Here is a 57,671-nt window from a genome sequence, read left to right as displayed (position 1 = left end):
AGTCGCTGTGGGCGGCACTGCCCGAGCAGCAATTCATTCACCGGCAAGTGCCGCAGCCGGAGTGCTCGCCCCATGCTTGATGTTCAGCAACTGACCATCGTGCAAAACGGCCAGCGGCTGTGGGACTCGGTATCGTTTCAAGTCAGCGCCGGGCAACGCCAAGGTATTTCGGCCCCCAGCGGCTATGGCAAAACCACCTTGGGCCGGGTGCTGGCGCAATGGCAAGGCGCGACGTCGGGGCGCATTACCGTGGACGCGAAACCGCTGGCGAAAAAGGGTTATTGCCCGATCCAGTTGGTGTCCCAACACCCCGAGTTGACCTTCAATCCGTATCGCAGCACGGGCGATAGCGTACGCGATGCGTGGTCTCCAACGGCCGCATGGCTAGAGAAGCTGGCGATCAGTCCGGCCTGGCTAAGTCGACGTCCTGACGAATTATCCGGTGGCGAACTGGCGCGTATTGCGTTGCTCAGGGCGCTGGACCCGCGCACGCGTTTTCTCATCGCCGATGAAGTGACCGCTCAGTTGGATGCGCATGTTCAGGCGCAGGTGTGGCAGGTGTTGCTTGAAGAAGTCGAGCGCCGTGAATTGGGGTTGATTGTGTTTAGCCACAACCAGGCGCTGCTGGACAAAGTCTGTTCAAACATCTGGTACCCGCAGGTTGAGGCCAATCAGTCCGGGTTGGCGACGATGCCATACAGCTCACAATAATCGGCCCACGCCATGCCTGCCATCTGCGCCACTTCACGGTGCACTTCCAGCCGTTGAGCGTCGAAGGCCTGATCGCTGTCAGAGGTCAGCTTCAGGGTCAATTCCCAGGCAAAAAATCCCAGCCGCTCAGCCTCGGCTTCAAACGCTTCGTTCAGGCGCTCCTGACGGTATTCTTGCTGCGACTGCCCAATGGCGCGGGCCTCAAGCGGGTTGAGCCGATCGAGTTGCTCCTTAAGCTCGGGGTGTGCTGCAAGAAAACGATCCAGGGCTTGTTGATGGATAGGGCCGGGTTCGGTCACGGGTGTCTCCTGGGGGTAAACGAATAGGGATTAACGGCGTTCATGTTGTTTGCGATAGGCGCCCGGTTGCACGCCAATGGCCTTGGTGAACGCACGGGTGAACGCTGCAATGGATTGATAACCAACTGCCGCGCAGGCTTGTTCGACGGTATTGTCCTTCTGCAGCAACTGGCAAGCATGGCGCATGCGCAAGGCCAGCAACACGTGCCCGGGCGATTGCCCGGCATGTTCGCTGAAGCGCTTGAAAAACGCCGAACGCGACAGACCCGTACAAGCGGCCATGCTTTCAAGGGTCCACGGCTGCTCCGGGTGTTCGATCAATTGTTGCAACAGGTTGGAGAATGCCGGTTGGCGCGCCAGTGCCACCAGCCCCCCGAGGTCGGGGTTGTGGTTGACTTGCTGACGCAGCACGTACAGAAACAACAAATGACTCAAGCGCTCCAGCAAGGTGGCAGAAGGGGCCGGAACACGCTCGCACTCGTCCAGGATCAACTGGAACACGCTGCGCGCGGCGCTGGAGGACGGGTCGTTGGCACGCAGGATCAGCCAGGCGGGCAGGGCTTCGAGGATCAGGTCAGAAAGGCCCGGCTGAAAGTGAAAAAATCCACACACCAAGCCGACGCCTTCTTCTGCGCGTGGATCGAGTGTTTGCATGGTCTGACGCGGCAACTGTGCGGCCACCTCAGCGTCACTCGCGCTGGAAAGCCGGTAGTTGATGTCTTGCAGCAAAAACAGCGCGTCCCCGCCATCCAGTTGCACACCGTGAGCCTGCCCCTCCACGTGTAGCCAGCAATGCCCTTGCACGACCACGTGAAAACTGGCGCGGGCCAGTCCTTGGGTGCTGCTGTGCCAGCCACCGCAATAGCGCCCGACATGGAACAGGCTGGCGTCTAGCTCAAGGCTTTCTAATAACCAATCGATCAGTGGACTGGACGAATTCATCTAATGGAAACACTCAGAAGCAAGTAATCGCTACTTTAGAATATGGAATCAAATTTTTATAACCAACAGACTGTTCAGACACCTTTTGCAGGAGTCACTTCATGTCTCGCGTCACGCTTCATACCCTCGATTCTGCCCCCGAAGCGGCTAAGCCCTTTCTAGACGCCGCGCAGAAAAATGCCGGGTTCATTCCAAACCTGTTGGGGATTCTAGCCAATGCGCCGGCTGCGCTGGAGACTTATGTCACGGTTTCGGGCATCAATGGCAAGGCCGAGCTCACCCTGCCAGAAAGGGAAGTGGTGCAATTGATCGCGGCAACGCGCCATGGTTGCGACTTCTGTGTCGCAGGTCATACCGCCGTAGCGCAGAACAAGGCCAAACTGCCCGACGACGTCGTCAGTGCCCTGCGTGGGCAAACCGAACTGCCTGTAGAACGCCTCGAAGCATTGGCCGCTTTCACCCGCGAAGTAATTGCCAAACGCGGGGACGTCAGCGACGCCACTTACAACGAATTCAAGGCCGCCGGTTTTACTGAAGGCCAGGCGCTGGAAGTCATTCTCGGCGTTAGTTTGGCGACCCTGTGCAATTTTGCCAACGTGTTCGCCCGCACCCCGTTGAACCCTGAACTGGCGCGCTATAGCTGGACACGTCCCGAGTAATCCGGCGGTCCCGATTTAAAGGAGAAATCGACATGCTAGACCCTGTACTGAGTCATTGGCTGGATGCCGAAGCCGAGGCGCTTGATCTCGGCCACAGTGACCCGCAACACGTCCTGTCGCAACTGGCATCGGCCAATGTGCTACGGGTCGGCATCAGCCCGCAGCTGGGTGGCACCGGCGGCAATCTGGCGGACGCACTGGAAGTGATGGCCAGTGTTGCCAGCCATTCGTTGGCCTCGGCGTTTGTGTTTTGGGGCCAGCGCGCATTTATCGAATACCTGTTGCACAGCCCGAACACCGGGCTGCGCGACCGGTTGCTGCCTGATTTGCTGAGTGGCCAATTGGCGGGCGCAACCGGGCTGTCCAACGCGATGAAATTTTTGTCCGGGATCGAATCCCTGCAAGTGCGCGCCCGTGCCGAGACCAACGGCTGGGCGCTGGACGGTCGCTTGCACTGGGTCACCAATTTGCGCAAAAGCGGGTTTGTGGTCGCGGCGGCCGTTGAGCGTGAAGAGGGCGGCGCGCCTTTTGTGCTGGCAATCCCGGATGGTCTGCCGGGCGTGAAGCGTTCCGATGACCTTGAGCTGATGGGGTTGCGGTCAAGTAACACGGCCGCGCTGGATTTCCAGGCGGTGCAGGTCGCACAAGAGTGGCTGTTGCACGACAACGCAAGCGTCTTTCTGCCTGCCGTGCGCCCGGCGTTTTTAGGCCTGCAATGCGGGCTGTCGATCGGCTTGGCACGGCGCTCGTTGCAGGAGGCCGAAGCACACTTGCAAGGCCCGCGCTCCGGGTTGCTTGAGCTGTTGAATGAACAAAAAACGCACTTGGAAGCGCAGGTGGATGCCTTGAAAAGCGGCCTGCTGGAAGGTCGCTTCCTGGCAAACCCTGCAGCATTGTTCAACATCCGCATTGCCTTGGCCCACGCCACGGCCAGCGCGGTCCAGTTCGAGCTGCAAGCCAGTGGCGGCAAAGCGTACCTCTGCGCCCATGGCAGCGCGTTTGCCCGACGCTGGCGCGAGTCGGCGTTTGTGCCGATCGTCACCCCGAGTCTGGTGCAACTGCGGGCCGAGTTGCTGCGTCAGGCCAAGGTCAGCGCGTGATGAGCCCGGTCGTGCTGGAGGCGCGTGATATCACCCTCGGGTATGCCCTGGGGCAGGGGTGGCAATCGGTATTGGAGGGTTTCGACCTGCAACTGGCGCCGGGGGAGATTGTGTCGGTGCTGGGGCCCAGCGGGGTGGGGAAATCCAGCCTGTTGCGGGTGTTGGCGGGGTTGCAATCCCCGTATTCAGGAACGGTCAAGCTGCTGGGCGAGGCGGTCACTGCGCCCCACCCTCGAGTTGCGGTGGCATTTCAGGACCCAAGCCTGTTGCCTTGGCTGAATCTTGAAAGCAACGTCGCTTTTGGTCTGGATTTCGAGCGCCAGCCTAACGTGCCCGCCGCGACGCGCAAGGCGCGGGTCGAGCAGGCCATTGCTGAGGTGGGCTTGCAGCACGCGTTGGGCCAGTACCCGGCCCAGTTGTCGGGCGGTATGGCGCAGCGTGTGGCGCTGGCCCGTTGCCTGGCGCGTCAGCCTCAAGTGTTGCTGCTCGACGAGCCGTTTGGCGCGCTGGATGAAGTCACCCGCGCCGACATGCAGCAGTTGTTGCTCCGTGTGATTGCGCGGCATAACACGGCGGCGCTGTTGATTACTCACGATATTGACGAAGCCCTGCTGCTCAGCGACCGGACTCTGCTACTGGGCCACAGCCCGGCGCGGACCGTCGGCGAGTGGCGCATCGACCTCGCGCAGCCGCGTGAAGACCGCATCGATGAGCTGGGTGCATTGCGTATCGATATTCTCAAAACCCTTCGGCGGGCGAGCCGCACCTCTGTCACTGAACCTTTACCCGACTCGCTGGAGCTAGCACATGTGCCTGGACGACTTCACTCACACACGGCGTGACATTTTAAAACTCAGCGCGATGCTTACCGCGGCAGGCGCCTTGCCGATGCTCAGCAGCTTACAGGCGCGTGCGGCGGCTGAACCCGATGCGCCGGTGCGCATCGGTTACCTGCCGATCACCGATGCCACCCCTCTGTTGGTCGCACACAACAACGGCTTGTTCGAGGCCGAAGGCATCAAGGCCGAGCGTCCGGTGTTGCTGCGCAGTTGGGCGCAGGTGATCGAAGCGTTTATCTCCGGGCAGGTCAATGTGATTCACTTGCTCTCGCCGATGACAGTGTGGGCGCGCTACGGCAGCAAAGTGCCCGCCAAAGTCGTGGCCTGGAACCATGTCGGCGGTTCCGGGCTGACCGTGGCCCCCAACATCACGGCGGTCAGTCAACTGGGCGGGCAATCCATTGCGATTCCGTTCTGGTACTCGATTCACAACGTTGTGGTGCAACAACTGTTTCGCGACAACGGCCTGCAACCTGTGACGCGTCCGGTGGGCAGCGCACTGGCCGCCAATGAAGTGAACCTGGTGGTGATGCCACCTTCCGATATGCCACCCGCCCTGGCCACAAAACGTATTGCCGGTTACATCGTGGCCGAGCCGTTCAACGCATTGGCTGAAGACTTGAACGTCGGCCGCGTGCAGCGCTTTACCGGCGACCTCTGGCGCAATCACGCGTGCTGCGTGGTGTTTATGCATGAGCACGACCTGAACAACCGCCCCGACTGGTCGCAAAAAGTGGTTAACGCCATCGTCAAGGCGCAACTCTGGACCCGTGATAACCGGCAGGCGGCAGCTCAATTGCTGGCCAAGGACGGTGATAACCGCTATACGCCGCACAGCAGCGCTGTGCTGCAAAAAGTACTGGCCCCCGCAGCCAGTGATCGTGCGCGCTATGAGGCCGAGGGTGCGATCCAGCACAGCGAGTGGGATGAGCAGCGCATTGATTTCCAGCCTTATCCGTTTGCCAGCTACACCGAAGCGCTGGTCACGCGTCTTAAACACACGCTGATTCAGGGCGACAATCAATTTCTGGCGGGCCTTGACCCCCAGCACGTGGCCACCGATCTGGTAGACGACCGCTTCGTCAAAAACAGCATCGCCGCCGTGGGGGGGCTCAAGGCGTTCGGTTTGCCCGACAGCTTTGAGCGCAGCGAGGAGTTTGGCTTTTGAACAAGACAGCGCCTTCTGCGAAACGCCAGTGGCTCCTGGGTAGCGCAGGACTGTTAAGCCTGTTGCTGGTTTGGTGGCTGGGCATCGAACTGTTGGGCAGCGAGCAAGGCTTGGCCGCCCGGTTTTCGCCGCAGGCAACATGTGCCAGCCTGTATGAGTTACTGGGCAGCGCTCAGCTCTATGAAAACGTTGGCGTGAGCCTCAAGCGTATCGTCGTCAGTCTGGTGATGGCGTTATTGATCGGTGTGCCATTGGGGCTGCTGATTGGCGGTTCGCGCAATCTGGAAGCTGCCACTACGCCAGCCTTTCAGTTCTTGCGCATGATTTCGCCCCTGTCGTGGATGCCGGTGGTGGTGATGCTGATGGGCGTAGGCGATCAGCCCATTTACTTCTTGCTGACCTTTGCAGCGGTATGGCCGATCTTGCTCAACACCATCGCCGGGGTGCGCCAACTGGACCCGCGTTGGCTGCAACTGAGCCGCAGCTTGAGTGCCACACGCCGGGAAACCTTGCGTCGGGTGATCCTGCCCGGCGTAGTGGGGCATGTGCTGACCGGCGTGCGGCTTTCAATCGGCATTTTGTGGATCGTACTGGTGCCCTGCGAAATGCTCGGGGTGAGTGCGGGGTTGGGGTATTTCATCCTCGACACGCGTGATCGGCTGGCCTATTCGGAACTGATGGCCATGGTGTTGCTGATTGGCGTATTGGGGTTTGCGCTCGATGCAATCGCTCGCGGCGTGCATCGACGCTGGGTGCATGCAGCCTGACAACACTCAACGTTCGCTGAGCAGTCCGTTGCCCGGTGGGGTTCTGTGAGGCGCTGCGTGACGGCCAGTCAGGATGTACAACACGTCGACGCCGACCAGGGTGATAGCCGCCAGATAAGGCGCGCGCGGCAGGCTCATGTCGCGTTCATACAGGCTTTGCGCGTGCCGACCGACGCCCCCGGCCGCGGCCAATTGCTTTTGCGTGAGGTGAAGGCGCAGGCGCTCCTGTAGCAATCGTTTTCCGTATGTACTCATTTTGTCGCCTGTTCTAGGCACCGGTGGGATGTAAAAAGAGTAATGGAAGTGGGGAAAGAGGAAAAGGGTTGAAACATGGCCTGTAGCCATCGCGCCGAGGGTGTTCCAGGAAGGGGCAGGATCGCGGTGAGCGATCCTGCCCGTCGCCCGTGTTTACACGCGGTGTTTTTTCTCGGCCTCTGGCAGGAACCAGTTGAGCAGCAGGGCGCAAATACCGCCCGTCGCCACACCGGATTCCAGCACGTCGCGCAAGGCGGCTGGCATGTGCGCCAGGAACTCGGGCACTTGCGATACACCCAGGCCCAGCGCCAGCGACACGGAGATGATCAGCAGGGCTCGCCGGTCCAGCGTGGTACTGGCCAAAATATTGATCCCCGACGCGGCCACTGCACCAAACATCACCATGGCGGCACCGCCCAGCACAGGCTCGGGGACTGCTTGAATTGCCCCGGCAACGCTCGGGAACAAGCCGAGCAGAATCAGCATGGCGGCGATCCACACACCGATGTGACGGCTGGCAATGCCGGTCAGCTGAATCACGCCGTTGTTCTGGGCAAAGATCGAGCTGGGGAACGTATTGAAAATACCGGCCAGCAGCGAGTTGGCCCCGTTGACCAGTACGCCGCCCTTGATGCGCTGCATCCACAGCGGGCCTTCAACCGGCTGGCGCGACACTTTGCTGGTGGCCGTCACATCGCCAATCGCTTCCAGCGAGGTGACGAGGTAAATCACCAGCATCGGAATGAACAGCGCCCACGAGAACCCAAGGCCAAAATGCAACGGCACCGGCACTTGAAACAGCTCGGCCTGATGCATGCCGGTAAAGTCCAGACGCCCCAGATAGCCTGCCAGCGCATAGCCCACGGCCAGTGCGATGACAATCGCGCAACTGCGCATCCACACCAGCGGGATGCGGTTGAGGATCACGATGATCGCCAGCACCACGCCCGAGAGCATGAGGTTTTCGCCATTGGCAAAAGTGCCATTGCCCATCGCGGTAAAGCCGCCGCCCATGCTGATCAGGCCGACCTTGATCAACGTCAGGCCGATCATTAGCACCACGATGCCAGTCACCAGCGGGGTGATCATCCGTTTGACGAAGGGCAGGACCCGCGAAATGCCCATTTCAACGAAGGAACCGGCAATCACCACGCCAAAAATTGCAGCCATTACGCTTTCCACGGGCGTGCCTTGTTTGACCATCAACGCGCCGCCCGCAATCAGCGGGCCGACGAAGTTGAAACTGGTGCCTTGCACAATCAGCAAACCGGCGCCGAACGGGCCGAAGCGTTTGCACTGCACAAACGTGGCGATCCCCGAGATCACCAGTGACATGGAGACGATCAAGTTGGTGTCACGGCTGGACACACCCAGTGCCTGACAGATCAGCAGGCCGGGGGTGACGATCGGAACGATGATGGCAAGCAAGTGTTGCAGGGCCGCCAGAAAGCCGATCCACGGCTTGGGGCGGTCCTCAAGGCCAAAGACCAGATCGCTGTTCTGGGACTCGGCTTCAAGCGGCGTTTTGGGAGTGGTCATGGCGAGCGCCCTTGGAAAAAAGAGCGCGATTCTACTGGTCTTGTGCCATGACGCCCAGCGTTTGCGTGCATAAGCGTTGCATTGAACCCGTCGCGGTCTTTAATCAGTCGAATGTTTAGGCCCGCCGACGGTCCGAAAGAATGCCGCCCCGGCTGTCAGTCCCCCTGAAACAAGGACCCGTGCCCATGCTTGAACCCACCTGGACCGCCCTCAAACACCACCGCCGCCTTCATCAGATCATTGCCACGCTGGTGCGTTTTGGCGCGCAGGGCGTGGTGGTGCGACTGGGGCTCGGGCGTTTGCTCACCCAGGTCAGCGCAGAACCGGGCGAGTCGCTGCCTGCCAGCACCGCGCAGCGGGTGCGCATGGCGTTGGAGACCTTGGGCCCGACCTTTATCAAGTGCGGGCAGATTCTGGCCAGCCGCAGCGACATCCTGCCCCCGGCGTGGGTTACGGAGCTGCAAGGGCTGCACAGTCAGGTCGCGACCTTGCCATGGGAGGCACTGCAAGCGCAGGTGCTTGAGGATTTGGGCGGCGCGCTGGAGGAGGTGTTTGCGGCGTTTGACACTCATCCGCTGGCGGCGGCCTCAATGGCGCAGGTGTACCGCGCGCGCTTGCACAATGGCGAGGAGGTGGTGGTCAAGGTTCAGCGTCCCGGGTTGAGGGGCAAAATAACGGCGGACCTGCAACTGCTGGAAAGCGTCGCTCAGTTAATTGAACAAAATGAGGCACTGGCGGTGTATCAGCCACGCCAAATGGTGCGCCAACTGGCGCGGGCGATGCTTGAGGAACTCGATTTCACGCAGGAGGGTCAGCATTGCGACAGCGTCGCCCAGCATTTTGAACACGATCCTGCCATCGTGATCCCGCGTATTCATTGGGCCTATAGCAGTCAGCGCCTGCTGGTGCAGGAATTTCTCCCCAGCTTTACGCCGCTGGAGCGCGAGGCGTTGATTGCCCAAGGCCTGGACCCCGGTTTGTTGGCCCAACGCGGGGCCAAAGCGTTCATCAAAATGTTGCTGGAGGATGGTCTGTTCCATGGTGACCCGCACCCCGGCAACCTGCGGGCCATGAGCGACAATCGTGTCGGGTTTATCGACTTCGGCATGGTCGGGCGCCTGGATGAGCGGCGGCGGCTGGAGGTCATGACCTTTATGCGTGCTCTGACCCAGGGCAGCACCGAAACCCTGATCTCGGTCTTGATCGACTGGAATGGCGAGCGGGTGCAGGACGTGACGCTGATCGAACGCGCGGCGCGCCAATACATGGCACGGCACACCCGGCCACCTTTGAAGATGAGCGCGCTGATTACCGATTTTCTGGATGTGATGCGCGAATACCGCTTGCTGTTGCCCCCGGACCTGCTGGTGTTGTTCAAGGCGTTGATCACAGCGGATGGCGTGCTGACCCGGCTGGATCCGGAGCTGGACCTGGTGGCGACGGCCAAGCCTGCGGTGCAGAAGATGCTCCGTGAGCAACTCAGCTGGAAAGTCGCCCGGCGCCTGGGAATAGAAGGGCTGGAGCTAGGGCGGGGGGTGTTAGGCGACTTGCCGCAACTGACTCGCTTGATGGTGCATCGCCTCAAGCACGGGGTGCTGGACTTGAAAGTCGATGTGCCAGGTGTCGAAAAGCTGGAACGGTCGCTGCGCCTGGCTTCGACGCGTTTGTCGCTGGCGCTGTTGATCAGTGCGCTGTTGATCGCCTTTGGCCCTCAGATCGTGGCGGCGGGCCCCGTGTGGCAAGGGCTTTCGGCCATTGGCTGGCTGGCGGGGATTGCTACGCTGGGCGGGTTGCTGGCGTTTTTGTGGAGCTTATTCAAAGGCTCTTGACGCCACACGAGGCCGCGCCGTTGACGCCGGACGCAGCCTCGTGCATGCCAAAGTGTTACACGTGCAGCGCATGCCCCAAGGCGCGCAGGGCCGCTTCTTGCACCGCCTCGCCCAAGGTCGGGTGCGCATGAATGGTGCCGGCAATGTCTTCCAGGCACGCGCCCATTTCCAGGGATTGGCCAAAGGCCGTCGACAGCTCCGACACCCCGGCGCCGACGGCCTGCCAGCCGACAATCAAATGGTTATCACGCCGTGCCACGACGCGCACGAAACCGGTTTTGGATTCCAGGGTCATGGCCCGTCCATTGGCCGCGAACGGGAAGCTGGCGCTGAGGCAGTCCAGCCCTGCCGCCTCAGCCTCGGCCGGGGTTTTACCGACCACGACGATTTCCGGATCGGTGAAACACACCGCGGCAATCGCCGCTGGGCTGAATTCACGTTGCTTGCCAGCGATGAGCTCGGCCACCATTTCCCCCTGCGCCATGGCGCGGTGGGCCAGCATCGGTTCGCCGGTCAGGTCGCCAATCGCCCACACGTTGCGCATGCTGGTCTGGCAACGGTTGTCGACACGGATCGCCGGGCCGTTCATGGCCAATGCCAGGGTTTCCAGGTTGAAGCCCTGGGTGCGCGGGCGACGCCCAACGGCCACCAGTACCTGATCGGCCTCCAACGTCTGGCTTTCGCCCATGCGATTGCGCATGGACAACGTGCGTGTGCTGGCCTGGAAACCTTCCACGCTGTGCTCCAGATACAACGTGATCCCCAATGCTTTGAGGGATTCAGCGACAGGTTGGGTCAGCTCCATGTCATAGGTAGGCAGGATGCGCTCGCGGGCCTCCACCACCGTGACCTCGGCGCCCAGCTTGCGGTAGGCAATCCCCAATTCGAGGCCGATGTAGCCGGCCCCCACGATGGTCAGGCGCTTCGGAATACTGGCCGGGTTCAGGGCCTCGGTGGACGAAAAAATGGCACCGCCAATCGGCAGTATCGGCAGATCAACCGTCTGCGACCCGGTGGCCAGCAGCAAGTGTTCGCACTCCAGGCGCTGGCCGTCCACCTCAACGGCCTTGCCATCCAGAATACGCGCCCAGCCGTGGATGACCTTGACGCCATTTTTTTTCAGCAACGCGCCGACGCCTGTGGTCAGGCGATCAACGATGCCGTTCTTCCATTGCACGCTTTGATCGATGTCGAGGGTCGGGGCTGTGGTCTTGATACCCAACGGCGAACTGCCCGTACTGTAGCGTTGCGAGGTATGGAACTGCTCGGCCACGTGAATCAAGGCTTTGGACGGAATGCAGCCGACATTCAGGCACGTTCCGCCCAGCGACTGGCCTTCGATAAGGACCGTTGGAATGCCCAGTTGGCCAGCGCGGATGGCAGCGACGTAACCGCCGGGGCCGCCGCCGATAATCAGCAGCGTGGTGTGTTGAGTTGGCTGCATGTTCACTCCACAAACAGGGTGGCAGGTTGTTCGAGCAAGCCACGCATGGCCTGGATAAAGAGCGCCGCGTCCATGCCGTCCACCACGCGGTGGTCGAACGAGCTGGAGAGGTTCATCATTTTGCGCACCACGATCTGGCCTTTGACCACCACCGGGCGTTCGACGATGCGGTTGACGCCAATGATCGCTACTTCCGGCAGGTTGACCACCGGGGTACTGACGATTCCACCCAGCGCGCCGAGGCTGGTCAGGGTAATGGTCGATCCCGACAGGTCGTCGCGGGCGGCCTTGCCAGTGCGCACGGCAGTGGCCAGTCGCGTGATCTCATCCGAAGCGCCCCACAGCGTCAGGGTTTCGGCGTGCTTGACCACGGGGACCATGAGGCCGTTGTCACTTTGCGCCGCCACCCCGACGTGCACCGCGCCAAAGCGGGTAATGACCTGTGCCTGATCGTCATAACGCACGTTGATCTGCGGGAAATCACGCAGTGCAACCACCATGGCGCGCACGAGAAAGGGCAGCAGGGTCAGTTTGCCGCGGCTGTCACCCCATTTCTGGTTGAGCTGGACGCGCAGTTCTTCGAGGGCCGTCACGTCCACTTCTTCGACGTAGCTGAAATGCGCGGCACGGCGCTTGGCATCTTGCATGCGCTCAGCGATTTTGCGGCGCAGGCCGATGACCGGAATCTGTTGCTCGTCGGTGCGTTTGGCGTAACCGGCCATGGGCGCAGGGCTGGTCTGTGTGTCCTGAGCCAAGTAGGCGTCCAGGTCATCGTGCAGCACGCGGCCAGCGGGGCCGGTGCCGATTACGAAGCGCAATTCGATACCGGCGTCCCACGCGCGTTTACGCACTGCCGGCGAGGCCAGCGGACGCTCATTGGCCTCACGGGCGACCGGTGCCGGGCGCGCCGCAGGTTGGGCAGGCGGGGCGGACACGGCGGCCACTTCGACCCGGGCCTGGGGTGCAGCTTTTGCCGCTGCTGGTGCTGGTGCTGGTGCTGCGGCGGGTTCGACGGGGGCGGCGGCACTTTCGCGCAGGTTGCCAGCCCCTTCGACTTCGATGCGAATCAGTTCGCTGCCCACGGCCATCACTTCACCGGGCTGGCCGCCCAGTGCCAACACCTTGCCCGCCACAGGCGAAGGAATATCCACCGTGGCTTTGTCGGTCATCACGTCGGCAACCACTTGATCTTCGCTGACCATGTCACCGACTTTGACAAACCATTCCACCAGTTCCACTTGCGCAATGCCTTCGCCAATGTCCGGCATCTTAATAACGTGCGTACCCATTCAGACCTCCATAACCCGTTGCAAAGCTGCTCCCACTCGCGCCGGGCCGGGGAAATAAGCCCACTCCTGTGCATGCGGGTAGGGCGTGTCCCAGCCCGTAACACGCTCGATTGGCGCTTCCAGGTAATGGAAACAGTGCTCTTGAACCAGTGCGATCAGTTCGGCGCCAAAGCCGCACGTGCGGGTGGCCTCGTGCACGACAACGCAACGGCGGGTCTTTTTCACGGAATTGACGATGGCATCCAGGTCCAGTGGCCACAGGCTGCGCAGGTCAATGACTTCGGCGTCAATGCCGGTTTCTTCAGCTGCGACTTGCGCCACATACACGGTGGTGCCGTAGGTGAGGATGGTGACTTCAGTGCCGGGGCGCACGATGGCTGCGCAGTCCAGCGGAACGGTGTAATAGCCGTCCGGTACCAGGCTGGCGGCGTGTTTGGACCATGGGGTCACGGGGCGTTCGTGGTGACCGTCAAACGGGCCGTTGTACAGGCGCTTGGGTTCGAGAAAAATCACCGGGTCATCGTTTTCGATGGCGGCGATCAGCAGGCCTTTGGCGTCGTAGGGGTTGGACGGCATCACCGTGCGCAGGCCGCAGACCTGGGTGAACATCGCTTCAGGGCTCTGGCTGTGGGTCTGGCCGCCGTAAATTCCCCCGCCGCAGGGCATGCGCAGGGTCATCGGCGCAATGAATTCGCCAGCCGAGCGGTAACGCAAACGGGCAGCTTCGGAGACGATTTGATCAGACGCCGGGTAGAAGTAGTCGGCAAACTGGATCTCGGCCACCGGGCGCAGGCCGTACGCCCCCATACCGACCGCTGCGCCGACGATGCCGCTTTCGGAGATCGGCGCGTCGAATACCCGCGATTTGCCATATTTGGCCTGCAGGCCTTCGGTGCAGCGGAATACACCGCCGAAGTAGCCCACGTCCTGACCAAACACCACCACGTTATCGTCGCGCTCAAGCATCACGTCCATGGCCGAGCGCAAGGCCTGGATCATCGTCATGGTGCTGGTGCTCACGGCGTTCTCCATCTGAATTTTATTGTTGTCGTTCATCTGGTTATAACCCCAATTGCTGACGTTGCCGACGCAGGTGCTCGGGCATGTCCTTGTACACGTCCTCAAAAATCGTCGCCGCGCTCGGCATCTGCCCGCCCGCCAGGGTGCCGAAACGTTCGGCTTCCTTTTGTGCGCCGATGATTTCGGCTTCGAGCTCGGCGCTGACTGCCGCGTGTTCTTCTTCGGACCAATTGCCCGTGGCGATCAGGTGCTGTTTAAGGCGAATGATCGGATCACCCAGCGGGAAGTGGCTCCAGTCATCCGCAGGGCGGTACTTGGAAGGGTCATCAGAGGTTGAATGCGGGCCTGCGCGATAGGTGACCCATTCGATCAGCGTCGGGCCCAGATTGCGGCGGGCACGTTCAGCAGCCCATACCGAGGCCGCGTAGACGGCGATGAAGTCGTTGCCGTCGACCCGCAGGGAAGCGATGCCGCACCCCACGCCACGCCCGGCGAAGGTCGTGGATTCGCCCCCGGCGATGGCCTGGAACGTGGAAATGGCCCATTGGTTATTCACCACGTTGAGGATTACCGGAGCGCGGTACACGTGGGCGAAGGTAAGGGCGGTGTGGAAATCGGATTCGGCGGTAGCGCCGTCGCCGATCCAGGCGGAAGCAATTTTGGTATCACCCTTGATGGCCGACGCCATGCCCCAGCCCACCGCCTGTACGAATTGGGTGGCGAGGTTCCCGGAAATACTGAAGAAACCGTAGTCGCGTACCGAATACATGATTGGCAACTGGCGGCCCTTGAGTGGGTCGCGCTCGTTGGACAGCAACTGGCAGATCAGGTCCACCAACGGCACGTCGCGGGCCATCAGGATGCTTTGCTGGCGATAGGTGGGGAAGCACATGTCGTCAAGGTTCAGTGCCAGCGCCTGAGCACTGCCGATGGCTTCTTCGCCCAGGCTTTGCATATAGAACGACATTTTTTTCTGGCGCTGGGCGACCACCATGCGGGCGTCAAAGATGCGGGTTTTGAGCATGGCGCGCATCCCGTCGCGCAGCACGTGCATCGGGACGCCTTCGGCCCACGGACCAAGGGCCTGGCCCTGATCATCGAGCACGCGAATCAGGCCCTTGGCCAAGTCGGCGGTGTCTGCCGGTTCTACATCGATGGGCGGCTTGCGTACCAGGCCTGCGTCGGTCAAACGCAGGTAGCTGAAATCGGTCTTGCAGCCCGGACGGCCGGAAGGTTCAGGAACGTGCAGGCGCAGTGGTGCATATTCTTCATTCATGGCTTTCTCTACGCTCGATCTTGTCGTGTTTTATTAGGGCGCGGGAGCTAGGTACTGCATGCAAGAAATGTCAGGTGAACCGCCAGATCTTGTCCTACAACAATCATATTCCGGACAGTGAAGAATATTTATCTGTAGTTCGTTGTGCTTTACAGCGAATAAGGATAAGAATTCTGCATAAACATAAAAAACAGGTGGTTTTGTCTCATGCGCAAGCTGGATCGAACGGATATCGGAATTCTCAACAGCCTTCAGGAGAACGCGCGCATCACCAATGCGGACCTTGCGCGCTCGGTAAACCTGTCGCCCACCCCGTGTTTCAACCGGGTCAAAGCGATGGAGGAGCAGGGGTTGATTCGCGAGCAAGTGACTTTGCTCGACGCCGACATGCTGGGCCTGCACGTCAACGTGTTCATTCACGTCAGCCTGGAGAAACAGGTGGAAGAGGCCCTGCAACATTTCGAAGCTGCCATTTCGGACCGGCCTGAAGTGATGGAGTGCTATTTGATGGCGGGGGACCCCGACTATCTGATTCGCGTACTGGTGCCGAGCATTCAGGCGCTTGAGCGCTTCATGATGGACTTCCTGACCAAGGTGCCGGGTGTTGCCAACATCCGCTCCAGCTTTGCCCTCAAGCAAGTGCGTTACAAAACCGCGCTGCCGTTGCCGCCGGGCGGGTTGGTGCTTGAAGAACGCTGAGTCGGGCGCGGGGGCTGCCCGCCGCGATGTATCTCAACTCAGAACCGCAGGCGCCAGCGTTCGTTAAAACGCAAATCCACGATGGCTAATGGTTCTATGTCAATGAAGTTGAACGAGTCGGTGCTGGCAGCCAAGGCGTGCAAAATGGCGGCACGGATCACGAACGGATGTGTGACCACGGCAAAATGGCCTTCCTCACGGAACCCCTCTAGCCAAGTGCCGACCCGCAAGCAGAGGTCCTGCACCGACTCGCCATGGTGCGGCGCGGCATAGGGAGTGCTGAGCCAGTTGGCCACTGCTTGCGGGCAGCTTTCTTGCAGCTCTGACAGGCTTTGGCCTCGCCAGTCGCCAAAATCGTAGTCTTCAAGCGCAGGCACGATCTCAATGTCGCGGCCCAAGGCATGGGCGGTTTGCAGGGTTCGGATCTCAGGGGCGCAGAGAATCCGCACCGGCTTTTTCAGCACTGTGGCCAATTGCCCCGCCTTTTCCAGGCTTTTGCTTTCTGCCGGTTCATCTTCCGGGAACCGGCCCAAGCGCTGGGCCTCGGTACGGGCATGGCAAATAAGACTGAGACGAGTGGGCATGGTGCAGACCTCCAGCGTTCTGTCACACAATCGCCTGCAACGGCGGTTCTTCAATCGGATGCATGTGAGTATATGGGCGCGCCCTGGCAACTCAAGGCGCATTGCCATGATGGCTGATTAGCGCAAGGTTCGGAGCAAGACTGGATGCGTGCGTCATGAGGGGTCAGCGCCGCGTAGCCGCCAGGCAGATGAGCGACTACGCGTTTTGGGGCATCGGTTAGCGGGTCAGATAAGCAGGAACAACGCCAGCAGCCCCCCGAAAATGGCCCATTTCTCCAGGTAATAGCGGGTGCGGTTGCGTTTTTTCAGTTCCTTGCCGCGCAGGCGGATCTTGTACAGCTTGGTAAATGCACGGTTGAGGCCGCCGACCTTGTCATTGGCGTCGTTTGGCGAGCTGGCGGAGGCCATGACCGTGCGGCTGAACCATTGGTTGAACGCAGCCGCCCAGCGGTACTTCATCGGGCGCTCAACGTCGCAGAACAGAATGATGCGGTTTTTGTCGGTTTTGTTTTCGGCGTAGTGGATAAAGGTTTCATCAAACATCACGCCTTCACCGTCCCGCCACGCATAATTCTGGCCGTCGACATTGATGTAGCAATCCGGATCGTTAGGCGTGTCCAGGCCCAAGTGGTAACGCAACGAACCCGCATAAGGGTCGCGGTGACGTACCAGTTTCGAGCCGGGCGGTAACTCAGCAAACATGGCGGCCTTGATCGTGCCAATGCCATTAAGCAGTTCGATGGTGCGCGGGCACAGCTCGACCGCCGACGGGTGATTGTCGCCGTACCATTTGAGGTAGAAGCGCTTCCAGCCGGTTTTGAAAAACGAGTTGAACCCCACGTCATTCGGTTGCTCAGAGCGTTTGATTTCGCCTGCTTGCATCAGCTTGCGCGCTTCTTCGCGTATTTCTTCCCAGTGATCTTGCAAAGGCTGCAGTTCAGGAAAGTCCGCAGGCTTGAGATAAGGCTGAGCGGGCACTTTGGAGAACAAATACAGAAAGCAGTTGATCGGCGCCAGGAAGGTGGAGTGGTCGCTTAATTGACGGCTCAGCTTATGCCGAACCTTGCCCCGCAAGTGGACATATGCGATGGACAAAACGTAGACAGCAATAATGATGAGTTTCAAGAGTATCGTCACAAGTCGAGAGAAAACGCCGCCCTGTTAGCACGCAAATGGCTCGGGAAACGTAAGCGTTTTCCGAAGGTTGGTGCTGTAGGAGGGAAGTCAAAGGGCAAGGTTAAAACAGCCCTTTGGGCATTTTCCAGCTTTTATGCAGGTTTTATACACTTCTGGTTACAGTCTTTGGTCGGGTTGATTGTAAGAAATACCCTTAAAGCTGTGCAGAAATGGAATTTGACCTGGATCGCTCAGGTGCGTTGATCGGCCAGGAACGCATCGATCTGCGCCCTGGTCGGTGCCGTGGCCGGCCCTCTGCGTGTGACCGCGATGGCCGCAGCTGCGTTGGCCCGGCGTGCGGCTTCACACGGGGCAACCCCGGTTGCCAGCGCGGCCAGCATCACCCCGGTATGAGCATCACCTGCGCCATTGGTGTCCAGCGCCTGCACTGTGAACCCGGCAATCGGGTGATGGCCCTGAGCATCGCTGACCCGGCAGCCATGGGGGCCATCACGGACCACCTTCAGGCAGGTACCGGGCAAACGTGCATCCAGGGCCTTCAAGGCTTCGTCCAGCGTGCGGGTACCTGTCAGGGCCTGGGCTTCATGACGATTGCTGGTCCACAGGTTCAGGCGCGGCAAGAGCGCGTCCAGTAGGGCTGGCGCTATGTCGAGGAGCAACGGGCCGGGGTCAAAACTCAGGTGGATGTCGTTCGGCAACGCCAGCAGCCACGCGATTAACGGTTGCGCTTTGCCAGGCTCAAGCAGGCTATAACCGCTGACATACACATAGTCATCTTGCGCCACCCGTACCTGTTGCAGGTCATCAGCGGTCAACACGCCCTCGACGCCGATGTACGAAATGAAAGTACGTTCGGCGCTGGCTTCGGTCAGGGCGACGCATAACCCGGTGTCTTGGTGCGGGTCGGGCGGCAGGGTCGCGGTGATGCCTTCGCTGAACATGGCCTGACGCGCCAGTTCACCCATCTGGCCCTGACCGTGTCGCCCCAGGTACGCGGTGTCCAGGCCGCTGCGCCGCGCAGCAGCCATGACATTAAAGCCGCCCCCGGCCTGAAAGCTGGCACTGCTGGCCAGCGCATCACCGCCCGAGGGCGGCAGGGTGTCGAGGGCCATGACCAGATCGATGATGATTTGGCCTGTGTGCAGCAACCTAGGCATGGGCAGGCTCCGTGACACTCAGACGCCGGTCCCGGGCGCCGCCCAGCAGGGCATACAACCCGCCAGCCACCACAAATGTCACCACCCAGCCCATCCCGTTATGCCCCAGCCAGAAATCTGCCAGCGGGCCGACAAACCAGTCCGCTTCGCTGCTGCCCACTCGGGTAAAGCAGAACCCCAGGATCAGCGCCACGGCCCAGGCGCCCAAGGCGCGCCATTCAATGCCGCCGCTATACCAATAGGCACTGCGAGGGCTGGCGTCCATCAAGTCCCGGGGACTGTAGTAATGACGATGGATCAGGTCCACAACAAAGATGGCGACCCACGCGGTAATCGGAATGGCCGTCAGGGAGATAAAGGTAATGAAGGGTCCATAAAATCCGTCTGCGTACAACATGAAGTAAATCGAACCACTCAGGATGGCGACGATATCCACGACCACCGCCTGAACCCGTTTGAGTTTTACCCCGAGGGTTAACGTGGTCAGGCCCGCCGAGTACACCGACAGGTGGTTGGACAGCAACAGGCCGCCGAAGGCGCTGAGCAGATAGGGCACGGCCATCCAGGCGGGCAACAGGTTGCGGATGGCGGCAACCGGGTCGGTGGCCGAGGCCAATTCATGATTGCCCACGGTCAGCAAACCGCCGAGCGTAATGAGCAGCACCAGCGGTATGCCGGCGCCCAAGGCGGCAGACGCTACCAGTTGCGGACCACTGACGCTGTGTTTCTGATAGCGCGACATGTCGGCCCCGGCATTCGCCCAGCCGATGCCCGTGCCTGCGGCCATGATGCCGATACCAATAATCACCGCACTCATGGGGGCCGAAGGCGCTGCAAACACGCCTTGCCAGTCGATAATTGCGCACAGGAATCCGCCGACCAGCACATTGAGGGCGCCAAACACATACGTGGCCCATTTTTGGATGACCAGCAAGGTGGCGTGACCCAGCCCGGAAACCGACAACGTGAGCAGGGCAAAAATGGCGATGAACAGCAGGGTCAGGAGCGGTGCGCTTTTGGCGTCGGTCGGGGTGCCAAAGAGGATGGCACTCAGGGCCAGCAACACAAACGCCGCAGTGATGGTATTCACGGTTTCCCAGCCCACCCTCGACATCAGCGACACCAGTGTCGGACCGATATTGCCGCGCACGCCGAAAATGGCCCGCGACAAGGTCAGGCTCGGTGCCCGGCCACGTCGGCCCGCAATGGAAATGACCCCGACCACGGCGAATGAGCCTGCGGCGCCGATCAACGCGACGAGCATCACTTGCCAGATCGCCAACTGGTGAAAGGCCACCAGCGTGGCGCCCAAGGGCAGGCCCAAAATACTGATGTTTGCAGCGAACCAAACCCAGAACAATTGCAGCGGATTGCCATTGCACTCTATGTCCGGGACGGGCTCGATACCCCGGGTTTCCAATTGTCCGGCGCTGTGGCCGACGTGAGGGTGGCTCATGGGTGTCGCTCCTGATGCTTTTTTATCGTTTTTAAACAGCGTGCCACGCCGGTTTCGGGCAGCAAGCCGGAGTGCAGTCCATTGCGAGGGGGTGAGCTAAGCGTTGCGAAGGGCCAATAGCGCCTGTACCAGCGGTTCAAGTTGCAAATGATTGACGTCTTGCACGTGCCCGATCAGTGCCGTGGGCCAGGCGCCAAGACCCTCACAGGCGCCCAGCATAGCCCCGAGCACGGCGGCGATGGTGTCCGTGTCGCCGCCAATGCTGGCGGCCATGCACACGGCATCAAAGCTGCTCATGTAGCCACTGGCCACCCGCTGTGCCAACGCGAAGGCGGCGACCACCGATTCTTGCGAAGCGACCGAGGTGCCTATGACGTCGTACAACAGGTCCCCGACGTTATCGTTGTTGCAATGCGCGCTGGCGTCCCGGGCCCAACGTAGGCGTGGCCCGATACGTGCACCCGCCACCCAGTGGCCGTAATGCTCGGCCATGTAGGCGATTTCAGTGGCGGCATTCAAGGCGTGTTCGAGTGGTTTGCCATTGATCCCGCTGGACACCACGGCTGCCACGGCGGCAGCGCTGGCGATGCCCAGGCTGGTGTTGTGGGTGACTTGGCAGGCTTGAACCACCGCGGTGATAAACCGTTCTTGCTGCGCCACATCGCTGACGATGCCCACAGGCGTAATGCGCATGGCCGCACCGTTGGTGGTGCCATAACGGCCCGCTTCATCGGGGCTGTGGCCCGCCAGGATCAGGCTGATGGCCCGCTTGGTGGATGGCCCCAGCAAGTCTTGCGAGCCTTTGGCCTGCATTCCGGCCTCCCAGTCGATCAGCCGTTGTGCCAATTGGTCGGGAGGGATGCAGGCCTGGTTTTCGATAAGTAGCTGACCGACGAGCAGGGCTTGCTCGGTGTCGTCGGTGATTGAGCCCTTGGGCATGTTCGGCGCAATGGGCTGGTCGGCGGGCGCGTCTTCCAGCGTGGTGATGTGACCGAAGCGGGCAACGATGTCGGCACGGCTGAACGACTGCGTGGGCATGCCAAGCGCGTCCCCCAGGGCCAGCCCGTAAAACGCGCCCAGCGCCCGATCACGTTGTGTCATGTGGGTGTTCCGAATGACTGGTGCATGCGGAAGTGCTGCGGATCGAGCCAGCTTTCGACCTGCTCCATGAAACGGCCTTGCCGGTCATAGGTGGTGCGCAAAGCGCTGAGGAATACAGTGCCGGCGGGACGCCCGAGTAACAGCGCGTCTTCTTCGCCCAACGGCTCGGCACCGATCCATTGATCGCCACGCTCACCCACAAAGCCATAGGCGGCGAGGGTGATCGTGAGTGAATCGTCGATTAGTCCGACCCGTGGCAAGCTTTCAAGGCCGTTGGTGGCCGGCATCAATGAGCGCTCCAGTGACACCGCAGTGCCATCGGCGCGACGGCGTCGACGGTCCAGGGTAATGAACTGGCTGACACCAAACTGAGGGAGCAATTCTGGGCGCTCAATGGCTTCGAAACGCAACAGTTCGGTATGGATGCGCGCGCCGGTATCGGCCAGCGCCTGGGTCCAGCCATTGTGTTGGTCCAAGGTGATGCCGTCGTAGGTCACGACAGATCCGCCACCCGTGCGGGTCGCGATGTAACGGCGGCGTTCGAGTTCGCTCAAGGCCTGACGCAACGTATTGCGGCTGACACCCAGTTCTTGCGCCAACTTGTCTTCTTCCGGCAGGGGTAAACCATCAACTAAAAGCCCGTTTTCTATTCGGTGAACAAGTTCATCTACCACGTGTTGTTTCTTATTGAATCGAGCTTGTCTAATCATGTGCAGAGTAATAGCTCAATAATGGCACTTCGGCAATAAATGGGCCTCTGGATCGAGGGAAAATTCCATGACGCGACGTCTGGGCGACGACGAGAAAAACCCTTGAACCTGGCGCAGATGCGGGATTCAAGGGTGTGTAAAAACGCGCGTAGATCTAGCCGCAGGCCTTGAGATTGACGGGCCCGACGAAGTCGTTACCCAGGCCCATGACACAGGCGACGGCCTGGTTACGCTGACGCTCCCAGGCTTGCACCGGGTACGTCTTGTTCCACGCTTCGTATAACTGGCGATCCTGTTTGGACAAGCGCAAATTGTAGCGCTTGCTCATGTAGAAATAGGTGCGTGCAATCATCCCCCGGATGGAAGGTCGGGGCATGACTTTTTTGGCCTTGAAGTCCACTTGGGTCAGGCACGAACCGTATTGCCCCGGCTGCTGCGGTAGCCAGCCAAAACTGAAATTGTTGCGATCGCCGTTGACCTCTCCAATGCTCGGCACCAGGTTATGCAAATCGGCTTCTGCCACTTTGTACACCGGGTCATTGCGGGTGCAGTTTTTACGTCCTCCTTTTTGCCAGCACTGGCGTTGATGGCCAATCTGCCAGGCGGGCACGATGTGTTCCCATTCGATGCGTGCCGCGCGGTTGGCATTCTTGCGCGGCACATAACCACAGGCTTGCAGGTTGACGCGGTTACCTGTGTATTTGCAGCCACAGTAAAACTCGGTGGATTGAGGTGCGTAGAGTTTCCAGGCAACCTTTTTCGCTTCACTAAAGGTTTGCGGCGCAGCCGCTTGAACGCTTAAAACAGTGAAGAGGCTGGCAAATGCCAGTAAACAAACCCTCATTGACTCAGTCTTCCTCAAGCACAGTCCAGAAAACATTCACACCACCATCATCGCGGTGTGCAACGGTGACGTTGTCGTTTTCGGAGATTTCTTCCAGCAGGCGCTCCCAGAACTCCGGGTTATCGCCTTCCTGAGGCAAAAGGACCGCCATTTTGGCTTTTTGTGCCTTGGGAGAGCTAATTTCTTTTTGTATGCGAAGTCCGAACAATTCGTAGGGGGACGGTGGAGTAGGTGCTTTCGCTGCTTTTTTAGCCATGATGCGGTCCTTGGTTAGCTGTATGTGTATACAGTATTTAACTGCGCGGCATTTCGCAACCTTTTGGTGCGTCGTCATGGCGGGTCATGCGCAGTCAACGCGTCTTGGGGCGCGGCGCCAACCCGGTTGTGCACGCGGTACATACACCCTCGACAGGGTATTACCTGTGGCTGAGCGCCGTGATGAGGGTCTCAATAGTCGCTTGCAACTGCGCCACCGGGTCAGCCCCGTCGGCGCGGATCACCACCAGCTCACTGCCGCTTTGTGCCACGGCGGTTTTCAGCGCTTCGCTGGGTGCGCGATGGTCCAGGACCAGCGCCACGTCGTTGTCTTTAAGGGTTTGCGTCAGGGTCTTGAGGGCTTCGGGGGTCCAGGGCTGGTCTGCTGGATGATCGATCGTCACCGGTTCCAGATTCAACCCTGCCACCAGGTAATCGAGTCGGTAGGACAGGTTGACGACGCTCAGGTTGTCGACGTGGGCCAACTGCTGTTCGCTGTCGGCGCTGAGTTTCAACAGGCGTTGCTTGAGGGTGGCCAGATTGGCTTCGATCTGCGGCTTGGCGTCAGGGGCCAGCCGCGCCAGATCGGCTGCCATGACGTCCGCCATGCGCCCCATGTTATTGCTGACCAGCCACGGTTGGCTGTTCAGGCCATCGCGCTCGGCGCCCGGTTGCAAGGCGATACCCGGCAGGCTGCCATCCACCGGGCGTGCGGCGTCGATTTCGACGATGCGTATATTGCTGCGACGTGCCATGGGGTAGAGCGGGTCGTCGCGCCATACCGAGCGCAGACCAATCACGGCGTCGGCGTGTTCGGCCAGTTGGTGCAGGGCACCCGCGCCGCGCCCGCTGAAGTAAGCGCTTTGGCGGCTGCCCGGCAGATTGGCAGCTGCAGCGCGCTCCAGAATCACGCCTGTGTCCTTGAGCAGCAACTGGCCCAGCCCCACGGTGATCGGCACGCTGGCCAGAATGCGCACCGGTTGGGCAGGCAGGTCGGCGGCCATGAGTGGGGTGCTGAGCAAGCCGGTCAGGGCCAGTGTGAGGGTGAGTGTGCGCAGAGTTGGCATTTATCCAATATTCCCTTTCAGGCTGGGGAGCACGCCGCGGGCGATAGCGGCGAGGGCGAAGGCGATACCGGCCACCAGAATGATTGCGGCGCCGGAGGGGATTGGCAGGTCGAATACGATGGGCACCATAATTCCGCACAACGTACTGCACGTGGCGATCAACACCGAAATCCAGAAGAAGCCCTTCAGCGACTGGCTTAACAGCCGCGCAGCCGCTGCCGGGATCACCAGCAGGGCGCCGACCAGAATGGCGCCGATGACCTTGACCGCCGCGACCGTGATCAGCGTCACCAGAATCACGAACAGGTAATCCAGCGCTTTGACGGCCACACCGCGCACGGCGGCCAGTTGCGGGTTGAAACTGGCGAGCATGATGCGGTTGTACAGCGGCAGGCTCAGCCCCAGCACCAGTGCGCCAACAATCGCCAGTACCAATAAATCGTTGCCGTTGACGGTGAGCACGGAACCAAACAGCACGTTTTCGAGAATATGAACGTTAATCTTGCCAGCCAGAATCAGCAGCAAGCTGGCACCCAGCGCCAGTGACACCGAGAGGAAAACGCCAATCAGGGTGTCGGGCGCCAAGCCGGTGCGGTTGCGCAAATAATTGAGTGACACGCCAAACAGCAGGCAATAGCCGAACAGGCTGCCGTATGGCCCGGTGTAGGGTTCGCCGAGCAAAATACCGATGGCCACTCCTGTGAGTGCCGCGTGGCCCACCGCTTCGGAGAAAAACGCGAAGCGCTTGACCACCACCAGCGTACCCAGCCCGCCGAGTACCGGGCCGATCAACAGACCCGCCAGCAACGCGTTGACCACGAACCCGTAGGCCAGCACCTCGGGCAAATAGCCAGCCGACGCCCAGCCTTGAACCATCAGGCGAAACGCTTCGTAACTCATACGTTATTGCTCCCGTTACCGGTGGGGTGTGTCGCAAACAGGTCCAGCAGGCGTTCCGGGCTCAGGGTCTGTCCGGGTGGGCCGTCGAACAGCACGCGCCGGTTGAGCCCCGTCACGCGTTCGGCCAATCGCTTGACGGCGGCCAGGTCGTGTTCGATCCACACCACGGTTACACCCGCCTGCTGCCAATCCGTGAGTAAGCGTTCAAACACGCGGGCGCCAGCTTCGTCCAGTGCGGACATGGGTTCGTCCAGTACCAAGAGCTGCGGGGCCGGGATCAGGCCCTGAGCCAGCAGCACACGCTGGCGTTCACCGCCGGACAACGCGCCCATGCGGCGCTTGCGTTTGTCCTGCATGCCGACCCGCGCCAGTGCTTCACCAATGGCGGGCGCCACCTTGCGCGACAGGCCCAGAAAGGCTGGGCGACGCTGGCACATGGCGGCCATGAAATCGTCCACGGTCATGGGCAGGCCACGGTCGAATTCCAGTGCTTGCGGCACGTAGCCGATCGGGCCCGTTGCGCCCGGCCAGTTCAGGCACAGCCGACCCTGGTGAGGCATTTGCCCCAGCAGGGTTTTGATGAGCGAACTTTTACCGCCGCCATTGGGGCCAACCAGCGCATGGACGCTGCCGGGGCGGATGGTGAAACTGACGTGATCGAGAATGGGTGTCTGTCCCAGGGTCAGCGAGACCTGATCGAACTCAACCCCCGGGCCGGTGGCGAGGGTGACCAGAGGTTGGGCAGCACTCATGCTCCTGCCTCCTGTATGGCGGTGACCACGGTGTTGAGGTTGCCGGTCATTTCTTTTTCGTATTTGTCGGCGCTGTAGTCGCCATAGGAAATGTGCGACAGCGGGTAGAGCTTGACCCCTGACTCACGCTGGATGGTGTCGACGTAGGTGGAGGGGAAGTCCATCTCCGAGAAAATCACTTTCACATCCAGTGCGCGCAGTTGGTCGATGGTCTTTTTCAACTGGCTCGGGCTGGGTTCGATGCCGTGGGCAGGTTCGACCACGGCCGTGACTTCAAGGCCAAACTCGCGCAATAGATAGTCATAGGCGGCATGCACGGTGGCCACCCGTAAATCTGCATTGGGGGCCCGGGTCAGTTTGGCCAGCGCATCTGCCCGCATCTGGCGCAGGCGTTTGCCATAAGCCCGGGCATTGGCGGTGTAGGTTTTGGCATTGGCCGGGTCCAGCTTGCCCAACTCGCGGGCGATGTTGTTGACCTGGGCAATCGATGCGCTGATGGACAGGAAGGTATGAGGGTTGACCACTTTGCCTGCACCGCGCGCGGCATTGCCGGTGGCGGCCAGCAACGGCACGTTCTGATTGGCCTCTATCACCGGGATGCCGGGCGTTTCGCTGGCTTCGATCATGCGGTCAGCGAAGTCGTCATGGCCCACGCCGTTGAGCACGATCACATCCAGCGTGCCGATGCGTTTGATGTCTTCAGCCCGCGGTTCGTAGGCGTGAGGGTTAAAACCGGCGGGGATCAGCGGCACCACCTCGGCCTTGTCGCCGACGATGTTGCTCACGTAGCTGTAATAGGGGTGCAAAGTGATGCCGATGCGCAAGGGCTTGGCCAGCGGTGTCGGGGTGTCGGCCCAGGCGAGCGGGGCAAGGCACATGGCAAACAGGCCGGCCAGCAACAGGGTGCGGCGACGCAGAACAGATGAAATGGACATGGCGAGCAGTCTTCTCTGAGGTCAAGCGGTGGGTTCAGTGCCGATGCTGGCGAGTAACCCCGGCATCGAAGTGCGCGGTCACTTGCTGCCAGCCGCTCTGGATCAGGGCAGCGTCGCTGAGGTCGGCAGGTACGCTGAGCGTGCTGTTGCGGTTGAGCCATACATCCGGTTGGGTGCCAATGCGCAACAAAAACGAACCCGCGACCTCGGGGTGGGGGCTCACGCCCAGGTACGCCTGGTCGCCCAGCAATTGCCACACGTGGCCCCCACGGCTGACTGAGCTGGCATCGACAGCAAAAGGGGCAAACCCGTCAGCGGCGAGTTCGGACGGCTCGGGCAGCGCATTGGCGTCTTCGCGCAGTAGCCGGATTTCATCGAGAGTGACCCGCAGGTCGGCGTAGATTCCTTGCTCGGCGGCGTTCATGTCCCGGCGTGCATCCACTTGATGGGCCGCTACCGGGGTCTCGGTCAGCGATTCGTGGCGCCACGCCACCACCGCACCGGCAATGCTCAGGATTAACAGGCATAACAGCAGGACGTACAGCGTTTCATGCCCGGCTCCGGCGGGGCGTACCACGTGAGTATTCATGGGGCCTCGATGTCGGCTTGGTCGATTTCGACGATGTGCCCGGGGCCGGCGTCAAACAGCACGTAAAACTCGCCATCGGGTTTTTTGAACGTCAGGCTTGAGTCCTGCCCCAGCTTGCCCGGCACCAGAATGGTTTCGTCGTAACCGATGACGTCGAGGGTGACGCCGGGCGCGCCACTGCCGTCCGAAAACCCGCCCGTACAGCGGATCTGCTCGCCGTCGAGTGCTTTGCATTCGCACATCGGGTTGTGCGCAAACGCCTGATTGCTCATGGCCATGCATGCTGCAAAGCCCGCAGCCATCAGGCGTCGCACAGGGAGTCGGGACAGTTGCACGTTCATTGCTTGCCTCCTTGTTGTTTTAACCAGGCCACGGTGGCCGGTGATGCCGTTTTGAGGGGGATGGATGCTTGATGCACCGAACCGTCCCAGCCTTCGAGGGTGACCCACAGCTCGGCATCCTCTTTAGTACGCAGCGGCACGGGAACGGTGGCGCCCAGGCGATACGGCGTGCCGAAGAAAATCACCCCGGCGGTGCGCAGGCTGCGGGGTTTGCCGATGCGCAGATAGACCGCCTTGACCGGTTCGATGCAGGCGTCGCACAAGGCCGCATTAAAGTTTTTCATGTAGCCCGCCGGCCCGTCCGGACGTGGCGCTTCGTCGCGCAGCTCGGCCAGTTGCAGGCGCCAGGGCCCGACCTGCAGGGTGCCGATGTCACGCTCGCCCAAGCCGCTGTCGCCGCGAAACAGCGACGCATCAGCGAAGTACTTGGGCATGAACCCCAGCGGCACCAGTAACAGCAGTATGTTCAGGTGGAAGCGCCATTTGTGCCACCAGCGGCTCAAGGGCGAGGCGGGCTGTGTGATCACGGCCTTGCTCATGCGTGGGTCTCCGAGGGCGCGTCGGTTCGCGCTTGGGCGGTGTGAGTGGCGTGCGTGCGGGCCGGTTTGTGGCTGCGTTTGAGGGCGTGGGCGGTGGCCAGCGCAGTGCGTTTGGTCCAGATCAGCAACCCGCTAAGCACCATCAGGCTCAGGATCAGGCCGAAGAAGAACCAGATCAACTTGACCCAAATGCCACCAAAGTCGCCGGTGTGCAGGGGGCGCATCGACTCGGTGACCAGCTCCAGCCCGGAGCGGTCGGCAATCATGCGCGAGCCTTCAATCAGACCGTTGTACGGGTTGATCTCGGCGGTCTGGAACAACAGCGGGTACCAGCCCGGGCCGCCGACTTCGATATGGCCGTAAGCATTGCTGGGCAGGCTGATGAAACTGGCTTCGAGCCCGGGGATCTTCTCGGCGGCAATCGACACGGCCTTGTCCAGACTGATCTGCGGCGCCGGGGTGCCGTCGGGCATGATCGGTACATCCTGACGCGCCACCACCGGCGGGTTGCCAGCCGTTGAAATGGAAATCTGGTTATCGAACATGAACGCCTGAATCAGAAACCACAGGCCGGTGATGGAAATCACCGCGATAAACCAGATCGACCAGATGCCGCACAGGCGATGGAAATCGCCCCAAAAAATCCGCGCGCCGTGCTTGAAGCGCAAGTTGGGTTTGAAAAAGCCTTTCCAGAATTTCTTGTAGACCACCAGCCCGGTAATCAATGAGCCCAGCAACGGCAGGCCGAGGAACGACACCAAATACCAGCCCCAGCTGTACCCATTGGTGAACGGCACCAGCCACCAGCCGTGCAGGGCGCGAGTGAAAGCCTTGAAGTTGAAACGCGGGCTCTCGCCCTGAATGGCGCCGGTGTAGGGGTTGATATACAGCGAAGGTGAGCGCCCGTCGGGGTACACCACATCGGCCACCAGCGCGAAGTGGGCCTCGTCCGGGCGGCTGATCGACTGCACTGCCAGGGTCGGCTCGGCCTGATGAAGGGCAGTGAGCACCTGTTCATAGCTGAGCAACGGCGCATCGTCCGAGGGCTGGCTGGCACGGGCTTCAGGGGTCGCCAGCCACACAGTTTCCTGGCTGACCACCGCCAGGGTGCCGGTCACGCACACGATCAGCACGAAGAACCAGATCGGCAACGTGAGCCAGCTGTGCACCAGAAACCAGAGCTTGGAACGGGATTTTTTGGACATGGGTAACGGCAAACTCGCGGTTGAGCGGGTGTTAATCGCCATTGAGAAGCGATTGCTTATCCATGTAGGACGGATGAGCAGGCCGAAACCCGAACCTTGAGATGTAAAGAATTATTACAGCGCGTTTTCGTAGGGCATTTCAGAGAGGGTATTCAGTTTTGTTGATAGTCACATACATGGGCAAAAATATAGGCATTGCGACCTGTTAATTTATAGATTTATTCATGTGCATCCGTTAAAAACCAGATAAAAAGAAGAGGCAAGGAGTTGCAATGAACGTCAGTCGCCATAAAGAAATACAGGGATATGTTTTGGTGGTGTGTATGTCGCTGATGTCCGGATGTGGGACGTTGATGAGTGAGCGGTCAGGAGGGTTTAGCGGGGTTCGAGAAGATATGAAAATGGTCAAAGAGCCCTTTCTCTGGATAGGTACACTCGGGTTGCTCCCGATGATGGGAATCGCCTCCATGCCGGTGGATTTGGCAGTGGATATTGTTTTGTATCCGATTGATGTTTGGCTAAAGAAGAGGTTGCAGGTCAAAGATCCACCCCGTCCCGTGGGTTATTCGGCCCCGCTTTACAGTATTAATTTAACCGGTGGTGATGACTTCGATTATGCAATTTGGCCGCGTTATGATGCACCTCGAAACAACACTGATTTCATTGGCACGACTGCGACCCTGAAGGAGGATAGCTATACGGCTCGTGCCGTGTCAGCGCCCCGCTCCGCAGGGGGTATCAAACCCGTTGCAGGCGTCATCAACCCGCCACGGTTGTTTTCACGTTATCCCTACGATTCAGGCACAACATACAGTTTTCACAAAGTGGGTCCGGTGTATCAGGCGGCGAATGGTGAGCATTATCGAAATACAATAAAAATAAAAGAAGCACTTCTGGACCCCGTCGACGAGGTCGCAGACAATTCCATCATCCTTTTTTTCATGCCGTGTAATGAAGTTGTGTTCTTTCGTTCCAGTCGGGCTGACTACGACGCGGGTGCGTTATACCGGCCTGATGTGCAGGCCTTATATAAAACATTGAAAAATCAATCCGCGCTCGCTAAATGCCCTGTCCCTGATGTGAATGACAAAGCAATTGTTATTCAGGGTGAAAAGTATCGAAAGTCCGAAGTTGATGTGTGATTAATTACCTGTTGTTGTCGAACGCGCTGACGGGTCAAGCGACTCAAGTGTGCGCGGTTGAACAGGGTTATGCTCAATCGCGACACACTTTAGGTGTTATTCCAGCGACCGCCCCTGTTTCCAATACCCCATTAACGTCAGTTGCTGACGTGCCAGCCCTTGTTCGTTGATCAAGAATTGTCGTATGGCCATCACGGCTGCGGACTCGCCCGCAATCCATGCATAAAAGTCGCCCTGTTTGGCGCTGGCGCGCTCCCATGGGCGCTGCGTGTTTAAATCCAATGCTTCTTCAGGCGTTGCAATGTGCAGTGCTGCACGTATCGGCGGCAAGCTCGCCAGTTCCCGGGCCGCCAGGATCATGCCTTCGCCGTGGCGTTTGCCCAGGCTGGCGCGGGGCAGCCAATGCACCTTGGCATTGAGGCCGCAGAGCAGGGGCAGGCAGTCCGCCTCTTCGGGGACCTCGATAAAGGCTTGAACGTGCGGCGCATCGGGATGGTCGGCCAGTTGTTCCAGAATTCCGGCCATCGCCGGCAGTGCGGTTTCGTCGCCGATCAATAACACGTGGCGCACCCCGTCAGGCGGCTGCCATTCATAGCCACCGGGGTCGCCCCGGTACGCCGCATGAGGCGCGACGATCTGCAAGCGGTCACCCGGCTGGCAGTGCATGGCCCAGCGCGAGGCCGGGCCTGTTTCCCCATGCAAGACGAAGTCGATGTCCAGCTCGTGGGCATCGGGCCGCAGGTTGCGCAGGGTGTAGGTGCGCATGGGCGGTGTTTTCTCGGCGCTCAAGGCTCGTCGCGCCGCTTGCCAGTCACCGCTCTTGGGCAGGCAGGGCGAGGTGCCATCGGTGCTCGGAAAGAACAGCTTGACCCGCTGATCCGGCGCCAGTATTTGCATCAGCCCCACCTCATCGCCGGTAAAAACGAAACGCATCAGCGAAGGGCTCAAGGCGATGCGCTGTTTGAGGCGGATGTCGAACAGTTCATAACCGCCGGGTTTGCTCAGGCGTTTGCGCAGAGCGTGCACCAGCGTCGCGGCGACAGACATAAACAGCACCTTGGTCAGTGGATGTCATGCTTGATAACGAGTGAGTGCTGCCGGTATTTAGCCGCAGCGGCCACCTTGAAAAACCTCCAATACCCGCCTGCCAGGCGGGTGCGCATGCAGGTTAATTTTCCGCCGCGTTCATCCGTTCCGTAGGGATAGCCGAGCCAACGCTCGATAGCCAATACGTACGGAAGAAGCCAGATGAATGCTGAGAAGTCCCTCAAACTTGCCCGCCGGTTCATCGAATTACCGCTGGAAAAACGCCGGTTATTCCTCGACGGCTTGCGCGGGGAAGGGATCGACTTTTCTCAGTTCCCGATTCCGAAAGACGTGGCGCAAGACGATCGCCATGCGCTGTCCTATGCACAGCGGCGCATGTGGTTTTTGTGGCAGCTGGACCCGCACAGTGGCGCGTACAACCTGCCGGGGGCGGTGCGCCTCAAGGGTCAATTGAACGTCGCGGCCCTGGAGCAGGCGTTTGCGCATGTGGTACAGCGCCACGAAACCCTGCGCACGGTGTTTCGCCAGCACGCCGATGACAGCCTCGAGCAAGTGGCTTTGAGCCAGCCGCTTGCGGTTGAAGCAATGGATTTCACCCTGTTGCCTGCCGTGGAGCGCGATGGGGCGGTGGCGGCCGAGGCGCAGCGCCAATCGCTGTTGCCTTTCGATCTGGCCAATGGCCCCTTGTTGCGCATCAAATTGCTGAAACTGGCCGAGGACGAACACGTACTGCTGTTGACCCTGCACCACATTGTGTCTGACGGCTGGTCGATGAATGTGCTGATCGACGAGTTTATTCGCGGTTATGACGCCTTTGAACGCGGTCAGTCGCCGCAACTGCCCCAATTGCCGATTCAATACAGCGACTATGCGCTGTGGCAACGCCGCTGGCTGGAAGCTGGAGAGCAGGCGCGGCAGCTCACGTACTGGCACGCCACGCTTGGCGAAGAGCACCCGGTCATCGCGTTACCCACCGACTACCCGCGCCCGGCGATGCCGAGCTATCGCGGCACCCGCTATGAATTCGCGCTCGACCCCGCACGGGTGGAGCAGTTGCGCACGTTGGCCCAACGGCACAATGTCACGCTGTTCATGCTGCTGCTGGCGGCGTTCAATATTGTGTTGCACCGCTACAGCGGCCAGACCGACGTGCGTGTTGGTGTACCGATTGCCAACCGCAACCGGCGTGAAGTCGAAGGGCTGATCGGCTTGTTCGTGAACACTCAGGTGTTGCGCTGTGAACTGAATGCCCAGACCCCGGTGGCCGACCTGCTGCGCGCCGTCAAGGAAACCGCCCTCGGTGCTCAGGCCCATCAGGAACTGCCGTTCGAGCAGTTAGTCGAGGCGTTCAAGCTGGAACGTAACCTGAGCCATAACCCGTTGTTTCAAGTGATGTACAACCACCAGCCGCAGGTGGCGGACATTGAAACGGTCAAGACGGCCTCGGGCCTTGAACTGGGGCTGGTCGAATGGGAAGGGCGCACCACCCAGTTCGACCTGAGCCTCGACACCTGGGAAAAAGGCGGGCACCTGAATGCGGCGCTGACCTATGCCAACGATCTGTTCGATGCTGCGACCATCACCCGCATGGCGCGCCACTGGAGCAACCTGCTGCGGGCGCTGGTGGCAGATACCGAATGCCGGGTGGGCGAGTTGCCGATGCTCGATGACAGCGAGTGGCACACGCAGGTACACGAGTGGAACAACACGGCAGCCGCCTACCCGTCCCATCGCAGCCTGCATCATTTGCTCGAAGCGCAGGTCGCGCGTACCCCGCAATCCTGCGCGCTGGTGTTCGGGGACCAGACGCTCAGTTATGCGCAACTCAATGCCCGCGCCAACCAGTTGGCACGTCACCTGCGCGCGCAGGGCGTGGGCCCGGATGTGCTGGTGGGCATTGCGCTTGAACGTTCGATGGACATGGTGATCGGCCTGCTGGCCATCCTCAAGGCGGGGGGTGCCTATGTGCCGCTGGACCCTGACTACCCGCAAGAACGTCTGGCCTACATGATCGAAGACAGCGGCATCGGCCTGTTGCTCACGCAGCAAGCGCTCGTGGCCGGTCTGCCTACGGCCGACATTCGGGTTATTGCCCTCGATGACCGCGCCCAAGCGCTGCAAGGCTATGACGACAGCAACCTGAACCTCGCCCATGACGCGCAGCACCTGGCTTATGTGATTTACACCTCGGGCTCGACCGGGCGCCCGAAAGGCGCGGGCAACACCCATGCGGCGCTGGTCAATCGTTTGTGCTGGATGCAGCAGGCGTATGGCCTGCGTGCGCACGACACGGTCCTGCAAAAAACCCCGTTCAGCTTTGACGTATCAGTGTGGGAATTTTTCTGGCCGCTGCTCACGGGGGCGCGGCTGGTGGTGGCGCAGCCGGGAGAACACCGCGAGCCGCTGCGCCTGATCGACACTATCCGCCAGCATCAGGTCACCACCCTGCATTTCGTGCCATCAATGCTGCAAGCCTTTATCCACGAGACCGGCGTGGAGCACTGCATCAGCTTGCAGCGCATTGTGTGCAGCGGTGAAGCGCTGTCGGTGGACGCTCAACAACAGGTGTTTACCAAGCTGCCGGGCGCCGAGCTGTACAATTTGTACGGCCCGACCGAGGCCGCCATCGACGTCACGCACTGGACCTGTGTCGATGAAGGCGCAGCCAGCGTGCCGATTGGCCTTCCGATTGCCAACCTGCGCACCTGGGTGCTCGATGCTGACCTGTCGCCGGTGGCGCTGGGGGTGGCGGGCGAGCTGTATGTAGGGGGCGCCGGTCTGGCCCGTAGTTACCATCGACGTCCGGGCTTGACCGCCGAACGCTTCGTGCCGTGCCCGTTCAATGATGGCGAACGCCTGTACCGCACGGGCGACCTGGTGCGCCAGCGCGTGGACGGGGTGATTGAGTACCTGGGGCGTCTCGACCATCAGGTCAAGCTGCGCGGGTTGCGCATTGAGCTGGGGGAAATCGAGGCGCGCCTGGCAGAGCATGCTGGCGTGCGTGAAGCCGTGGTGCTGGTGCTCGACGGCAAACAACTGGTGGCGTACGTGGTCCTGCAAGACCCGGCCACGGCTGGCGATTGGCAAGCTGCGTTGACGGCCCATCTGCTGCGCGGCGTACCGGACTACATGGTGCCCGGCCACTGGATCAGCCTAGAGCGCCTGCCGCTGTCGCCCAACGGCAAGCTGGAGCGAAAAGCCTTGCCGCGTCCCGACCCGGCGTCGACGCAGCAGGTGTACACCGCGCCTGCCAATGAACTGGAACAGCGTCTGGCCGCCATCTGGCAGGCCGTGCTGGGCGTGGCGCACATTGGCGTTGACGACAATTTCTTTGCGCTGGGCGGCGACTCGATCATCTCCATTCAGGTGGTCAGTCGGGCGCGTCAGGCGGGCATCGCCTTCAGCCCTCGTGACTTGTTTCAGCACCAGACTATCCGCAGCCTGGCGCGGGTTGCCGGGCTGAGCACGCACACGTCGATCGATCAGGGCCTGGCCCAGGGCCCGGTGGCATTGGCACCGGTGCAGCATTGGTTCTTCGAACAGGCGATGCCGTCACGCCATCACTGGAACCAGTCCTTACTGTTGCACCCGCGTCAGCCGGTCAAGGCCGCGCCGCTGGAGCACGCGCTGCGGCAACTGCTGACCCATCACGATGCCTTGCGCCTGCGTTTCGAGCAGCGCGATGGCCAATGGCAACAAGCTTATGGCGAGCTGTCGGCCGAGCCGTTGCTGTGGCATCAACACGCTGCTTCGCTGGACGAACTCAACAGCCTGTGCGAACACGCGCAGCGCAGCCTTGATCTGCAAGCAGGGCCTTTGTTGCGTGCAGTTCTGGTGGAAATGCCCGACCACAGCCAGCGGGTGCTGTTGGTGGTGCACCATTTGGCTGTGGATGGTGTGTCGTGGCGGGTGCTGCTGGAGGACTTACAACAGTTCTACGAACACCCTGCACAGGCGCCACAGGCCAAAACCAGTAGCTATCAGGCCTGGACAGCGCAATTGCAGGCGGCTGCGCAGGCGCGTTTGCCGGAACTTGCGCAATGGCACGCTCAACTGAGCGGGGCCAGCAGTGCGTTGCCATGCGACCGTGCCGGGGGCGGGTTGCAGAACCGTCATGGGCAAACACGTGCGTTCAGCCTCGACGCCGAACGTACCCGGCAGTTGCTGCACGTGGCGCCAGCGACCTACCGCACCCAGGTTAATGATCTGTTGTTGACGGCGCTGGCACGGGTGATTTGCCGCTGGAGCGGGCACAGCAGCAGTCTGATTCAACTCGAAGGCCATGGTCGCGAAGACCTGTTCGACGGTCTTGACCTGTCGCGCACCGTGGGCTGGTTTACCAGCCTGTTCCCGGTGCAACTGACGCCAACCGACGGCATGGGCGAGTCGATCAAAGCCATCAAGGAACAATTGCGCAGTGTCCCGGACAAGGGCGTCGGCTATGGTTTGCTGCGCTACCTGGCGGGCAGCGACGCGGGGGCGCAACTGGCCGCGCTGGCCACACCGCGCATCACCTTCAACTACCTGGGGCAGTTCGATCGCCAGTTCGATGCTCAGGCGATGTTCGTCCCGGCCGCGCAAAGCGCCGGTCAGGCGCAGGATGAACAGGCGCCGCTGGCCAACTGGCTGAGCATCGAAAGCCAGGTCTATGGAGGCGAGCTGAACCTGCAATGGACCTTCAGCACAGCGATGTTTGAAGAGGCGACCATTGGCGCATTGATGGACGACTACCAGCGCGAACTGTCGGCGCTGATCGAGCACTGCGTGACCCACAAGACCGGCGGCATGACGCCGTCGGACTTCCCGCTGGCACGCCTCACTCAGCAGCAACTGGATAACCTCACGGTGGCGCCCGCCACCATTGAAGACATTTATCCGCTGTCGCCGATGCAGCAGGGCTTGCTGGTCCACACCCTGCTCGAACCGGGTTCGGGCATCTATTTCATGCAAGACCGCTACACCATCGACAGCGAAATCGACCTGCCGCGCTTCACCGCGGCTTGGCACGCCGTGGCCCAGCGTCACGATGCGTTGCGCGCGTCGTTCAGCGTCGACGATGACGGCAACATGCTGCAAATCATCCACCGCGACGCAGCGCCGAACGTGCAGGTGCATGACTGGACCGATCGGCCCGAGTCCGAACACGAAGCGGCGTTGCACGCGTTGCTGGCGCAAGAGCGTGCAGAAGGCTTTGACCTGCTCAACACGCCGCCCTTCAGCCTGCGCCTGATTCGACGCAGCGCCGGGCATTACTGGTTCATTCTCAGTAACCACCACATCCTGATCGATGCCTGGTGCCGCTCGCTGCTGCTGCAAGATTTCTTCACGCTCTATAGCGGCCAACGCAGCTTGCCCCCCGCAGGCCGTTACCGCGACTTCATTCAGTGGCTGCAAGCGCAGGGCGAACGGGAGGCACTACAGGCCTGGACACAAGAGCTGGCGGGCTTTGAACAACCGACCCCATTGCCGTTTGACCGGCCCATGCGGCGTCAGGGTGGTTTCTCGCAGATCGGCGATGTGTACGCCGATCTGCAGGTCAGTCAGGGCCGAGCCCTGCGTGCGTTGGCCCAGCGTTATCAGCTCACCGTCAACACCCTGACCCAGGCGGCCTGGGCATTGGTATTGCAGCGCTACAGTGGCCTCGATGAAGTGTTGTTTGGCGTGACCGTGGCCGGTCGACCGGTCAATCGCCCCGAGATGCAGGACACCGTGGGCCTGTTCATCAACAGCATTGCGCTGCGCATACAACTGCCGCGTGCCGGGCAGGACGTCAGCGTGCAGGCGTGGCTGCAAGGCCTGTTTGAACACAACCTGGCGCTGCGTGAGCACGAGCATTTGCCGCTGTTGCAGATTCAGGCGTGCAGTGGGCTGGACAAAGGCCAGTCGATATTCGACAGCTTGTTTGTCTATGAAAACGCGCCGGTGGAAAGTGCCGTGGTCACAGGCGCCGAGCAAATCAGCGCCAAGTCCGACAGTGCCCGCACCCACACCAACTACCCGATGACCGTGGTGGTGTACCCCGGCGATGCGCTGGGCCTGCACCTGTCTTACGACAAGCGTTTCTTCGACGACGCCACGGCCGAGCGTTTGCTGGCCGATTTCAAACGCCTGCTGCTGGCCATTGGCGAGCATGCAGATGGGCAATTTGCCGATCTGCCGGTAGTCGACGCCGCCGAGCGTGAGCACCTGTTGCAGGCGGGCAATCACACCGACCGCGACTACCCGCTGGCCGAAGGTTATGTGCGCCTGTTTGAAGCGCAGCACGACGCGCACCCGCAACACGTGGTGGCGACGTGCCTCGATCAGCACTGGACGTACCGCGAGCTGGAAACCCGTGCCAACCGACTCGGCCATGCCTTGATGGCGGCGGGGGTGGGCGTCGATCAGCCGGTGGCGCTGCTGGCCGAACGCAGCCTTGAGCTGCTGGGCATGATGCTGGGCAGCTTCAAGGCTGGCGCTGCTTACCTGCCGCTGGACCCGCAACTGCCTGCCGGGCGTTTGCTCGACTTGCTGCAACTGGGGCACGTGCCGGTGCTGGTGGCCACTGCGGCCTGTGGCGATCAGGCGCGGGCATTGCTGGCGCAATTAGCCCCGGCGCACCCCCCGCGATTGGTGGTGTGGGATGACGTGCAGGCGCAGGGGTTCTCCAGCGCGCGGCCGGGTATCTACACCGGGCCAGATCATTTGGCGTACGTGATCTTCACCTCAGGTTCTACCGGCACCCCGAAAGGAGTCATGGTCGAGCAGGCAGGGATGCTCAACAACCAGTTGAGCAAACGCCCCTACCTCGACCTGGGCCGTGACGCTGTCATTGCCCAGACCGCGTCTCAGAGTTTTGATATTTCTGTGTGGCAATTCCTCGCTGCGCCGCTGTTGGGGGCGCAGGTGGACATCGTGCCGAACACCATCGCCCATGACCCGGCCGCGCTGCTGGGCCATGTGGCGGCACGCGGTATCAGCGTGCTGGAGAGCGTGCCGTCGCTGATCCAGAGCCTGTTGGACGAACCTGATCGCCCCTTGACGGGTTTGCGCTGGATGCTGCCCACCGGCGAGGCCATGCCGCCTGAACTGGCGCGACGCTGGCTGCAGCGTTACCCCGGAATCGGTCTAGTCAACGCCTACGGCCCGGCAGAGTGCTCGGACGACGTGGCGCTGTTCCGGGTGGATGCAGCTTCGGCCGAAAGCGCGTACCTGCCGATTGGCCTGGCCACCGACAACAATCGCCTGTACGTGCTCGATGGCGGGTTGCAGCCGGTGCCGACCGGGGTGGTGGGCGAACTGTATGTGGCTGGCACCGGTGTAGGACGCGGTTACGTTGGCGATCCGTTGCGCACTGCCTGCGTGTTCTTGCCCAATCCTTACGCCCGGCAGCCGGGTGAACGGCTGTACCGCACCGGCGATCTGGCGCGCCGTCGAACAGACGGCCAACTGGAGTACGTGGGCCGTATCGACCAACAGGTAAAAGTGCGCGGGTTCCGCATTGAGCTGGGTGAAATTGAATCGCGCCTGCGCGACCTGAACGGCGTGCGTGAAGCGGCCGTGGTGGTGCAGGACAGCCCGACCGGCAAAGCGCTGGTGGCGTTTGTCGTGGCGCACGACTCGGCGCCGCAGTGGTCAACGCTGCGTGAGCAACTGAAAGCTGCGCTCAAGGCGCAGTTGCCCGATTACATGGTGCCGTTGCAATGGCTGCCTCTGGACCACTTGCCGCTCAATGCCAACGGCAAGGTGGATCGCAAGGCCTTGGCCCAGGTGCACGCGGCCGACTGGCAGCGGGAGGTGGTGGCCCCCCACGCGGGGATTGAGTCGCGTATTGCCGCGATCTGGCAGGAAGTCTTCAAGCTGGACGCCGTCAGCCGCGACGACAATTTCTTCGAACTGGGCGGCCATTCGCTGTTGGTGGCGCAAGTGGTGTCCCGCGTGCGTCAGCAATTGATGATTGAACTGCCCCTCAGCAGCTTGTTTGAAACCAGCGTGCTCAGCGAGTTTGCGGCCCGTTGCCAGGCGCAACCGCAAATGCAAAGTGCACCGGCCTTGCGGCCGATGGCGCACGGTCAGGCGGCCGTGCTGTCGTACGCACAACAACGGCAGTGGATTCTCTGGCAACTGGACCCGGCCAGCGCCGCTTACAACATCCCGGTCGCGCTGCGGCTCAAAGGCGCGCTGAATCGCGACGCCCTGCTGCGTAGCTTCAATGACCTGCAAGCGCGGCACGCCACCTTGCGCACCACCTTTATTCAGGATGGCGAACACGCACGAGGCGTCGAGCATGCCAGCCTGCCGTTGGCCCTGCGCGAGCTGACCCTGGCGGCCCCGGCCGAGGCCGAGGCCGAGGTTCAGGCGCGGATCGCTGAAGAGATGCGTCAACCCTTCGACCTGCGTAACGGCCCGCTGCTGCGCGTGTTGCTGCTCACGGTCGGAGCCGAGGAACAGGTGCTGGTGCTGACGGTGCACCACATCGCGGCCGATGGCTGGTCGATGCAAGTGATGGTCGATGAGTTCAGCGCCTTGTATCAGGCCCACGCTCAGGGGCAAGCACCCGAACTGCCTGCCCTGGCGGTGAGCTACGCCGATTATGCAGTCTGGCAACGGGACGGGTTGCAGGCCGGGGAGGGCGAGCGTCAGTTGAGTGCCTGGACGGCCCATCTGGGTCACCAGCACCCGCCCCTTGAGTTGCCCAGCGAACTGACCCGACCGGCGATTCGCAGCGAACGCGGGGCGCGCCTGGAACTGGCCGTTGAGCCTGAACTGGCGGCCGGTTTGCGGCAGTTGGCGCAGCAACACAACGTGACCCTGTTCATGTTGCTGCTGGCCAGTTACCAGGCCGTGCTGCATCGCTACAGTGGCCAGTCGGCGATCAACGTCGGCGTGCCCACGGCCGGGCGCAACCACCTTGAGACCGAAGGCCTGATCGGTTTTTTCATCAACACCCAGGTGCTGCGCGCCGACATCGACGGCCAACAGACGTTTGCCAGCCTGCTGCAACAGGTCAAGAAAACCGCGTTGTGGGCGCAGGCCCATCAAGAGCTGCCGTTCGAGCAACTGGTGGATGCGCTGCAACCCGAGCGCAGCCTGAGCCACAGCCCGTTGTTCCAGGTGCTGTTCAATCACCAGCGGCAGATCGGTGAGAGCGTCGAGCGCAGCGTGCCGGGGCTGGTCATCCAGCGCATGGTGTGGCAACAGCACACGGCGCAGTTCGACCTGGCGCTGGACACCGAAGAACAGGGCGAGCAATTGCACGCCAGCCTGACCTACGCCAGCGATGTGTACGACGCCGCCACGATCGAACGCTTGGCCGGGCACTGGCTGAACCTGTTACGTGCTGTGGTGCGCGAGCCCCAGCAACGGATTGCGGCGCTTGAGCTGTTGGCACCCGGCGAGCAACAGGCGCTGCTCCGGCACTGGAACCCGCAGGTTGAAGTTCAGCCCGTGGCGCCAGCCTTGCATCAGCTGTTTGAGGCGCAGGCGGCTGCCCAGCCGCACGCTGTGGCGTTGCGCTGTGGCGAACAGTCGCTCGATTACGGCGACCTTAACGCACGTTCCAATCAACTGGCGCGCAAGCTGCGCGAACGGGGTGTCGGCCCGGAGGTGCGGGTGGGCATTGCCACGGAGCGTGCGATACCGCTGGTGGTGGGCGTACTGGCCATCCTCAAGGCTGGTGGCGCTTACGTACCTTTGGACCCGCACTACCCGGCCGAACGCTTGAGCTACATGATCGAGGACAGCGGCATCCGCTTGCTGCTGACTCAGGAGCACCTGTTGGAGAACCTGCCGCCGCACGTCGGGGTTCAGACCCTGTGCCTGGAGCAGATGGCGCTGGACAGGTTCAGTGCCGACAACCTGCCGAACCTGACCCACCCGGACAACCTGGCTTACGTGATTTACACCTCGGGTTCCACCGGGCGGCCTAAAGGCGCCTTGCTCAGCCATGGCAACGTCACCCGTTTGCTGAGCGCCACCGAGCAGGTGTTTGGTTTTAACCCGAACGACGTGTGGACGCTGTTCCATTCCTACGCTTTTGACTTCTCGGTGTGGGAGCTGTTTGGCGCCCTGTGCAGCGGGGGGCGACTGGTGATCGTGCCGTATTTCATCAGCCGCGAGCCGCAAGCGTTTCATCAGTTGTTGTGTGACGAAGGCGTCACCGTGCTCAACCAGACCCCGACCGCGTTCCGGCAACTGATACCGGTGGCGTGCCAGAGCCCGCAAGCGCTGGCTTTGCGCTGGGTGATTTTTGGCGGGGAAGTGCTGGAGCTGTCGAGCCTGCGACCGTGGTATGAGCGCTTTGGCGAGCGCGCCACAACGCTGGTCAATATGTACGGCATTACCGAAACCACAGTGCACGTGACGTTCCGTGCGCTGAGTCCGGCCGATCTAGAGGCCAACGTCCAGAGCCCGATCGGTCGCCCGCTCAGCGACTTAAGCTGGTACTTGCTCGACAGCCAGTTGCACCCCGTGCCACCGGGATGCGCGGGGGAGCTGTACATCGCTGGCCAAGGGCTAGCGCGGGGCTATCACGGCCGCGCCGGGCTCAGCGCTGAACGCTTTGTGCCCAGTCCGTTTGCGCCGGGCGAACGCCTGTACCGCAGCGGCGACTTGGCCCGCCAGCGCGCGGACGGCAACATCGACTACCTGGGCCGCATCGACCAGCAAGTGAAGATTCGCGGTTTCCGCATCGAACTGGGGGAAATCGAGACCTGCCTCAAGCAGCAACCCGGGGTCGCTGAGGCGGTGTTGACGGTGCATGCGAGCGCCCAAGGCCCCCAACTCTGCGCCTACGTGGTAGCCATCGACACGCCAGCCGATCCGCTGGCCTGGCGCGAACACTTGCGTGCAGCGCTCAAGGTCGACCTGCCGGACTACATGGTGCCTAGCCACTGGAGGCTGCTGGACGCGCTGCCCTTGACCGGCAACGGCAAGCTCGACCGCAAGGCCTTGCCGCCACCCGAGGCTGAAGACGGGCAGCGGCCTTACAGCGCCCCGGTCGGGGAGCTTGAAACCCGGCTTGCGGCCATCTGGGCCAGCGTGTTGCACGTGGAGCGGGTGGGTCGTCATGACAATTTCTTTGAATTGGGCGGGCACTCGTTGCTCGCAGCCCAGGCCAATGCCCGGGTTGAACTGGAACTGGGCATCGAGCTGGCGCTGCGTGCGCTGTTCGAAGCTGCCGACCTGCAAGCCTATGCCGCAGTGGCACAGGCACAAACGCCTGCGGATAACGATGCACGTTTGAGCGCGCTTGAATCGCTGCTCGACGAGATGGAGATCAACTGATGGAAAACGCTACCGCGTGGCGCATTGCCAACCGTTTCGCCGCCCTGGCGCCGCACCAGCGCCGTGACTTTCTGCAGAAAATGCAGGAGCAGGGCGTCAGCTTCGGCCAATTGCCGATCCCGGCCACAGCCCCCACCGATGCGCCCTGCGAGCTGTCGTACGCACAACAGCGGCAATGGTTTTTGTGGCAACTGGACCCGCAAGGCGCGGCGTATCACATACCGACGGCTTTGCGGCTGCGCGGTGCGCTGAATGTCGAGGCGTTGCAACGCAGCTTCGACGCCTTGCTGGAGCGCCATCACAGTTTGCGCAGTGTCTTTGTCGAGCCAGACCCGGTGGTCGCAGGCGCAAGCGACGAAGCCGCGCCCCAGGCCTTCAAGGTCGCCGCGTCAGTGCAACCTGCCGTCGCCAGCGGCCCTTTTGTGAAGCTCGTGCGCCACGACCTGCGGGATCAGCCCGACGCCGAACGCATGAGCCACGCGATGGCCTGGGTGGAGCAGGACATTGCCCGCCCGTTCGACCTGCAACACGGCCCCTTGCTGCGGGTCAGCCTGTTGCAACTGGACACGGACGATCACGTGTTGGTCGTGACCCTGCACCACATCGTGGCCGATGGCTGGTCGATGGGGGTGCTGGTCGATGAGTTTTCGCAGCTGTATGCCGCGCATGCCCGGGGCCAATCCGTGACCTTGCCTGAATTGTCGATCCAGTACGCCGACTACGCGCTGTGGCAACGGCGCTGGATGGAGGCTGGCGAACTGGAGCGTCAACTGGACTGGTGGCGGGCGCAACTGGGTGACGAGCAACCGGTGCTGGAGTTGCCCGCTGATCGCCCGCGTCCGGCCCATCCGACCCGGCAGGGGGCGCGTCTGGACTTCACCCTTGAACCGCAGTTGGCGAAAAACCTGATGGGATTGGCCCGGCAGCAGGGCGTGACCCCATTCATGCTGCTGCTGGCCAGTTTTCAGACGCTGCTGCACCGCTACAGCGGCCAGCGTGACCTGCGCATCGGTGTGCCGGTGGCCAATCGCACGCGCGCCGAGACCCGTGGGTTGATCGGTTTTTTCGTCAACACCCAGGTAGTGCGCGCCGAACTGGAGGGGCGCCTGCCATTTTCTCGCCTGCTGGAGCAGACCCGCGACCGAGCGCTGGATGCGCAGGCCTATCAGGACTTGCCGTTTGAGCGTCTGGTGCAGGCGTTGCAGGGCGAGCGCAGCCTGAGCCACAGCCCGTTGTTTCAAGTGATGTTCAACCACCAGCAAAGCCGACCCGGCGCGCTGAGCGCGATGCTGGCCGGGTTGCAAGTTGAGCAGGTGGAGTGGCAGGGCCGCACCACGCAATTTGATCTGCAACTGGACACCCATGAGGAAGGCGAGTGCCTGATGGCCAGCCTGACCTACGCCACCGATCTGTTTGATGCGCCGCGTATCGAGCGGTTGGCGGCACATTGGCGCAACCTGCTGGCGGCGATTGTGGCCGATCCCGATTGCGCGGTAGGTGAATTGCCGATGCTGTCGGCAGCCGAAGTTGAATCCACCTGCTACCGGCTCAATGCCACCGAACACCGCTATCCCGGCCCCGCGTGCGTGCAGTTGCACTTCGAAGCGAACGCCGCCGCCACGCCTGACGCCTGTGCACTGGTGTTTGGCGCGCAAAGCCTGACCTACGCCGCGCTGAACCGGCGTGCCAATCGTCTGGCCCGGCGTTTGCGCGAAGCGGGGGTGGGGCCTGAAGTGCGGGTCGGTGTGGCGTGCGAACGCTCGCTGGAGCTGGTCATCGGGCTGCTGGCAATTCTCAAGGCAGGGGGCGCTTATGTGCCGTTGGACCCGGAATACCCGGCTGAGCGTCTGGCCTATCTGTTTGAAGACAGTGCGATCAGCCTGTTGCTGACCCAAGCGCATGTGCAGGCCCACTTGCCGCTGCCTGAAGGGTTGCCCGTTGTGTGCGTGCAAGCGGACGAAGCCTGGCTGGCCGGTGACGAGGACGGCAATCTGCCTAACCTCGCCTGTGCGCAGAACCTCGCCTATGTCATCTACACCTCAGGCTCCACCGGGCGTCCGAAAGGCGCGGGCAACAGCCACGGCGCGCTGTACAACCGCCTGGCGTGGATGCAAGCCGCCTATGACCTGAAGGCAACGGATCGGGTGTTGCAGAAGACGCCGTTCAGCTTTGACGTGTCGGTATGGGAGTTTTTCTGGCCCCTGATGCACGGCGCCACGCTGGTGGTGGCAGCGCCCGGCGCACACCGCGACCCGCAACAGCTGGCGGCGCTGATCGTGGAGCAGGCGATCACTACGCTGCACTTTGTGCCGTCGATGTTGCAAGCGTTCATCAGCGTCGATCAGGCTCGCCAGTGCACGTCGTTGCAACGCATCGTGTGTAGCGGTGAAGCGTTGCCGATCGAATTACAGCGCCAGACCCTGCGCAGCTTGCCGAGCGCGGCGTTGTACAACCTGTACGGGCCGACCGAAGCCGCGATCGACGTCACCCACTGGACGTGCGTGGAAGAAGGCCGCGACAGCGTGCCCATCGGCCGCCCGATTGCCAACCTGCGCACATACATCCTGAGCCCCGAATTGCACGCGTTGCCAGGGGGCGCAATCGGTGAGCTGTACCTGGCCGGCAGTGGTTTGGCCCGGGGTTACCACGCCCGTCCGGGGCTGACGGCCGAACGCTTTGTGGTCGACCCGTTTGGCACCGGCGAGCGTTTGTACCGCACCGGCGATCTGGCCCGATATCGCGACGATGGCGCCATTGAATACTGCGGCCGCATCGACCATCAGGTAAAAATTCGCGGCTTGCGCATTGAGTTGGGGGAGGTCGAAGCGCGCCTGCAAGAACTCCCGCAGGTACAGGAAGCCGTGGTGCTGGCGCTGGACAATCAGTTGGTGGCGTACCTGGTGCCGACCGATGCGCCATTGGCACACGACGTTCAAGCGCAAGGTCCTTGGTGCGACGTCTTGAGGGAGCGCTTGCTCAAGAGCCTGCCTGACTACATGGTGCCTACCCACCTGCTGCTGATTGAGCGGATGCCGTTAAGCCCTAACGGCAAGTTGGATCGCACGTTGCTGCCTGCGCCTCAGGTGAGCGTCAGTCAGCGCGTTTTTGAAGCGCCGCGCAGTGACAACGAGCGCCAACTGGCTGCGATCTGGCAGCAGGTGCTGGGGGTCGAACAGGTCGGCCGCCAGGACAACTTCTTTACGTTGGGCGGCGACTCGATCATCTCAATTCAGGTTGTGAGCCGGGCCCGACGTGCCGGGCTGCGTTTGCAGCCGCGCGACCTGTTCCAACAGCCGACCTTGCAGGCGTTGGCGGCGGTGGTCAGTGAGCAGGTGGTGGTGCACTGTGCCCAAGGGCCGGTTGTGGGCAGGCAAACCTTGACCCCGGTGCAACACTGGTTTTTCGAGAACCAGACCGTTCAGCCACAGCACTGGAACCAGTCGGTGTTGCTGGAGGTGCGCGAGCCCCTGGACCTGCTGCGTTTGCAGACCGCTGTGCAGCGGGTGTTGGCGCATCACGATGCGCTGCGCCTGCAATTTCGTCAGACCGATGGGCAATGGACGGCACGTTATGTGCCGCTCGACAGCGCGGCCGCCACCGATCTGCTGTGGACCGCGCAGGTGCAGAGCGAGGAGGCGTTGCAAGGGTTGTGCGACGAAGCCCAGCGCAGTTTGTCGTTGCATGACGGCCCGCTGTTGCGTGCGGTGTTGATCGACCATGAAGGCGGCGGGCAACGTTTGCTGTTGGTGATTCATCACCTGGTGGTGGACGGTGTGTCGTGGCGGATTTTGCTTGAAGACCTGCAAGCGGCGTATGCCGATCAGCCGTTGCCTGAGAAAACCGGCGCTTTGCAAGACTGGGCGAACCAGCTCGGCGCCTACGCCACAAGCGAGGCGTTGACGGCTGAATGCAACGGGTGGCAACAGCACTTGCAAGATGCCTGCGCTGTGTTGCCCAACGCCCGCCCGCAGGCCAGCCAGGCCGTACGTCACCGGCAGGTGGTCAGCCTGGGGCTGGACCGCGAACGCACGCGCCAATTGCTGCAACAGGCGCCGGCGGCGTACCGCACGCAGGTCAATGACCTGTTGCTCACCGCGCTGGCTCGCGCCCTGTGCGACTGGACCGGCGACGCCAATGCGTTGATTCAACTGGAAGGCCATGGTCGTGAGGACTTGTTTGACGCCATCGACCTGACCCGCACCGTGGGCTGGTTCACCAGCCTGTTCCCGGTCAAGTTGACCCCGACCCCGGACCTGGCGACGTCGATCAAAGCCATCAAGCAACAACTGCGCGAGATTCCCGGCAAAGGGCTGGGGTTTGGCCTGTTGCGCTACCAGGGGCCAGCCGAGGTGCAGGCTCGCCTTGCGGCCCTGCCGACCCCACGGGTCACGTTCAACTACCTGGGGCAGTTCGACCAGAGCTTCAGCGACGACGCCCTGTTCGTGCCCGCCCGTCAGGCCAGCGGCGCGGCGCAGAGCCCGGACTCGCCCTTGGCCAACTGGTTGTCGGTGGACGGTCAGGTGTTTGGCGGGGCGCTGAAGCTGGACCTGAGCTTCAGTCAAGAATGCTTCGACAAGGCGGATATTCAGGCGCTGGCAGAGGCCATCGAAGCGAACCTACACGCGCTGGTGGCACACTGCATCGACCCGCTCCACAGTGGCGTGACCCCGGCCGATTTCCCGCTGGCTGACCTGAACCAGGCACAACTGGATCAATTGCCGGTGGCCGCGCGGCAGATCGAGGATGTTTATCCGCTGTCGCCCATGCAGCGCGGGTTGCTGTTTCACAGTGTGTACGAGCCGCTGGCGGGCGCGTATGTCAACCAGCTCAGCGTCGAGGTTACGGGGCTGGACGCGACGCGTCTGGGTCAGGCGTGGCAGGCGACGCTGGATGCACACCCGATTCTGCGCAGCGGCTTCCATTGGCCGCCGGGTGCGGCACAACCGGTGCAAGTGGTGCAGCGCACGCTGGAGCTGCCCTTGACCGTGCTGGACTGGCGCGGGCGCGCCGATCAGGCTGCCGAGTTGCACCTGCTGGCACGCAGCGAGCGTTTGCAGTTCGACCCGGCGCAACCGCCGTTGCTGCGGCTGGCGCTGGTGCGGCTCGATGAGCAACGTCAGCAACTGATTTACACCCATCACCACCTGCTGCTCGATGGCTGGAGCAATGCGCTGTTGTTGGGCGAGGTCTTGCAGCGCTACGCCGGGCAAGCAGTGGCGAGCCATCACGGGCGTTTTGCGGATTACATCGGTTGGTTGCAAGGGCAGGATGCGGTGGCCGATGAGGCGTTCTGGCGCACTCAATTGGCCGGTCTGGAAAGCCCGACCTTGCTGGCTCAGAGCGTGGCGTACACGGCCTCGGAACCGGCAGGTGAATACGCGGACCATCGCCAGGTCTTCGACGCGACGAGCAGTGCGGCGTTTACCGCGTTTGCCCGCCACCATGCCATTACCCTCAACACGCTGGTCCAGGGCGCGTGGGCGTTGTTGCTACAGCGTTACAGCGGCCAGCAGACTGTCGCGTTCGGCGCCACGGTCGCGGGGCGCCCGGTTGACCTGCCGGGTGCCGAACAGCAACTGGGGTTGTTCATCAATACCTTGCCGGTGATCAGCCAGCCGCAGGCCGCCGAAAGCGTGGCGCAATGGCTGGGCCGCCTGCAGGCGCACAACCTTGAATTGCGTGAGCACGAATTCACCGCGCTGAGTGATGTGCAGCGCTGGGCCGGACGTGCGGGCGAACCGCTGTTCGACAGCTTGCTGGTGTTCGAAAACTTCCCGATCGCCGAGGCTCTTCAACAGGGCGCCCCGGATGGATTGCGCTTCTCGCTGCCGGACAACCATGAGCGCACCAATTACCCGCTGACGCTGGCGGCGGTGAGTGAAGGGCACTTGAGCCTGACCTGGAGTTACCTGCTCAGCCACTTTTCGCCCTCGGTGATTGCGCGCATGAGCCAGCATTTGGCCTGCCTGTTGAACGCCATGGTGGCCGCCCCGCAGGCCCGCCTGGGTGAATTGCCATTGTTGAGCGAGGGGGAGCGCCAGCAGTTGCTGCATGACTGGAACCCGGCACCCGAGCCGCAGACCGGGCACTGTGTGCACCAGTTGATCGAAGCGCAGGCTGCGATTCGCCCCGAGGCCACGGCGCTGATAGCTGCCGACACCACCTTCAGCTATTACGACCTCAATCAACGTGCCAACCGCTTGGCCCATCGCTTGCGCGAGCTGGGCGTCGGCCCGGAAGTGCGCGTAGGGCTGGCTGTCGAGCGGTCGCCACAGATGATTATCGGCCTTCTGGCGATTCTCAAGGCCGGGGGCGTTTACGTGCCGCTGGACCCGGCGTACCCGGCCGAGCGCCTGGGCTATTTGATGCAGGACAGCGGCATTGCCCTGCTGTTGACCCAGTCGTGGCTGCGCCAGCAAATGCCGCAGGTCGAAGGGTTGCCGGTGCTGGAACTGGACCGTGAGGCCGTGGCACATTTGCCGGGCACTGACCTGCGCAACCTGACCGACGCGCAGAACCTTGCGTACCTGATTTACACCTCGGGTTCCACCGGGCGCCCGAAGGGTGTCAGTGTCGCCCATGGCCCGCTGGCCATGCATTGCCTGTCGATCGGCGCGCTGTACGGCATGACCCCGCAAGACCGCGAGTTGCAATTTGCTTCCATCAGCTTCGACGGTGCTCACGAGCGCTGGCTGACCCCGCTGGTCTTCGGCTCGGCGTTGATGCCCCGTGACGATGAGCTGTGGAGTGTGCAGCGCACCTGCGAGGAGATTGAGCGGCACGGCATCACCATTGCCTGCTTCACCCCAAGCTACTTGCTGCAAATGACCGACTACATGGGCGAAGCCGGGCGCGCCTTACCAATCCGCTCCTACACCGTGGGCGGTGAAGGCATGCCCAAACACGCCTTCGATGAAGTGCAGCGGGTGTTGCAACCGCCGCGCATCATCAACGGCTATGGCCCGACAGAAACTGTGATCACGCCGCTGATCTGGTGCGCGTACCCCGGCACGCAGTTTGACTCTGCGTTCCTGCCCATCGGCCGTCCGGTGGGGCAGCGCAGTGCTTACGTGCTCGACAGTCAATTGCAGCCACTGCCCGTGGGCGTGGCGGGCGAGCTGTACCTGGGCGGCGAGGGCATTGCTCGCGGCTACCACCAGCGGCCTGACCTGACGGCGGAACGGTTTGTGCCTGACCCGTTCGTGGCAGGCGCGCGCCTGTACCGCAGTGGTGATCTGGCGCGGCTGCGCGAAGACGGGGTGGTCGAGTACCTGGGCCGTATCGACCAGCAGGTGAAAATCCGGGGTTTCCGCATTGAGTTGGGAGAGATCGAAGCGTGCCTGCTGGAGCACGATGGTGTGCGCGAAGCCTTTGTGGTGGACCGCGAAGGCCCGCTCAGCCGTCAGTTGGCCGGTTATATCGTGGCCCGCGACCCGCTGGCCGATGAAGCCGGGTTGCGCGAGGCGCTGATGACGCACCTGCGCACCCGCTTACCGGCGCACATGATGCCGGCGCATTTGATGTGCCTGGCCGCGTTGCCTTTGACCCCTAACGGCAAGCTTGACCGTCAGGCGCTACCGGCGCCCGAGGCCTGCCGTCAGGTTGCGGAGCGGGTCTTGCCAGCCACCCCGGCAGAGTCGCTGCTGGCAGTTGTCTGGCAAGACGTGCTGGGGCTGGACGCCGTGGGTGTGACTGAAAACTTTTTCGAACTGGGGGGCGACTCGATCATCTCGCTGCAGGCCGTGAGCCGCGCGGGCGCGCTGGGGTTGGCATTCACCCCGAAACACTTGTTCGAGGCGCAAACCATTCGTGCGCTGGCACAACGGGCCGTGGCGGCAACACCGCGGGTCACGCAGGCCCTGGACACGGTGCCCTTTGCTCAAGCCCCGCCCACCGTGCCGGTGGCCCGCAACGGGCTGGACGACCTGTATCCGCTGTCACCGATGCAGCAGGGCATGTTGTTCCACTGCATCGAATCGCCCGAGCTGAACCTGTACGTCAATCAGCTCAGCGTGGCGGTCGAAGGGTTGCAGGTCGACCGCTTTCGCGCCGCCTGGGGCACCTTGCTGGAGCGCCATGAGGTGTTGCGTGCGGCGTTCCTCTGGCGCGACGGCCTGGCGGACCCGCTGCAAGCGGTGTATCAGCACGTGCAGGTGCCAATTGCGGAACTTGACTGGCGTGAACACACCGCCCCCGAGGCCGCATTGCAGGCCTTGGCAGCGGACGATCAGGCCCGCGGATTCGACCTCAGCAGCCCACCGTTGATGCGTTTCACCCTGGTGCGTCTGGGCGATAACCGTCACCAGATGATCTGGACCTACCACCACTTGCTGCTGGACGGCTGGAGCGCGTCACGCCTGCTCGGCGAGATGCTGCGCCTGTATGCCCATCAGGCCCTGCCAGCGCTGACCGGGCGCTATGCCGATTACATCCACTGGCTGGCGCAGCAAGATGCGTCGGTGGCCGAAGGATTCTGGCGCGAACGCCTTGATGGGCTGCAAACGCCAACGATTCTGGCCAATGCGGTCAACAGCGACGGCAGCGGTCACGGGGTGCTTTATAGCTACCTGGACAGCGATGCGACCCGACGTCTGCACGGGTTTGCCACTCAACAACGGGTGACACTGAACACGTTGGTTCAAGCGGCCTGGCTGCTGCTGTTGCAGCGCCATACCGGGCAGCGCAGTGTGGCATTCGGCGCCACGGTAGCGGGGCGTCCCATCCAGTTGCCAGGCGCACAGGACATGCTGGGCCTGTTCATCAATACCTTGCCGGTGATTCAGACCCTCGATCCGCAACAAACGCTGGGCGACTGGCTGCGCGAGTTGCAGGATTACAACCTGTCGATCCGGGATTTTGAGCACACGCCACTGGCCGATATCCAGCGCTGGGCGGGGCAGGGCGGCCAAGGGCTGTTCGACAGCATCATCGTGTTTGAAAACCACCCGGTGGACCGCGCTCTGCGCGGTGAGCAGGACGGTGAGTTGAGGTTTGCCGAAGTCGGCAGCGGCGGTGTCACCAACTTCCCGATGGATGTGATGGTCAGTGCCACCGACCAAGGGCTGGAGGTGGAATACCTGTACTTGCGCGAGCGCTTTACGGCGCCGCAGGTCGAGGCCATTCGCGCCCAGCTCGAAGGGCTGCTGGCGCAGTTGCCGCAGGATGCACAGTGCCTGATCGGCGACATTGGCTTACCTCAGGCACGGATCGAACAGGCACGGGTGCAGGCGCCTGCGACGGATCTGGTGCAGGGGTTCATGGCTCAGGTGTTGCGCCAGCCGCACGCTGTGGCTTTGATCTGCGACGGGCGTGAACTGACGTATGCCGCGCTGAACCGTCAGGTCGACGCCTTGGCGGCCCACGTGCAAGGGCGCGGCATTGGCCCAGAGACGCTGGTGGCGGTTGCGTTGCCGCGTTCGGAGCAGACGATTGTGGCCTTCCTTGCGGTGCTCAAGGCGGGCGCTGCGTACGTGCCGCTGGATCTCGACTACCCGGCTGAGCGGCTGGCGTTCATGCTGGCCGATTCAGGGGCCAGCCTGTTGCTGTGCAACAGCGATGTGGACCTGCGGGTGGCGTTCAGTGCGGCCACCCCGCGTCTGTTGCTCGACCAATTGAGCGGTCAGGCGCCGTTGCCACGGGCGGTTGAATCACTGGCCGGGCATTTGGCGTACCTGATCTACACCTCGGGTTCCACCGGCCAGCCCAAAGGCGTGGCCGTGGCACGCCAGCCGATTGCGCGGCACTGCCAGGGCATCATCGACGCGTATGGGCTCAACCCGGACAGCCGCGAGCTGCACTTTATGTCTTTCGCCTTTGACGGTGCGCAGGAGCGCTGGCTCAGCGTGTTGCTGGCCGGTGGCAGTCTGGTGATCCGCGACGATCAACTGTGGACCCCTGAACAGACCCTGCTGGCACTGCGCGAACAGCGCGTGACGGTGGCGTGCTTTCCGCCCGCTTACTTGCAACAACTGGCGGAGGTCGCCTTGGTCCAAGGCAACCCGCCGCCGGTGCACACCTATTGCTTTGGCGGCGACGCGGTCCCGGACGCCAGCTTCGAGTTGGTCAAGCGAGCCCTGCGCCCGCAACGGCTGATTAACGGCTATGGCCCGACGGAAACCGTGGTTACCCCGCTGTTGTGGCGGGCCGAGATGACGGACTGCTGTGAAGCGGCCTATGCGCCGATTGGCCGTGGCGTCGCCGGGCGCGGTCTGTATGTGCTGGACGCGGACTTGAACCCGTTGCCCGCAGGTGTCAGCGGCGAACTGTACCTGGGTGGGGAATGCCTGGCCCGTGGCTATCACCGGCAACCGGGGTTGAGCGCCGAACGCTTTGTGCCGGACCCGTTCGATGCCAAAGGTGGGCGCATGTACCGCACCGGGGACCGGGTTCGCCAGCGCGAATGCGGCCTGATCGACTACCTGGGGCGTCTGGACCAGCAGGTGAAAATTCGCGGCTTCCGCATTGAGTTGGGGGAAGTCGAAGCGTGTCTGCGTCAGTGCGAAGGGGTACAGGATGCGGCCGTCAAGGTCGTCGAGGGCGCGACCGGCAAACAGCTGGCGGGCTATGTGGTCGCCTCTGGCCCGTTGCTGGAGCGTGCCCTTAAAGCGCAATTGCAGGCGCAACTGCCGGACTACATGGTGCCGACCCATATCGTGCAGATGGCGCGTTTCCCGCTGTCTGCCAACGGCAAGCTGGACCGCCGCGCCCTGCCGGAGCCGCAGGTCGCCCAAGGCACTTACCGGGCGCCGCGCAATGCGCTGGAACAGGCATTGGTGCAGATCTGGCAGGAGGTGTTGGGGCTGGAGCAGGTTGGGATCGACGACAACTTCTTTGAGTTGGGCGGTGATTCGCTGCATGTGCTGAAAGTGATTTCACGGGTGCGCAATCAGTCGCTGCCGGGGTTCAGTTTGAAGTTGCGCGACCTGATGCAGAAGCCGTGCATTGCCGAACTCAGTGGCGTTGAACCGGCGGCTATCGCCCAAGCGCCGGACCCGCTGCTGGCGCTCAATAGCCGCGTCAGTGACGTGCCCCCGTTGTTCTGTCTGCACGCAGGTTTCGGCACGGTGTTCGACTACGAGCCGCTGGCCCGTCAACTGGACGGGCGCCGCAGCGTGTATGGCGTGCAGTGCCGCATGTTGCTTGACCCTGAGTGGCAGGACACCTCGTTGCAGAACATGGCGCAGGCGTATGCCGGGCGCATCCGTGAGCAGCAGGCCGACGGCCCGTATTACCTGCTGGGTTGGTCATTGGGCGGGGCATTGACCCTGCTGGTGGCGCAAACCCTGGAAGCGCAAGGTCAGCAGGTGGCGTTTGCGGGGCTGGTGGATACCTATGTGGCGGGCGCGGCCGAGGCCACTGACGGGCGTGAAGACTTGCAGGATTTCTTGCGCTTTGTGCTGGGGTTGTCCGAGCGCCAAGTGTGCGGGTTGATGGATGAGCAGGGGCGCAGCGCCGAGCAAGTGATTGCCGCAGCTTTGGCCGAGCCGCACCCGGGGTTGGGCGGGCACGGCCTGCTCGGCGCGGCGGAGCTGAGTCACATCTTCGCCGTGGGTGCGCGTCTTAAGGCGTTGGCCCTGCAACAGCCGATGTTGCCTGCAACCCGGGTTCAGGCGCACCACTGGTGGGCAGCCGGACGCGACGAAGAGCGCCATGTGCATGAGGCGCAAGTTGGCGCAGGCGCCAGTCATAGCGTGCTCAAGGGCGGGCATTACACGTTATTGCGTCAAGCCGCATTGCTGAACCGACTGGAGCAATTACTGGCAGGGCAGGCCGAGCGGGTGTAACCGCACGGCATGCACCTGCGGTGACTTTCAGCGCTAACGATCACCGCCTTCGGCTACGACAGCCGAAGGCTATTTGCAAGGACACACGTATGTCAGTAGTACCTGAGCTGGAGGCCTTTTTGGAGCTGGCCGAGTTAAGCCGCATGACCGGCAAGAGCCGCGCCATGCATGACCTGAGCCCGGCGCAGGCCAGGGTGGAGTTTGAAATGAGTGCCGAGGTGCTGGACGTGCCGTTGCCGGGCATCGACAGTGACGACCTGCGGATCCCGGCCCGGGATGGATTCAGCCTGCCTGCGCGGTTGTATCGCGCGCCACGGCGGGCGCCGGAGCCGCTGCCGGTGGTGGTTTACTTCCACGGTGGCGGTTATGTCATTGGCAGCCTGGACAGCCACGACGGGTTGTGTCGGCGGTTGGCCAATGCCGGGCACTTCGCGGTGCTGGCTGTGGATTACCGGTTGGCCCCGGAGTGGGTGTTCCCCACGGCGGTGCATGATGCCTGCGATGCGGTGAACTGGTTGCAGCGCGAGGGCGCCCGTCATGGACTGGACGCCACCCGCGTAGCGTTTGCAGGTGATAGCGCGGGCGGCACGTTGAGCACGGTGCTCGCGATTCTGGCTGCGCATGATCCGCAAACGGTGGCCATCGTGCCGCGCGCGCAAGTGCTGCTGTACCCGGTCACTGACGGCAGTTGCAAACGTGAATCCCACCAGCGGTTTGCGCAGGGGTATCTGCTCGAAACCGCCACCATGGACTGGTTCTACCGGCACTACACCCGAACAGCGGCGGATGTGCAGGATTGGCGCCTGTCACCGTTATTGGCCCCGGATGTCAGCGGCGTGGCGCCGGCGTTGGTGTACCTGGCCGGTTTTGATCCGTTGCATGACGAGGGGGTGGCCTACGCCACCAAATTGGAGCAGGCGGGCAATGAGGTGGTGAGGTGGGAAGAACCGGGCATGACCCATGACTTCATGCGCATGGGCGGTTTGCTCGAAGAGGTCGCAGGGATTCATCAGCGGGTCGCGGGTTGGCTGGATGAGCGGCTGGCGAACTGAGCGCAATCCTCACCTGGCCCGAAACCGGCTGAGGGTGCCCGCGTCGGCAGGGCTTTCATGCATTTTCAGGGCGGCGGGGTGGTGATCTGCCCCGACGGTCAGTCCTGAGCTGGAGCGAGGCGGGGTCCGCCTGTTACCATTCGCCCCTTTGTTTTATCTCTACTTCGAGACCGCCCATGACCACCGTTCGCACGCGCATCGCGCCATCGCCTACCGGCGACCCCCACGTCGGCACCGCTTACATCGCTTTGTTCAACTACTGCTTCGCCAAGCAGCATGGCGGCGAGTTCATCCTGCGGATCGAAGACACCGACCAGTTGCGTTCGACCCGCGAGTCCGAACAACAGATTTACGATGCCCTGCGCTGGCTCGGTATCACCTGGAGCGAAGGCCCCGACGTCGGCGGTCCGCACGGCCCGTATCGTCAGAGCGAGCGCAGCGACATTTATAAGCAGTACACCCAGCAACTGGTCGACATGGGCCATGCGTTTCCGTGTTTCTGCACCGCAGAAGAGCTGGACCAGATGCGCGCCGAGCAAATGGCCAGGGGCGAAACCCCGCGCTACGACGGCCGTGCGCTGTTGCTGTCCAAGGAAGAAGTCGCCCTGCGCCTGGCTGCGGGCGAGCCGCACGTGATCCGCATGAAAGTGCCGACCGAAGGCGTGTGCGTGGTGCCGGACCTGCTGCGTGGCGATGTCGAGATCCCGTGGGACCGCATGGACATGCAAGTGCTGATGAAGACCGACGGCCTGCCGACGTACTTCCTGGCCAACGTGGTCGACGATCATTTAATGGGCATCACCCACGTATTGCGCGGTGAAGAATGGCTGCCATCGGCGCCGAAACTGATCCTGCTCTACGAGTACTTTGGCTGGGAACAGCCGCAATTGTGCTACATGCCGCTGCTGCGTAACCCCGACAAAAGCAAGCTGTCCAAGCGCAAGAACCCGACGTCGGTCACGTTCTATGAGCGCATGGGTTTCATGCCTGAAGCGATGCTCAACTATTTGGGGCGCATGGGCTGGTCCATGCCTGACGAGCGCGAGAAGTTCTCGCTGCAAGAGATGGTCGACAATTTTGACCTGTCCCGTGTATCGCTCGGTGGTCCGATTTTCGATATTGAAAAACTCTCCTGGCTCAATGGCCAATGGTTGCGTGACTTGCCGCTGGAGGAGTTCGCCAGTCGTGTCCAGCAATGGGCACTGAACCCTGAGTACATGATGAAGATCGCACCGCTGGTACAGGGTCGGGTCGAGACGTTCAGTCAGATTGCGCCGCTGGCCGGGTTCTTCTTCTCGGGTGCCTTGCAACTGGATGCCAAACTGTTCGAGCACAAAAAGCTGTCCGGCGATCAAGTGCGTCAACTGATGCAACTGATCCTGTGGAAGCTCGAAAGCTTGCGGCAGTGGGAAAAAAACGCCATTACCGGTTGCATCCAAACCGTGGTCGATGCCCTTGAGCTGAAGCTGCGCGATGCGATGCCGCTAATGTTTGCCTCGATCACCGGACAGGCCAGCTCGGTGTCGGTGCTGGACGCCATGGAGATTCTGGGCCCTGACTTGACGCGTTTCCGTCTGCGTCAGGCGCTGGACCTGCTGGGCGGTGTTTCGAAGAAAGAAAACAAAGAGTGGGAAAAGCTGTTCAACGCAATCGGTTGATCGGTTTTCACGTGCACTCGTTGCCGCAGGTCGGTATCAGGACCGCTCTGCGGTCCATGGAGGCCTGTGGCAGGGGCTGCGCGTTTGGTATGCGGGGCCCGTATTTACGGGGTGGGAAGGGTAAGTGGTTGTTCTCTCGACCATTTTTTTTAAAAAACTTTGAAAATAAGTTTGACAGCCTTCCGATCCAGTCTTAATATGCGCCCCGTCCACACAGCAACACGAAACACTGACTGTTTGGGGCTATAGCTCAGCTGGGAGAGCGCTTGCATGGCATGCAAGAGGTCAACGGTTCGATCCCGTTTAGCTCCACCAA

39 protein-coding genes and 1 tRNA gene (1 of these 40 running past the window's edge) are annotated in these 57,671 nt (G+C 61.9%); 15 read left to right on the top strand and 25 right to left on the bottom strand.

What is annotated here, in order from left to right; translation table 11 throughout:
- A protein-coding gene (locus tag CJF39_RS16970; RefSeq protein ID WP_094994471.1) for an ATP-binding cassette domain-containing protein crosses the window boundary here: on the top strand, window positions 1-80 show its 3' end. It extends 727 nt beyond the left edge of the window; 80 of the gene's 807 nt are visible here — the last part of the coding sequence; the start codon falls outside the window, past its left edge; the stop codon is at window positions 78-80.
- Window positions 73-711, top strand: coding sequence for an ATP-binding cassette domain-containing protein (locus CJF39_RS16965; RefSeq protein ID WP_094994470.1), 639 nt, complete (start codon window positions 73-75; stop codon window positions 709-711). Before CJF39_RS16970 ends, CJF39_RS16965 begins: the two co-directional genes overlap by 8 nt.
- On the opposite strand, the gene CJF39_RS16960 is transcribed toward CJF39_RS16965, so the two are convergent.
- Window positions 672-1,010 carry a DUF6388 family protein gene (locus CJF39_RS16960; protein WP_094994469.1) on the bottom strand — a complete coding sequence of 113 codons (339 nt, stop codon included), beginning with the start codon at window positions 1,008-1,010 and terminating at the stop codon, window positions 672-674. The genes CJF39_RS16965 and CJF39_RS16960 overlap by 40 nt on opposite strands.
- 30 nt (window positions 1,011-1,040) lie before the next feature.
- Window positions 1,041-1,952 carry an AraC family transcriptional regulator gene (locus CJF39_RS16955; RefSeq protein ID WP_094994468.1) on the bottom strand — a complete coding sequence of 304 codons (912 nt, stop codon included), beginning with the start codon at window positions 1,950-1,952 and terminating at the stop codon, window positions 1,041-1,043.
- Between the two features lie 101 nt (window positions 1,953-2,053).
- Between CJF39_RS16955 and CJF39_RS16950 the strand changes: the two genes are divergently transcribed.
- From CJF39_RS16950 to CJF39_RS16930, 5 genes are read left to right on the top strand one after another with little or no spacing between them, the layout of a single operon-like run.
- On the top strand, window positions 2,054-2,611 hold the full coding sequence (locus CJF39_RS16950; RefSeq protein WP_094994467.1) for a carboxymuconolactone decarboxylase family protein: 558 nt from the start codon (window positions 2,054-2,056) through the stop codon (window positions 2,609-2,611).
- Between the two features lie 32 nt (window positions 2,612-2,643).
- Window positions 2,644-3,711, top strand: coding sequence for an acyl-CoA dehydrogenase family protein (locus CJF39_RS16945; protein WP_094994466.1), 1,068 nt, complete (start codon window positions 2,644-2,646; stop codon window positions 3,709-3,711).
- The gene (locus CJF39_RS16940; protein ID WP_094994465.1) at window positions 3,711-4,553 is read left to right on the top strand and encodes an ABC transporter ATP-binding protein; all 843 of its coding nucleotides are present in this window, start codon (window positions 3,711-3,713) and stop codon (window positions 4,551-4,553) included. Before CJF39_RS16945 ends, CJF39_RS16940 begins: the two co-directional genes overlap by 1 nt.
- A complete protein-coding gene (locus CJF39_RS16935; protein WP_094994464.1) occupies window positions 4,519-5,718 on the top strand; it encodes an ABC transporter substrate-binding protein in 1,200 nt (399 codons plus the stop codon). The genes CJF39_RS16940 and CJF39_RS16935 overlap by 35 nt, the downstream gene beginning before the upstream one ends.
- Window positions 5,715-6,485, top strand: a complete 771-nt coding sequence (locus CJF39_RS16930) for an ABC transporter permease (RefSeq protein WP_094994463.1) — start codon at window positions 5,715-5,717, stop codon at window positions 6,483-6,485. The genes CJF39_RS16935 and CJF39_RS16930 overlap by 4 nt, the downstream gene beginning before the upstream one ends.
- Before the next feature lie 6 nt (window positions 6,486-6,491).
- Here CJF39_RS16930 and CJF39_RS16925 read toward each other — a convergent pair whose 3' ends face one another.
- Window positions 6,492-6,740, bottom strand: a complete 249-nt coding sequence (locus CJF39_RS16925) for a helix-turn-helix domain-containing protein (RefSeq protein WP_094994462.1) — start codon at window positions 6,738-6,740, stop codon at window positions 6,492-6,494.
- A gap of 153 nt (window positions 6,741-6,893) precedes the next feature.
- Window positions 6,894-8,279: a nucleobase:cation symporter-2 family protein gene (locus tag CJF39_RS16920; protein ID WP_094994461.1), complete on the bottom strand. Its 1,386-nt coding sequence runs from the start codon at window positions 8,277-8,279 to the stop codon at window positions 6,894-6,896.
- A 185-nt stretch (window positions 8,280-8,464) separates the two neighbouring features.
- Between CJF39_RS16920 and CJF39_RS16915 the strand changes: the two genes are divergently transcribed.
- A complete protein-coding gene (locus CJF39_RS16915; RefSeq protein WP_094994460.1) occupies window positions 8,465-10,108 on the top strand; it encodes an ABC1 kinase family protein in 1,644 nt (547 codons plus the stop codon).
- A 55-nt stretch (window positions 10,109-10,163) separates the two neighbouring features.
- Here the strand turns inward: CJF39_RS16915 and lpdA are convergent, their stop codons facing one another.
- The 4 genes from lpdA to CJF39_RS16895 are packed head-to-tail and all read right to left on the bottom strand — an operon-like array spanning window position 10,164 to window position 15,137.
- Window positions 10,164-11,552 (bottom strand): dihydrolipoyl dehydrogenase, encoded by a 1,389-nt coding sequence (lpdA, locus tag CJF39_RS16910; RefSeq protein WP_094994459.1) that lies wholly within the window; start codon window positions 11,550-11,552, stop codon window positions 10,164-10,166.
- A gap of 2 nt (window positions 11,553-11,554) precedes the next feature.
- A complete protein-coding gene (locus CJF39_RS16905; protein WP_094994458.1) occupies window positions 11,555-12,841 on the bottom strand; it encodes a dihydrolipoamide acetyltransferase family protein in 1,287 nt (428 codons plus the stop codon).
- On the bottom strand, window positions 12,842-13,897 hold the full coding sequence (locus CJF39_RS16900) for an alpha-ketoacid dehydrogenase subunit beta (RefSeq protein ID WP_094994457.1): 1,056 nt from the start codon (window positions 13,895-13,897) through the stop codon (window positions 12,842-12,844).
- Window positions 13,898-13,901: 4 nt separating this feature from the next.
- A complete protein-coding gene (locus tag CJF39_RS16895; protein ID WP_094994456.1) occupies window positions 13,902-15,137 on the bottom strand; it encodes a 3-methyl-2-oxobutanoate dehydrogenase (2-methylpropanoyl-transferring) subunit alpha in 1,236 nt (411 codons plus the stop codon).
- A 207-nt stretch (window positions 15,138-15,344) separates the two neighbouring features.
- Between CJF39_RS16895 and bkdR the strand changes: the two genes are divergently transcribed.
- Entirely contained in the window at window positions 15,345-15,836 is a 492-nt protein-coding gene (gene bkdR / locus CJF39_RS16890; protein WP_094994455.1) for a Bkd operon transcriptional regulator BkdR, read from the top strand.
- Window positions 15,837-15,874: 38 nt separating this feature from the next.
- Here bkdR and CJF39_RS16885 read toward each other — a convergent pair whose 3' ends face one another.
- From CJF39_RS16885 to CJF39_RS16810, 16 genes are all read right to left on the bottom strand, one after another.
- On the bottom strand, window positions 15,875-16,420 hold the full coding sequence (locus tag CJF39_RS16885; RefSeq protein ID WP_094994454.1) for a histidine phosphatase family protein: 546 nt from the start codon (window positions 16,418-16,420) through the stop codon (window positions 15,875-15,877).
- 225 nt (window positions 16,421-16,645) lie between these two features.
- Entirely contained in the window at window positions 16,646-17,545 is a 900-nt protein-coding gene (gene lpxO, locus CJF39_RS16880) for a lipid A hydroxylase LpxO (protein ID WP_094994453.1), read from the bottom strand.
- A 242-nt stretch (window positions 17,546-17,787) separates the two neighbouring features.
- Window positions 17,788-18,714 (bottom strand): PfkB family carbohydrate kinase, encoded by a 927-nt coding sequence (locus CJF39_RS16875; RefSeq protein WP_094994452.1) that lies wholly within the window; start codon window positions 18,712-18,714, stop codon window positions 17,788-17,790.
- Window positions 18,707-20,170, bottom strand: coding sequence for a purine-cytosine permease family protein (locus tag CJF39_RS16870; protein WP_094994451.1), 1,464 nt, complete (start codon window positions 20,168-20,170; stop codon window positions 18,707-18,709). Before CJF39_RS16870 ends, CJF39_RS16875 begins: the two co-directional genes overlap by 8 nt.
- 96 nt (window positions 20,171-20,266) lie before the next feature.
- Complete coding sequence (locus CJF39_RS16865) at window positions 20,267-21,271, bottom strand: ADP-ribosylglycohydrolase family protein (RefSeq protein ID WP_094994450.1); 1,005 nt, start codon at window positions 21,269-21,271, stop codon at window positions 20,267-20,269.
- Window positions 21,268-21,981, bottom strand: coding sequence for a GntR family transcriptional regulator (locus CJF39_RS16860; RefSeq protein ID WP_094994449.1), 714 nt, complete (start codon window positions 21,979-21,981; stop codon window positions 21,268-21,270). Before CJF39_RS16860 ends, CJF39_RS16865 begins: the two co-directional genes overlap by 4 nt.
- Before the next feature lie 154 nt (window positions 21,982-22,135).
- A complete protein-coding gene (locus tag CJF39_RS16855) occupies window positions 22,136-22,825 on the bottom strand; it encodes an endonuclease (protein ID WP_094994448.1) in 690 nt (229 codons plus the stop codon).
- A gap of 4 nt (window positions 22,826-22,829) precedes the next feature.
- On the bottom strand, window positions 22,830-23,081 hold the full coding sequence (locus tag CJF39_RS16850; RefSeq protein WP_094994447.1) for a DUF1654 domain-containing protein: 252 nt from the start codon (window positions 23,079-23,081) through the stop codon (window positions 22,830-22,832).
- A gap of 160 nt (window positions 23,082-23,241) precedes the next feature.
- Window positions 23,242-24,147 (bottom strand): metal ABC transporter solute-binding protein, Zn/Mn family, encoded by a 906-nt coding sequence (locus CJF39_RS16845; protein WP_094994446.1) that lies wholly within the window; start codon window positions 24,145-24,147, stop codon window positions 23,242-23,244.
- Complete coding sequence (locus CJF39_RS16840; RefSeq protein WP_094994445.1) at window positions 24,148-25,047, bottom strand: metal ABC transporter permease; 900 nt, start codon at window positions 25,045-25,047, stop codon at window positions 24,148-24,150. It lies immediately after the preceding gene.
- Window positions 25,044-25,799 (bottom strand): metal ABC transporter ATP-binding protein, encoded by a 756-nt coding sequence (locus CJF39_RS16835; RefSeq protein ID WP_094994444.1) that lies wholly within the window; start codon window positions 25,797-25,799, stop codon window positions 25,044-25,046. Before CJF39_RS16835 ends, CJF39_RS16840 begins: the two co-directional genes overlap by 4 nt.
- Window positions 25,796-26,734, bottom strand: coding sequence for a metal ABC transporter substrate-binding protein (locus CJF39_RS16830; protein ID WP_094994443.1), 939 nt, complete (start codon window positions 26,732-26,734; stop codon window positions 25,796-25,798). Before CJF39_RS16830 ends, CJF39_RS16835 begins: the two co-directional genes overlap by 4 nt.
- A 34-nt stretch (window positions 26,735-26,768) precedes the next feature.
- Complete coding sequence (locus CJF39_RS16825) at window positions 26,769-27,323, bottom strand: DUF6162 family protein (protein WP_094994442.1); 555 nt, start codon at window positions 27,321-27,323, stop codon at window positions 26,769-26,771.
- Window positions 27,320-27,625: a hypothetical protein gene (locus CJF39_RS16820; RefSeq protein ID WP_169963619.1), complete on the bottom strand. Its 306-nt coding sequence runs from the start codon at window positions 27,623-27,625 to the stop codon at window positions 27,320-27,322. The genes CJF39_RS16825 and CJF39_RS16820 overlap by 4 nt, the downstream gene beginning before the upstream one ends.
- A gap of 35 nt (window positions 27,626-27,660) precedes the next feature.
- A complete protein-coding gene (locus CJF39_RS16815) occupies window positions 27,661-28,203 on the bottom strand; it encodes a thiamine pyrophosphate-binding protein (protein ID WP_094994440.1) in 543 nt (180 codons plus the stop codon).
- Window positions 28,200-29,408, bottom strand: coding sequence for a PepSY-associated TM helix domain-containing protein (locus tag CJF39_RS16810; protein ID WP_094994477.1), 1,209 nt, complete (start codon window positions 29,406-29,408; stop codon window positions 28,200-28,202). The genes CJF39_RS16815 and CJF39_RS16810 overlap by 4 nt, the downstream gene beginning before the upstream one ends.
- A 272-nt stretch (window positions 29,409-29,680) precedes the next feature.
- Here CJF39_RS16810 and CJF39_RS16805 point away from each other — a divergent pair, with 272 nt between their 5' ends.
- A complete protein-coding gene (locus CJF39_RS16805) occupies window positions 29,681-30,550 on the top strand; it encodes a YceK/YidQ family lipoprotein (RefSeq protein WP_094994439.1) in 870 nt (289 codons plus the stop codon).
- Between the two features lie 96 nt (window positions 30,551-30,646).
- Here CJF39_RS16805 and CJF39_RS16800 read toward each other — a convergent pair whose 3' ends face one another.
- Window positions 30,647-31,597, bottom strand: a complete 951-nt coding sequence (locus CJF39_RS16800; RefSeq protein ID WP_094994438.1) for a siderophore-interacting protein — start codon at window positions 31,595-31,597, stop codon at window positions 30,647-30,649.
- A 201-nt stretch (window positions 31,598-31,798) separates the two neighbouring features.
- Here CJF39_RS16800 and CJF39_RS16795 point away from each other — a divergent pair, with 201 nt between their 5' ends.
- From CJF39_RS16795 to CJF39_RS16775, 5 genes are all read left to right on the top strand, one after another.
- Window positions 31,799-42,862, top strand: a complete 11,064-nt coding sequence (locus CJF39_RS16795) for a non-ribosomal peptide synthetase (protein ID WP_094994437.1) — start codon at window positions 31,799-31,801, stop codon at window positions 42,860-42,862.
- On the top strand, window positions 42,862-54,645 hold the full coding sequence (locus CJF39_RS16790; RefSeq protein ID WP_094994436.1) for an amino acid adenylation domain-containing protein: 11,784 nt from the start codon (window positions 42,862-42,864) through the stop codon (window positions 54,643-54,645). Before CJF39_RS16795 ends, CJF39_RS16790 begins: the two co-directional genes overlap by 1 nt.
- A gap of 89 nt (window positions 54,646-54,734) precedes the next feature.
- A complete protein-coding gene (locus CJF39_RS16785; protein ID WP_094994435.1) occupies window positions 54,735-55,697 on the top strand; it encodes an alpha/beta hydrolase fold domain-containing protein in 963 nt (320 codons plus the stop codon).
- 176 nt (window positions 55,698-55,873) lie between these two features.
- On the top strand, window positions 55,874-57,355 hold the full coding sequence (gene gltX, locus CJF39_RS16780) for a glutamate--tRNA ligase (RefSeq protein ID WP_094994434.1): 1,482 nt from the start codon (window positions 55,874-55,876) through the stop codon (window positions 57,353-57,355).
- 239 nt (window positions 57,356-57,594) lie between these two features.
- Window positions 57,595-57,670 (top strand) — tRNA-Ala (locus CJF39_RS16775).
- Window position 57,671: the final 1 nt, after the last annotated feature.

Source organism: Pseudomonas lundensis, assembly GCF_002269125.1.
Classification (GTDB): domain Bacteria; phylum Pseudomonadota; class Gammaproteobacteria; order Pseudomonadales; family Pseudomonadaceae; genus Aquipseudomonas; species Aquipseudomonas lundensis_A.
This window is presented reverse-complemented; position numbering and strand designations above follow the sequence as displayed.

Excerpts from the sequence above, each read along its gene's own strand:
- CJF39_RS16965 (WP_094994470.1), top strand. The coding sequence starts at position 73 with ATGCTTGATGTTCAGCAACTGACCATCGTGCAAAACGGCCAGCGGCTG.
- CJF39_RS16955 (WP_094994468.1), bottom strand. The coding sequence starts at position 1,952 with ATGAATTCGTCCAGTCCACTGATCGATTGGTTATTAGAAAGCCTTGAG.
- CJF39_RS16950 (WP_094994467.1), top strand. The coding sequence starts at position 2,054 with ATGTCTCGCGTCACGCTTCATACCCTCGATTCTGCCCCCGAAGCGGCT.
- CJF39_RS16945 (WP_094994466.1), top strand. The coding sequence starts at position 2,644 with ATGCTAGACCCTGTACTGAGTCATTGGCTGGATGCCGAAGCCGAGGCG.
- CJF39_RS16940 (WP_094994465.1), top strand. The coding sequence starts at position 3,711 with ATGAGCCCGGTCGTGCTGGAGGCGCGTGATATCACCCTCGGGTATGCC.
- CJF39_RS16935 (WP_094994464.1), top strand. The coding sequence starts at position 4,519 with ATGTGCCTGGACGACTTCACTCACACACGGCGTGACATTTTAAAACTC.
- CJF39_RS16925 (WP_094994462.1), bottom strand. The coding sequence starts at position 6,740 with ATGAGTACATACGGAAAACGATTGCTACAGGAGCGCCTGCGCCTTCAC.
- CJF39_RS16920 (WP_094994461.1), bottom strand. The coding sequence starts at position 8,279 with ATGACCACTCCCAAAACGCCGCTTGAAGCCGAGTCCCAGAACAGCGAT.
- CJF39_RS16915 (WP_094994460.1), top strand. The coding sequence starts at position 8,465 with ATGCTTGAACCCACCTGGACCGCCCTCAAACACCACCGCCGCCTTCAT.
- lpdA (WP_094994459.1), bottom strand. The coding sequence starts at position 11,552 with ATGCAGCCAACTCAACACACCACGCTGCTGATTATCGGCGGCGGCCCC.
- CJF39_RS16905 (WP_094994458.1), bottom strand. The coding sequence starts at position 12,841 with ATGGGTACGCACGTTATTAAGATGCCGGACATTGGCGAAGGCATTGCG.
- CJF39_RS16900 (WP_094994457.1), bottom strand. The coding sequence starts at position 13,897 with ATGAACGACAACAATAAAATTCAGATGGAGAACGCCGTGAGCACCAGC.
- CJF39_RS16895 (WP_094994456.1), bottom strand. The coding sequence starts at position 15,137 with ATGAATGAAGAATATGCACCACTGCGCCTGCACGTTCCTGAACCTTCC.
- bkdR (WP_094994455.1), top strand. The coding sequence starts at position 15,345 with ATGCGCAAGCTGGATCGAACGGATATCGGAATTCTCAACAGCCTTCAG.
- CJF39_RS16885 (WP_094994454.1), bottom strand. The coding sequence starts at position 16,420 with ATGCCCACTCGTCTCAGTCTTATTTGCCATGCCCGTACCGAGGCCCAG.
- CJF39_RS16875 (WP_094994452.1), bottom strand. The coding sequence starts at position 18,714 with ATGCCTAGGTTGCTGCACACAGGCCAAATCATCATCGATCTGGTCATG.
- CJF39_RS16870 (WP_094994451.1), bottom strand. The coding sequence starts at position 20,170 with ATGAGCCACCCTCACGTCGGCCACAGCGCCGGACAATTGGAAACCCGG.
- CJF39_RS16865 (WP_094994450.1), bottom strand. The coding sequence starts at position 21,271 with ATGACACAACGTGATCGGGCGCTGGGCGCGTTTTACGGGCTGGCCCTG.
- CJF39_RS16860 (WP_094994449.1), bottom strand. The coding sequence starts at position 21,981 with ATGATTAGACAAGCTCGATTCAATAAGAAACAACACGTGGTAGATGAA.
- CJF39_RS16855 (WP_094994448.1), bottom strand. The coding sequence starts at position 22,825 with ATGAGGGTTTGTTTACTGGCATTTGCCAGCCTCTTCACTGTTTTAAGC.
- CJF39_RS16850 (WP_094994447.1), bottom strand. The coding sequence starts at position 23,081 with ATGGCTAAAAAAGCAGCGAAAGCACCTACTCCACCGTCCCCCTACGAA.
- CJF39_RS16845 (WP_094994446.1), bottom strand. The coding sequence starts at position 24,147 with ATGCCAACTCTGCGCACACTCACCCTCACACTGGCCCTGACCGGCTTG.
- CJF39_RS16840 (WP_094994445.1), bottom strand. The coding sequence starts at position 25,047 with ATGAGTTACGAAGCGTTTCGCCTGATGGTTCAAGGCTGGGCGTCGGCT.
- CJF39_RS16835 (WP_094994444.1), bottom strand. The coding sequence starts at position 25,799 with ATGAGTGCTGCCCAACCTCTGGTCACCCTCGCCACCGGCCCGGGGGTT.
- CJF39_RS16830 (WP_094994443.1), bottom strand. The coding sequence starts at position 26,734 with ATGTCCATTTCATCTGTTCTGCGTCGCCGCACCCTGTTGCTGGCCGGC.
- CJF39_RS16825 (WP_094994442.1), bottom strand. The coding sequence starts at position 27,323 with ATGAATACTCACGTGGTACGCCCCGCCGGAGCCGGGCATGAAACGCTG.
- CJF39_RS16820 (WP_169963619.1), bottom strand. The coding sequence starts at position 27,625 with ATGGCTGCGGGCTTTGCAGCATGCATGGCCATGAGCAATCAGGCGTTT.
- CJF39_RS16815 (WP_094994440.1), bottom strand. The coding sequence starts at position 28,203 with ATGAGCAAGGCCGTGATCACACAGCCCGCCTCGCCCTTGAGCCGCTGG.
- CJF39_RS16810 (WP_094994477.1), bottom strand. The coding sequence starts at position 29,408 with ATGTCCAAAAAATCCCGTTCCAAGCTCTGGTTTCTGGTGCACAGCTGG.
- CJF39_RS16805 (WP_094994439.1), top strand. The coding sequence starts at position 29,681 with ATGAACGTCAGTCGCCATAAAGAAATACAGGGATATGTTTTGGTGGTG.
- CJF39_RS16800 (WP_094994438.1), bottom strand. The coding sequence starts at position 31,597 with ATGTCTGTCGCCGCGACGCTGGTGCACGCTCTGCGCAAACGCCTGAGC.
- CJF39_RS16795 (WP_094994437.1), top strand. The coding sequence starts at position 31,799 with ATGAATGCTGAGAAGTCCCTCAAACTTGCCCGCCGGTTCATCGAATTA.
- CJF39_RS16790 (WP_094994436.1), top strand. The coding sequence starts at position 42,862 with ATGGAAAACGCTACCGCGTGGCGCATTGCCAACCGTTTCGCCGCCCTG.
- CJF39_RS16785 (WP_094994435.1), top strand. The coding sequence starts at position 54,735 with ATGTCAGTAGTACCTGAGCTGGAGGCCTTTTTGGAGCTGGCCGAGTTA.
- gltX (WP_094994434.1), top strand. The coding sequence starts at position 55,874 with ATGACCACCGTTCGCACGCGCATCGCGCCATCGCCTACCGGCGACCCC.